The 57,671-nt window shown below is 52.1% G+C and carries 53 protein-coding genes and 1 pseudogene (2 of these 54 running past the window's edge); 23 read left to right on the top strand and 31 right to left on the bottom strand.

Translation table 11 applies throughout. The features are described 5' to 3' along the window. Together gss and SK39_RS15405 are read right to left on the bottom strand one after the other, a co-directional pair. Positions 1–1,373 carry the 5' portion of a bifunctional glutathionylspermidine amidase/synthase gene (gene gss / locus SK39_RS15410; protein WP_048217170.1) on the bottom strand. Its footprint begins 487 nt before the window's first position, so 1,373 of the gene's 1,860 nt are visible here — the first part of the coding sequence; its start codon is at positions 1,371–1,373; its stop codon lies off the left edge, out of view. A gap of 153 nt (positions 1,374–1,526) precedes the next feature. Then, positions 1,527–3,815, bottom strand: coding sequence for an FdhF/YdeP family oxidoreductase (locus tag SK39_RS15405; RefSeq protein ID WP_048217169.1), 2,289 nt, complete (start codon positions 3,813–3,815; stop codon positions 1,527–1,529). A gap of 217 nt (positions 3,816–4,032) precedes the next feature. Here SK39_RS15405 and yghU point away from each other — a divergent pair, with 217 nt between their 5' ends. Then, entirely contained in the window at positions 4,033–4,899 is an 867-nt protein-coding gene (gene yghU, locus SK39_RS15400) for a glutathione-dependent disulfide-bond oxidoreductase (RefSeq protein ID WP_003846344.1), read from the top strand. A 95-nt stretch (positions 4,900–4,994) separates the two neighbouring features. On the opposite strand, the gene hybG is transcribed toward yghU, so the two are convergent. The 11 genes from hybG to yghX all read right to left on the bottom strand — a co-directional run bounded on the left by hybG (position 4,995) and on the right by yghX (position 14,862). Further along, positions 4,995–5,243 (bottom strand): hydrogenase maturation factor HybG, encoded by a 249-nt coding sequence (gene hybG / locus SK39_RS15395; protein ID WP_048217168.1) that lies wholly within the window; start codon positions 5,241–5,243, stop codon positions 4,995–4,997. A 30-nt stretch (positions 5,244–5,273) separates the two neighbouring features. Beyond that, positions 5,274–5,615: a hydrogenase maturation nickel metallochaperone HypA gene (gene hypA, locus SK39_RS15390; RefSeq protein ID WP_048217167.1), complete on the bottom strand. Its 342-nt coding sequence runs from the start codon at positions 5,613–5,615 to the stop codon at positions 5,274–5,276. Further along, positions 5,608–6,096, bottom strand: coding sequence for a hydrogenase-2 assembly chaperone (gene hybE / locus SK39_RS15385; RefSeq protein ID WP_003846342.1), 489 nt, complete (start codon positions 6,094–6,096; stop codon positions 5,608–5,610). Before hybE ends, hypA begins: the two co-directional genes overlap by 8 nt. Continuing rightward, complete coding sequence (locus SK39_RS15380) at positions 6,089–6,583, bottom strand: HyaD/HybD family hydrogenase maturation endopeptidase (RefSeq protein WP_003024473.1); 495 nt, start codon at positions 6,581–6,583, stop codon at positions 6,089–6,091. The genes hybE and SK39_RS15380 overlap by 8 nt, the downstream gene beginning before the upstream one ends. Further along, positions 6,583–8,286, bottom strand: a complete 1,704-nt coding sequence (gene hybC, locus SK39_RS15375; protein ID WP_048217166.1) for a hydrogenase 2 large subunit — start codon at positions 8,284–8,286, stop codon at positions 6,583–6,585. The genes SK39_RS15380 and hybC overlap by 1 nt, the downstream gene beginning before the upstream one ends. After that, on the bottom strand, positions 8,283–9,461 hold the full coding sequence (gene hybB / locus SK39_RS15370) for a Ni/Fe-hydrogenase cytochrome b subunit (RefSeq protein ID WP_003024479.1): 1,179 nt from the start codon (positions 9,459–9,461) through the stop codon (positions 8,283–8,285). Before hybB ends, hybC begins: the two co-directional genes overlap by 4 nt. Next, on the bottom strand, positions 9,451–10,437 hold the full coding sequence (hybA, locus tag SK39_RS15365; protein ID WP_003828357.1) for a hydrogenase 2 operon protein HybA: 987 nt from the start codon (positions 10,435–10,437) through the stop codon (positions 9,451–9,453). The genes hybB and hybA overlap by 11 nt, the downstream gene beginning before the upstream one ends. Positions 10,438–10,439: 2 nt before the next feature. Beyond that, positions 10,440–11,558, bottom strand: coding sequence for a hydrogenase 2 small subunit (hybO, locus tag SK39_RS15360; RefSeq protein ID WP_003024486.1), 1,119 nt, complete (start codon positions 11,556–11,558; stop codon positions 10,440–10,442). Positions 11,559–11,746: 188 nt separating this feature from the next. Next, positions 11,747–12,034 (bottom strand): DUF2623 family protein, encoded by a 288-nt coding sequence (locus tag SK39_RS15355; protein WP_003838189.1) that lies wholly within the window; start codon positions 12,032–12,034, stop codon positions 11,747–11,749. A gap of 84 nt (positions 12,035–12,118) precedes the next feature. Continuing rightward, on the bottom strand, positions 12,119–13,759 hold the full coding sequence (locus SK39_RS15350) for a methyl-accepting chemotaxis protein (RefSeq protein ID WP_048217165.1): 1,641 nt from the start codon (positions 13,757–13,759) through the stop codon (positions 12,119–12,121). Positions 13,760–13,974: 215 nt separating this feature from the next. Beyond that, positions 13,975–14,862, bottom strand: coding sequence for a YghX family hydrolase (gene yghX / locus SK39_RS15345; protein WP_003838186.1), 888 nt, complete (start codon positions 14,860–14,862; stop codon positions 13,975–13,977). A 155-nt stretch (positions 14,863–15,017) separates the two neighbouring features. Here yghX and SK39_RS15340 point away from each other — a divergent pair, with 155 nt between their 5' ends. Beyond that, the gene (locus SK39_RS15340) at positions 15,018–16,058 is read left to right on the top strand and encodes an aldo/keto reductase (RefSeq protein WP_003024497.1); all 1,041 of its coding nucleotides are present in this window, start codon (positions 15,018–15,020) and stop codon (positions 16,056–16,058) included. A gap of 70 nt (positions 16,059–16,128) precedes the next feature. Here SK39_RS15340 and SK39_RS15335 read toward each other — a convergent pair whose 3' ends face one another. Next, positions 16,129–16,632 carry an ESA_00282 family adhesion-associated protein gene (locus SK39_RS15335; protein WP_003024499.1) on the bottom strand — a complete coding sequence of 168 codons (504 nt, stop codon included), beginning with the start codon at positions 16,630–16,632 and terminating at the stop codon, positions 16,129–16,131. A 104-nt stretch (positions 16,633–16,736) separates the two neighbouring features. On the opposite strand from SK39_RS15335, the gene SK39_RS15330 reads away from it, so the two are divergent. Further along, complete coding sequence (locus SK39_RS15330) at positions 16,737–17,141, top strand: hypothetical protein (protein WP_003024501.1); 405 nt, start codon at positions 16,737–16,739, stop codon at positions 17,139–17,141. Position 17,142: 1 nt separating this feature from the next. Further along, entirely contained in the window at positions 17,143–17,550 is a 408-nt protein-coding gene (locus tag SK39_RS15325; protein WP_003838178.1) for a hypothetical protein, read from the top strand. 77 nt (positions 17,551–17,627) lie between these two features. Here SK39_RS15325 and exbD read toward each other — a convergent pair whose 3' ends face one another. Together exbD and exbB are read right to left on the bottom strand one after the other, a co-directional pair. Then, positions 17,628–18,053 carry a TonB system transport protein ExbD gene (gene exbD / locus SK39_RS15320; protein WP_003024505.1) on the bottom strand — a complete coding sequence of 142 codons (426 nt, stop codon included), beginning with the start codon at positions 18,051–18,053 and terminating at the stop codon, positions 17,628–17,630. Positions 18,054–18,059: 6 nt separating this feature from the next. Beyond that, positions 18,060–18,794, bottom strand: a complete 735-nt coding sequence (gene exbB, locus SK39_RS15315; protein ID WP_003024507.1) for a tol-pal system-associated acyl-CoA thioesterase — start codon at positions 18,792–18,794, stop codon at positions 18,060–18,062. A gap of 250 nt (positions 18,795–19,044) precedes the next feature. On the opposite strand from exbB, the gene metC reads away from it, so the two are divergent. Together metC and yghB are read left to right on the top strand one after the other, a co-directional pair. Next, positions 19,045–20,232, top strand: a complete 1,188-nt coding sequence (gene metC, locus SK39_RS15310) for a cystathionine beta-lyase (protein WP_048217164.1) — start codon at positions 19,045–19,047, stop codon at positions 20,230–20,232. Between the two features lie 131 nt (positions 20,233–20,363). Beyond that, positions 20,364–21,023, top strand: coding sequence for a DedA family general envelope maintenance protein YghB (gene yghB, locus SK39_RS15305; RefSeq protein WP_003024510.1), 660 nt, complete (start codon positions 20,364–20,366; stop codon positions 21,021–21,023). Between the two features lie 73 nt (positions 21,024–21,096). On the opposite strand, the gene SK39_RS15300 is transcribed toward yghB, so the two are convergent. Further along, on the bottom strand, positions 21,097–21,996 hold the full coding sequence (locus SK39_RS15300) for an AraC family transcriptional regulator (protein ID WP_048217163.1): 900 nt from the start codon (positions 21,994–21,996) through the stop codon (positions 21,097–21,099). A 194-nt stretch (positions 21,997–22,190) separates the two neighbouring features. Between SK39_RS15300 and yqhD the strand changes: the two genes are divergently transcribed. The 4 genes and pseudogenes from yqhD (at position 22,191) to SK39_RS15280 (ending at position 26,235) form a co-directional block, all read left to right on the top strand. Then, positions 22,191–23,354: an alcohol dehydrogenase gene (gene yqhD, locus SK39_RS15295; protein ID WP_003838168.1), complete on the top strand. Its 1,164-nt coding sequence runs from the start codon at positions 22,191–22,193 to the stop codon at positions 23,352–23,354. A gap of 104 nt (positions 23,355–23,458) precedes the next feature. Further along, complete coding sequence (dkgA, locus tag SK39_RS15290; protein WP_003024520.1) at positions 23,459–24,286, top strand: 2,5-didehydrogluconate reductase DkgA; 828 nt, start codon at positions 23,459–23,461, stop codon at positions 24,284–24,286. A gap of 196 nt (positions 24,287–24,482) precedes the next feature. Beyond that, a pseudogene (locus tag SK39_RS15285) lies at positions 24,483–25,736 on the top strand (DASS family sodium-coupled anion symporter); the annotation flags it as partial. 43 nt (positions 25,737–25,779) lie between these two features. Beyond that, entirely contained in the window at positions 25,780–26,235 is a 456-nt protein-coding gene (locus SK39_RS15280) for an HIT family protein (protein WP_032937388.1), read from the top strand. A gap of 103 nt (positions 26,236–26,338) precedes the next feature. On the opposite strand, the gene SK39_RS15275 is transcribed toward SK39_RS15280, so the two are convergent. Further along, positions 26,339–28,510, bottom strand: coding sequence for a YgiQ family radical SAM protein (locus SK39_RS15275; RefSeq protein ID WP_003024532.1), 2,172 nt, complete (start codon positions 28,508–28,510; stop codon positions 26,339–26,341). A 199-nt stretch (positions 28,511–28,709) separates the two neighbouring features. Here SK39_RS15275 and SK39_RS15270 point away from each other — a divergent pair, with 199 nt between their 5' ends. Then, entirely contained in the window at positions 28,710–30,185 is a 1,476-nt protein-coding gene (locus tag SK39_RS15270; protein ID WP_016150983.1) for a TrkH family potassium uptake protein, read from the top strand. A 16-nt stretch (positions 30,186–30,201) separates the two neighbouring features. On the opposite strand, the gene ftsP is transcribed toward SK39_RS15270, so the two are convergent. The 4 genes from ftsP to SK39_RS15250 all read right to left on the bottom strand — a co-directional run bounded on the left by ftsP (position 30,202) and on the right by SK39_RS15250 (position 35,394). After that, a complete protein-coding gene (gene ftsP, locus SK39_RS15265; protein ID WP_003024538.1) occupies positions 30,202–31,614 on the bottom strand; it encodes a cell division protein FtsP in 1,413 nt (470 codons plus the stop codon). Between the two features lie 71 nt (positions 31,615–31,685). Next, positions 31,686–32,423, bottom strand: a complete 738-nt coding sequence (gene plsC, locus SK39_RS15260; protein ID WP_003024540.1) for a 1-acylglycerol-3-phosphate O-acyltransferase — start codon at positions 32,421–32,423, stop codon at positions 31,686–31,688. Between the two features lie 195 nt (positions 32,424–32,618). Continuing rightward, the gene (gene parC, locus SK39_RS15255) at positions 32,619–34,877 is read right to left on the bottom strand and encodes a DNA topoisomerase IV subunit A (protein WP_003024543.1); all 2,259 of its coding nucleotides are present in this window, start codon (positions 34,875–34,877) and stop codon (positions 32,619–32,621) included. A 118-nt stretch (positions 34,878–34,995) separates the two neighbouring features. Then, positions 34,996–35,394, bottom strand: a complete 399-nt coding sequence (locus tag SK39_RS15250) for a YgiW/YdeI family stress tolerance OB fold protein (RefSeq protein WP_003024544.1) — start codon at positions 35,392–35,394, stop codon at positions 34,996–34,998. 150 nt (positions 35,395–35,544) lie between these two features. Between SK39_RS15250 and qseB the strand changes: the two genes are divergently transcribed. From qseB to SK39_RS15230, 4 genes are all read left to right on the top strand, one after another. Then, on the top strand, positions 35,545–36,204 hold the full coding sequence (gene qseB / locus SK39_RS15245) for a quorum sensing response regulator transcription factor QseB (RefSeq protein ID WP_048217161.1): 660 nt from the start codon (positions 35,545–35,547) through the stop codon (positions 36,202–36,204). Continuing rightward, positions 36,201–37,550: a quorum sensing histidine kinase QseC gene (qseC, locus tag SK39_RS15240; protein ID WP_003846328.1), complete on the top strand. Its 1,350-nt coding sequence runs from the start codon at positions 36,201–36,203 to the stop codon at positions 37,548–37,550. Before qseB ends, qseC begins: the two co-directional genes overlap by 4 nt. A gap of 109 nt (positions 37,551–37,659) precedes the next feature. Further along, entirely contained in the window at positions 37,660–38,241 is a 582-nt protein-coding gene (locus tag SK39_RS15235; RefSeq protein WP_003838153.1) for an NAD(P)H-dependent oxidoreductase, read from the top strand. 30 nt (positions 38,242–38,271) lie between these two features. Then, the gene (locus SK39_RS15230) at positions 38,272–38,586 is read left to right on the top strand and encodes a putative quinol monooxygenase (protein WP_003024557.1); all 315 of its coding nucleotides are present in this window, start codon (positions 38,272–38,274) and stop codon (positions 38,584–38,586) included. A 72-nt stretch (positions 38,587–38,658) separates the two neighbouring features. Here the strand turns inward: SK39_RS15230 and SK39_RS15225 are convergent, their stop codons facing one another. The 3 genes from SK39_RS15225 to SK39_RS15215 are packed head-to-tail and all read right to left on the bottom strand — an operon-like array spanning position 38,659 to position 42,972. Beyond that, entirely contained in the window at positions 38,659–39,849 is a 1,191-nt protein-coding gene (locus tag SK39_RS15225; RefSeq protein WP_048217160.1) for a glycoside hydrolase family 88 protein, read from the bottom strand. A gap of 23 nt (positions 39,850–39,872) precedes the next feature. Next, a complete protein-coding gene (locus SK39_RS15220; RefSeq protein ID WP_048217421.1) occupies positions 39,873–41,141 on the bottom strand; it encodes an oligosaccharide MFS transporter in 1,269 nt (422 codons plus the stop codon). Between the two features lie 10 nt (positions 41,142–41,151). Then, positions 41,152–42,972, bottom strand: coding sequence for a DUF2264 domain-containing protein (locus SK39_RS15215; RefSeq protein WP_048217159.1), 1,821 nt, complete (start codon positions 42,970–42,972; stop codon positions 41,152–41,154). A gap of 165 nt (positions 42,973–43,137) precedes the next feature. On the opposite strand from SK39_RS15215, the gene SK39_RS15210 reads away from it, so the two are divergent. Further along, positions 43,138–43,989: a helix-turn-helix transcriptional regulator gene (locus tag SK39_RS15210; RefSeq protein ID WP_044700874.1), complete on the top strand. Its 852-nt coding sequence runs from the start codon at positions 43,138–43,140 to the stop codon at positions 43,987–43,989. 40 nt (positions 43,990–44,029) lie between these two features. Here the strand turns inward: SK39_RS15210 and parE are convergent, their stop codons facing one another. From parE to nudF, 5 genes are read right to left on the bottom strand one after another with little or no spacing between them, the layout of a single operon-like run. Next, complete coding sequence (parE, locus tag SK39_RS15205; protein WP_003024571.1) at positions 44,030–45,922, bottom strand: DNA topoisomerase IV subunit B; 1,893 nt, start codon at positions 45,920–45,922, stop codon at positions 44,030–44,032. A gap of 28 nt (positions 45,923–45,950) precedes the next feature. Then, complete coding sequence (gene yqiA / locus SK39_RS15200) at positions 45,951–46,532, bottom strand: esterase YqiA (RefSeq protein ID WP_003024575.1); 582 nt, start codon at positions 46,530–46,532, stop codon at positions 45,951–45,953. Beyond that, positions 46,532–47,359: a 3',5'-cyclic-AMP phosphodiesterase gene (gene cpdA, locus SK39_RS15195; protein WP_003838143.1), complete on the bottom strand. Its 828-nt coding sequence runs from the start codon at positions 47,357–47,359 to the stop codon at positions 46,532–46,534. Before cpdA ends, yqiA begins: the two co-directional genes overlap by 1 nt. Before the next feature lie 24 nt (positions 47,360–47,383). Next, the gene (locus tag SK39_RS15190; RefSeq protein ID WP_003024582.1) at positions 47,384–47,806 is read right to left on the bottom strand and encodes a DUF1249 family protein; all 423 of its coding nucleotides are present in this window, start codon (positions 47,804–47,806) and stop codon (positions 47,384–47,386) included. Next, complete coding sequence (nudF, locus tag SK39_RS15185) at positions 47,803–48,435, bottom strand: ADP-ribose diphosphatase (protein WP_003024585.1); 633 nt, start codon at positions 48,433–48,435, stop codon at positions 47,803–47,805. The genes SK39_RS15190 and nudF overlap by 4 nt, the downstream gene beginning before the upstream one ends. Positions 48,436–48,640: 205 nt before the next feature. Here nudF and tolC point away from each other — a divergent pair, with 205 nt between their 5' ends. From tolC to SK39_RS15170, 3 genes are all read left to right on the top strand, one after another. Beyond that, a complete protein-coding gene (gene tolC, locus SK39_RS15180) occupies positions 48,641–50,125 on the top strand; it encodes an outer membrane channel protein TolC (RefSeq protein ID WP_032937374.1) in 1,485 nt (494 codons plus the stop codon). Between the two features lie 157 nt (positions 50,126–50,282). Continuing rightward, the gene (locus SK39_RS15175; RefSeq protein ID WP_003024591.1) at positions 50,283–50,960 is read left to right on the top strand and encodes a DUF1190 family protein; all 678 of its coding nucleotides are present in this window, start codon (positions 50,283–50,285) and stop codon (positions 50,958–50,960) included. Positions 50,961–50,965: 5 nt separating this feature from the next. Beyond that, entirely contained in the window at positions 50,966–52,126 is a 1,161-nt protein-coding gene (locus SK39_RS15170; RefSeq protein WP_032937372.1) for a glutathionylspermidine synthase family protein, read from the top strand. 85 nt (positions 52,127–52,211) lie between these two features. Here SK39_RS15170 and ygiD read toward each other — a convergent pair whose 3' ends face one another. Next, on the bottom strand, positions 52,212–53,000 hold the full coding sequence (gene ygiD, locus SK39_RS15165) for a 4,5-DOPA-extradiol-dioxygenase (RefSeq protein WP_032937367.1): 789 nt from the start codon (positions 52,998–53,000) through the stop codon (positions 52,212–52,214). Positions 53,001–53,147: 147 nt separating this feature from the next. Here ygiD and zupT point away from each other — a divergent pair, with 147 nt between their 5' ends. From zupT to dsbI, 4 genes are all read left to right on the top strand, one after another. Beyond that, complete coding sequence (zupT, locus tag SK39_RS15160) at positions 53,148–53,921, top strand: zinc transporter ZupT (RefSeq protein ID WP_048217158.1); 774 nt, start codon at positions 53,148–53,150, stop codon at positions 53,919–53,921. A 640-nt stretch (positions 53,922–54,561) separates the two neighbouring features. Next, a complete protein-coding gene (locus SK39_RS15155) occupies positions 54,562–56,358 on the top strand; it encodes an aryl-sulfate sulfotransferase (protein ID WP_048217157.1) in 1,797 nt (598 codons plus the stop codon). Positions 56,359–56,381: 23 nt separating this feature from the next. Beyond that, a complete protein-coding gene (locus SK39_RS15150; protein WP_003838133.1) occupies positions 56,382–57,050 on the top strand; it encodes a thiol:disulfide interchange protein DsbA/DsbL in 669 nt (222 codons plus the stop codon). A gap of 14 nt (positions 57,051–57,064) precedes the next feature. After that, a protein-coding gene (dsbI, locus tag SK39_RS15145) for a protein-disulfide oxidoreductase DsbI (protein WP_003838131.1) crosses the window boundary here: on the top strand, positions 57,065–57,671 show its 5' portion. The gene runs 65 nt beyond the window's last position; 607 of the gene's 672 nt are visible here — the first part of the coding sequence; its start codon is at positions 57,065–57,067; the stop codon falls past the right edge of the window.

The raw sequence follows: 57,671 nt of genomic DNA, 5'->3' as shown, positions 1-57,671 counted from the left end.
TCTGTTTCGCTGACCTCTCGCACCTGCTCAATCGCGGTTTCCCACGCCCAGGTTTTCCAGACACAGTTCACCAGGCGACCGTCATCGTCAATCAGTTGACCGGCGTCATCCCAACGTAGCTCATCGAGGCCACGCAGAATTTTGCTGTCAAACCCGGCCTGACGCAGCGCCTGCTGCATAAACTGCGCGTGATAGTTTTCTTCGATATCCTTATCCTGCATGATGTGGACAAACGGACGTGCGCGGCTGTGCTTCCAGGCACCCGCCAGTTCGTTGATCAACCCTTCAGCCGGATTGTGTCCCTGCCCTGTGTAGCCCCGCTCAGCCCATCTTTCGAGAATCAAACCGGCTTCGGTATGGCACGATGCGGAATCGGCGTTGTACTCATACACCTTCAGTCCGCGTTCATCCATACAGAAATCCATACGACCCGTAATCATATGATGCCGACGACGCTGCCAGGAAAGGCGCAGGCGCGGCCAGAGGATTTTCGGAATATCGAACAGCGCCAGTAAGTTATCGTCTTTCAGCACCTTGTCGGTCGCGTGCAAGTACATCAGGTGCAGCTCGTTAGTGGCTTTGATCAGCTCCTGTTCGGCACTTTCGGTAATGGTGAAGTACTGATGCGGATCCTGATTAATCACATGCCCATTCGCCAGCACGTAGGCTTTTTGCAGCGGATCCTGTTCATCCAGCCATTTACCGTCAAACTGCCCGTTATCTTCCAGTCGCGCGCCGCCAATTTTCAGCGAGTCACTGGCGATCTCCGGCTGCGGCAGGCTGTAACGAGTATCCTCGGTCTGGATCATCCATCCAAGGATGGTGGTGTCGTCAAAGGTATCCCGCAGGGTGTAGCAACCGTTTTCAACCACCATCTCCAGCTCGCGGGTCCACTGCTGTCCGGGAGGCAGCGGCGTATGGAGCACGTTCTGTTCGGCAATACGGATTTTGTTTTCCAGCAACTGGGTAACGACCGCCACATGCCCGGTATCTTTAAATTCGCCGCCTTTTTGCCAGATAAGCAACGCGCCTGCTACCGGTGCGCGGGGTGAACCATTGGGAAATGCCTGTAACGGCAGGATATTGTCATTCACCACTTCACGCAGGAAGCGTAAGGAGAAGATCTCCCAGGCCATGCCTACATCGGTGAAGACCACACCATAGTTAAGGAACAGAAAGCGGCGTGCGAATTCCACGCACTGCCATTTGTGGCCCATGTATTCGTCGTCGATATAGCTGCGAAATGCCGCATCATCGTCGTAGTCCCGCGGGTCGAGGGAGCTGTAATCTGAAGAGTAGATTGCTACGCCACCTGGGGCGTAGCCCAATAATGTCCCGAATGGGGCATCCTGACTGGTCGTTCCTTTGCTCATGCACCTTACCTCAAAACAATACAGCCTGAGCAGGTTGGCGTGAATTTTTCGCTCTGATTGCCTGCTCTGCGACACTAACCGGACAGAGGTCGACATCATCATACACCTCAACGCAGCGGCTGGCGCTCAGAGGCGAAAAATTCACAACAGGAACTACACCTGAGTAAGGATTACCGGTACGCTTTTATAGGCCGGAGTCAAACTTTGTGTATCCACCGCGTCCAACGAGAGCAGGACATTCGCTTCAGGCAGATACGCGCCAATTGAGCCCGCCGCCATGTTGTAAATCACCACCGTTAAACCGTACATGATGCGATCCGCGCAGGGCTGACCGTTGTCGTCCAGCGCCTGAACGTTGACCACATCACCCTGGCTCAGACCGCGGCTCATCGCTTCTTCAGCGCTTAAAAACACCACATCCCGACGACCGGTAATGCCACGATAGCGATCGTTCATACCATAAATCGTGGTGTTGTACTGATCGTGGCTGCGTAGCGTCGCCAGTATCAGCGTATCGGCAGGCTGATTTTCCCGCTCTACCGCCCGCTGATGGCTGACGATAAAGTTGGCTTTGCCATTCTCCGTTCGCCATTCACGGCGCGAAGCAGGCGTATCCATACGAAACCCGCCCGGTTCAGCAATACGGGCGTTGTAGTCGTGGAACGCCGGGATCACGGCTTCAATGGCATTACGGATCAGCGCGTAGTCCCCGGTCAACGCTTCCCAGTTTACCGGCGAAAGCGGCAGCGTTGCGCGCGCCATGCCCGCCACAATCGCGGGCTCGGATTTTAGCCAGCGGGAAGCCGGCTTCAGCGCGCCACAGGACGCGTGGACCATCGACATTGAGTCTTCGACGGTCACAGACTGAATGCCCGTAGCTTGCAGATCGCGCTCGGTTCTACCCAACGCGGGGAGCAAATAGTTGTGTTTTGCCAGCAGCAGGTGCGATCTGTTCAGTTTGGTCGCCACATGGACCTGCAGATCCAGATTTTTCATCGCCGCAAAGGTACGCTGCGGCTGGGGCATCGCCACCGCCAGATTGCCACCCATGCAGATGAGCGCTTTTGCATCGCCCCGCTCGATGGCCCGAATACTCTCCACGCTGGAACGACCATGTTTGCGCGGAACACGGATAGAAAAATACGTCTCAAGGCGTTGCAGGAAATCTTCGGACGCCGCTTCGTTGATCCCCACAGAACGATCGCCCTGCACGTTAGAATGACCGCGCAACGGGCAGATCCCCGCCCCAGGCTTACCTATATTGCCTTTCAGCAGCAGCAGGTTTACCAGTTGCTGGACGTTCTCAGTGCCGTTTTTATGCTGGGTGATGCCCAGGCCGTAACAAACAATCGTGGCGCGGGATTTACTGTAACTGTGCGCCAGATCTTCCATCTGACTGCGCGTCAGACCCGAGTCCTGTTCCAGCTCCGCCCAGCTACGCTGGCGTAAGTCATCATACAACGCGGCATATCCAGCGGTATGCTCTTCGATAAACGCATGATCGAGCGTCGGCTGCTGCTCCAATAAGATCCGCGCTTCGTCCATTTCGATTAGCGCTTTCATGATGCCTTTGAGCAGCGAAGCGTCACCGCCAATTTTTACCTGGTAGTAGTCGTTGCTCAGCGCCGTCGCCTGACCAGTGAACATCTCTTTCGCGCTTTGCGGGAAGCTAAAGCGCTCAAGCCCCCTTTCGTTCAGCGGATTAATGGAGATAATTTTAGCCCCGCGTTTGGCAACGTCGCGTAAGGTGGTCAGCATGCGCGGATGGTTAGTGCCAGGGTTATGCCCGATACAAATCACCAGATCGCAGTGGTCAAAGTCCTCAAGTTCAACGGTTCCTTTTCCAAGGCCAATGGCCGGCGTTAGCCCTGCGCTGGTCGGTCCGTGGCACATATTTGAGCAATCAGGGAAGTTGCTGCTGCCATATTCGCGGGCAAACAGCTGATACAGGAACGCTGCCTCATTTGACGTTCTGCCGGAGGTGTAAAACTCAACCTGTTGTGCTGAATCATAGCTGCGCAGACGCTCGCCGATCTCCTGGAAGGCGATATCCCAATCCACCGCCTGCCAGGTATCTGATGCGGCATCGTATTTCATTGGATGCGTCAAACGACCGATATTTTCCAGTTCATAATCGCTGTAATGCCAGAGTGTGGAAACCGGATGACGGCTGAAAAATTCCGGTGACGCTTTCTTGTTGGTTGTCTCCCAGGAGACCGCCTTAACGCCATTTTCGCACAGCTCCATCGGTGCCCGATGGCCAGGGTCCGGCCATGCACAGCCCGGACAGTCGAATCCTTTCACCTGGTTCATTTTAAACATCGCGATAATGTCGCGGGCGACAGCCTTTTGCGAAAACAGCGAAGCAGTGACGGCTTTTACCGCGCCCCACCCACCCGCCGGGCCCTGATAACCGCTTACTCCTGGAACACCCTTTTTCATTATTACTGCTTATTCACCGCCAATTTTTGATGGTGAATACGGTAGCAATTTCCGTGCAACAATGATTTCCTCTTCATGGAGTACGGGCCAGGTACAATGAACGGGTTAGATTTATCTTCCCCTTTCAGCACAAAACGGCATAAAGTCCCAATCTGTTAAATTCAGTTCTACCTGGCTGCTACACTGCATCAAACAACCACTCAGAAGGCAGGTCACTATGTCAGACAATACCTATCAGCCCGCGAAAGTCTGGACGTGGGAAAAATCGAACGGCGGCGCATTCGCCAATATCAACCGCCCTGTTTCCGGCGCTACACACGAGAAAACGCTGCCGGTTGGCAAGCATCCCCTGCAGCTCTATTCGCTGGGTACGCCAAACGGGCAGAAAGTGACGATTATGCTGGAGGAGTTGCTGGCGCAGGGCGTGAAGGGCGCGGAATACGATGCCTGGATTATCCGCATCGGCGATGGAGATCAGTTTTCCAGCGGCTTTGTTGAGGTGAATCCGAACTCGAAGATCCCGGCACTGCGTGACCACTCGCAAAACCCACCGGTTCGCGTATTTGAATCTGGCGCAATCCTACTCTATCTGGCGGAAAAATATGGTTATTTCTTGCCGCAGGATTTGGCAAAACGTACTGAAACGCTAAACTGGTTGTTCTGGTTACAGGGTGCTGCCCCGTTCCTTGGCGGTGGCTTTGGTCACTTCTATAATTATGCGCCGGTTAAAATTGAATACGCGATTAATCGCTTCACCATGGAAGCCAAGCGCTTACTTGACGTGTTGGATAAACAGTTAGCGCAGCATCAGTTTGTCGCCGGAGATGAATACACCATTGCCGATATGGCAGTCTGGCCGTGGTTTGGCAATGTGGTTCTGGGTAACGTGTACGACGCGGCAGAGTTCCTTGATGCAGGAAGCTACAAGCACGTGCAGCGCTGGGCAAAAGAGATTGCGGCGCGTCCGGCGGTTAAGCGTGGTCGTATTGTGAACCGCACCAACGGACCTCTGAACGAGCAGCTTCATGAACGCCATGACGCCAGCGACTTCGATACCAATACCGAAGATAAGCGCCAGGCTTAAAATGCCTGATGGCGACGCCGGGGCGTCTTATCAGGCCTACAAAGATGTCATGCCGTAGGTCGGATAAGGCGTTTGCGCCGCCATCCGGCACAAAATCACGCGCTGGTGACGTCGTACTCCATACGGCGAAGTGCGTCTAACGTGGCTTTAGCTTCATCTTCATCAATGATGCTCATGGCGAACCCTACGTGCACCAGCACCCATTGCCCGATCAGCTCAGCCGTATCACCTTCACAAATCAGGGCAATATTGACATCACGTTTGATGCCGCACACTTCAACCTGCGCAAGCTGGTGAATATCTTCACCAACGGCCAGAACCTGACCAGGGACTCCAATACACATATCTGACTCCGCCCCATAGCAACCTATGGGTTATTCGACTTCAATACTTTTCACTTTCAGTGAATCGCCCGCATCAACTCGCAGACGATCCCCCTGACAATGTGGACACTGCGCATCATGCTGGGTGATTTCCACAACCTGACTGCAATCCCAGCACCATGCCTGGGGTGGCTTGTAATCAATATGCAGCTCACACCCTTGCGCCAGCGTCCCCTGACAGACGATGTCGAAACTGAAACGCACGGCGCTCTCTTCAACGCAGGAGAGCGCCCCGATTTCCAGCCAAACGCCGGTTACACGTTTGACACCGTGCTGCTCTGCCTGCTGTTGAACAATCTCAACCGCGCTCTGACAAAGGGACAGCTCATGCATTTTCGCAGTTCCGACGACCCAGCAGCAGCGCGCGGCGATTGAGCTGCGGCGCATTTGGATCGCTCACCGGCAGCGATAACAGCATTCGCGCACAATCGTCAGTCAGGCGCACTCCTTCTTGCGCAGACATGCTGTGCGAAAGCGGCGACATCAGTGAACAGGAAAGGTATTGTGATACGCCCTCCAGTTCACCAACGGTAAAGGTCATCTCGCCATACGGCAGACGCAGCCCGATTTTTTCGCTGACTTTACGTACCGGCCAGACCTGGTCTGGTCCAGGGAAAATCAGTGCGCTGAGCATCCAGGGTGTGATAACACACCCCGTCCACTGCCCTTCAAACAGCGAAAAATCAGAGACATATACCGGCATATTCGGATGCAAGAAAGAGAGATCGTGCATCGAACGCCGGGCAACCTCTTCAAATGCTGCCTGAATCTGCATCTTCGGGGCCGTCTGAAAACCGACAAACTCCTCAGACATGAGCTGCCTCCCGAGGGATCGCTTCAACACCTGATTCGCGAAGCGCAGCAAGAACCTGCTCAAGCGCAGGTTCAATCATCGCTTCGACCGTTGGCGTTAGCCCGATATGCGGCTCCAGTGATTCCGGAATAATGCCGACTAACGTCAGCTTTTTCGGAAACTCTCCGGTGAAACGCAGGGCCGACAAAACGTCGGCCAGGCCAAGCTGGTGCGGTGAGATTTTGTTGGTAAACAGCGCCGGGATCTCTTCATCCCGCAGGACCATCATCGTTCCTGGCGTGTTTTTCTTCGACACAATGGCGTCAGCAATGATCAGATGATCTCTGTTCGCCATATCGCCGAGAAGCTCCATCCCAGCCGTACCACCGTCCAGAACATCAACAAAGTCTGGCAGGATGTACCGTTGCTCTAATGCCTCAACGATACGTACTCCGATGGCTTCGTCGGTCAGCAAAATATTGCCGACCCCTAAGACTAATATCCGCATTACAGAACCTTAACTGAGACCACTTCGTTCCCGTCAACGTCCACCACATGCACCGCACATGACATACAAGGATCGAAGGAGTGAATGGTACGAACCACTTCCAGCGGTTTGTTTGGATCGGCAATCGGCGTACCTACCAGCGAGCGCTCATACGGTCCCACTTCATCATTAAAGTTACGTGGGCCAGAGTTCCAGGTTGACGGTACAACCGCCTGGTAGTTGCTGATAATGCCATCTTTAATCACCATCCAGTGAGACAGCATACCGCGCGGCGCTTCGAGGAAACCAACACCTTTGAATTCGCCCGTTGCCGGAATATCCGGTTTCACGAAGGTGGTATGGTCGCCTTTACCGATGTTCACGATCAGCGCGTTGTACTGATCCTGCAGAACATTCTGCAGTTCACAGCAGTGAACGGTACGGCCAATAATACGACCCAGCGTAGAGTGCAGCTGAGACACTTCGATAGTTTTACCGGTCAGCTTGGTGTAAATCGCGATGATTTCATTCAGCTTGGCATGAGTAGACTCGCGTTTGGCCGCCAGTTTACACAGCATGTTGGCCAGCGGACCCACTTCAACCGTTTTACCGTAGAAGGTCGGTGCTTTAACCCAGGAGTACTTGCCGTCATCTGACCAACCGGTGTAATCAGGAACCGTTGTACCTTCCCACGGAGCCTGCGGCGCTTCGTCTTTGTACCACGCGTGTTTCGCGCTCTCCTGAATCCCTTTGATCAGGTACTCATCGGAGTGAGAGGTGATCGGACGATAGGTCGACAGATCTTCATTAGTAATGTAACCACCCGGGAACAGGAAGCTGCCGTTTTTACCGTCAGTCGGGAATTCCGGCGCGCTCAGGTAGTTAACCGCGCCCTGACCACGTTCCAGCCATTCAGGGTAGAACGCAGCAATGACCGCGGTATCAACCTTGTAAACATGCTCAACGAAGTCGCTCAGCTTATCAATGAAAGACTTGATGTACATCAGGCGTTCAAGGTTCAGCACACCAAGACCGTCGAGGTTAATCGGGTTAGCAACCCCACCTACCGCCAGGTTCTGGATGTGCGGCGTTTTACCACCCAACAGCGCCACAACGCGGTTGGCATCACGCTGGCATTCCAGCGCCTGCAGATAGTGAGCGACCGCAATCAGGTTCACTTCCGGCGGCAGCTGCATTGCCGGGTGCCCCCAGCAACCGTTAGCAAAAATGCCTAACTGACCGCTGGCAACAAGATCTTTGATCTTGTTCTGAACCTTGGTGAACTCTTCTGCGCTGTTCAGGTGCCAGGAGGACACGCCGTTCAACATGGCAGATGCTTTCGCTGGGTCAGCTTTCAGGGCAGAGGTGATATCCACCCAGTCCAGCGCAGACAGCTGATAGAAGTGAACAATATGGTCATGCGTGGTGTGCGCGGCCAGAATGATGTTACGGATATACTGTGCGTTCACCGGAACATCAATATTCAGCGCACTTTCTGCTGCACGAACGGAAGAGATAGCGTGAGTGGTCGTACAAACGCCACAGATACGCTGCACAATCATCCAGGCATCGCGCGGATCGCGGTTTTTCACGATCTCTTCCATGCCGCGCCACATGGTACCGGAAGCCCATGCTTTAGATACCACGCCATTTTCGATTTCGCAGTCGATGCGTAAATGACCCTCAATACGGGTTACCGGATCAATAGTAATTCTCTGGCTCATGCTTTGCTCGCCTCATGACGATTTTGATCGTTTTGTTTTAAAGGAGGAAGTATCGGCAGTAGACGAATGAGTACGATGTATGCACAAATCTCAATAGCCACAAAACCAATAGAAATCAACAGTTCTTCCCAGGTCGGGAAGTAGTGGTAGCCACCACCAGGATTGAACGCCACCAGCGAATAGGACAGACGCCATGTTGCACAACCCAGCAATGCGCTCAGCGCAGACAGATACAGCATGCGCGAGTCATTACGCAGCTTAGTGACGCGCAGCACCACCAGCGGGAAGACCATCAGCACGACCTCAAGCCAGAACATGGCTGAGTAGAAATCGCCTGCAAACGCATACGACAGCTTGTCGCGATAGATCAGTTCGCCAAAGCGCAGAACCACGAAAATCGCCAGCAGCACGCTGATGGTGTTCGTCAGCTTGATGAACAAACTTTTCTCGTCCGGACCGTTACCTTTCAGACCCGCTTGTACCAGTGAGCCTTCAAAGATGACGATCGAGAAGCCCATAATAAAGGCGGTTAATACCGAGAAAAGCGGCAACATTTCATAAGCTTGCCAAAGCGGATGCACCTTATAACCCGCAGAAATCATCAATGAACCCATTGAAGACTGGTGCATGGTTGGCAGCAGCGCGCCGAGGGCAATAACAAAGAACATCACTTTATTCAAACGCTTGAGAGAAACTTTCCACCCCAGACGTTCAAACAGAGCCGGAGCAAATTCCAGCGCCATGATGCCGATATAGATGGTCATACAGACCGCCGTTTCGAACAGTACCGAATTCACGTTGAAGTGGCCCGGAATGTAGAAATACGGCAGGTTCCAGTAACGACCGACGTCGATGGTGATTGACAGACCACCCAGCGAGTAGCCAAACAGGCTCGCCAACAGCGCCGGACGTACCAGCGGATGGTATTGTCCTCTGTTGAAAACATACACCGCCCACGCCAGCGCCCAACCGCCGCACGCAAAGCCAGTACCAATCAACAGGTCAAACGCGATCCATACACCCCATGGGAAACCGCCGTTCAGATCGGAGACTGAGCCCAGTCCGAAGACCAGACGTTTCACGATCAGGAGCATACACAGGACGATAAGCGGCCCAAAAATAATGACCGGTTTGCTGATTATTTTTCCGCCCAGCGGTTTAGGATCATGACTCATGATCGTCTCCTCCATCGTGATGGTCGTTTTTCGTGTTACGACGAACCAGCACGGTTAAGCCCGCCAGCGCAGCCAGGGGTAATATCATGCCCTTGTACAGGGAATGTTGAACATGTTCGGAACGCGCACCAGTTGAAAGATCATCCAGCTTCGGCAGATCCAAATCCTCGTAAGGAACACCCGTCAGCACCATAACCTGCGTACCACCACCTTCTTTCTCACCGTACAGGTGTGGGTAGTACTTCGGTACCGTATGCAGATAGGTATCGCCTGCTTTCACCGTTTGACGCGGATAGTGGTATTCGCTGCCAGGCTTCAGCGCGAGACGTTTTTTCGCCTCAGCCATCAACTCTTCACGAGTACCAAAAATCACCGCACCGGCTGGGCACACTTCAACACAACCCGGCAAACCGCCTTTGTCCAGACGCTCAACGCCTTTCTGGTTACACAGTTCACATTTGTGAAGCGCACCAAACGGGTTGTTGTAGTCGTACTTAGGCACGTTGTACGGGCAGGCGACCATGCAGTAACGACAGCCCGTGCAGACGTCTTTGTCATAATGGACGATGCCGGTTTTCGGATCTTTCTTCAGCGCGGAGACCGGGCAAACGGAAACGCAGTTCGGATCAACACAGTGCATGCACTGTTTCTTGATGTATGCGTAGCCATTTTCTTCCTGGTCTTTGTTCACGCCTGTTCCGCTACGCCACACCTGGATGATGTTATTGGTATACGGAGACAGTTTGTCGTTGTTCGACCAGGTTTGCTCGCCTTCCGGGTTACGGGCCGGGAAGTTGATATCCTGACACTTGGTGACACAGGCCTGGCAGCCTACGCACAGCGTCGAGTCATAGAGCATCCCAAGAGAACCCGGGATCGGCGGACGGTTTTCTGCAGCCGCATGACTGATGGACGGCGCTGCGCCCAACAGCAATGCCCCGCTGGAGGCTGCTTTAATAAAGTTACGTCTGTTCACGGTTATTCTCCCCGTGAGTCAGCGTTATCTTTCTTTTGCTGACGCCCCAGTTCACGTACCGCCATCACGCTGACGCCGGCAACCAGTCCTACTACGCCACCCAGCAGTCCAATCGCTCCGGCAGATACATTACCGCCTTCTTTCATATTGACGTCAGGCTTCTCGGAACGCGGCGTTTGGTTTTCCACATGAGCAAGCTGGTGAATACCTTTATGGAAACCGACGCCTTCTTCGTTACAGCCGTAGCAAGGGTGACCAATAGCCACCGGCCACACGCCGCCAACGTCGCAGAATTGCAGCGTTGAACAGTTGCCGTAGGTTTCTGGCCCTTTACAGCCCAGATGGTAGAGGCACCAACCTTCACGGTGGCCTTCATCGCCAAACTCTTTCGCAAAACGACCAGCATCGAAGTGCGGGCGACGTTCGCAGTGCTCGTGAATCAAACGGCCATAGGCGAATGTCGGACGGTTTTTGGTATCCAGCTTCGGCGGCTTACCGTAAGTGATGATATGCGCGACCGTTGCGAGGAAGTTATGCGGGTTCGGCGGACAGCCGGGGATGTTGATGATGGTTTTGCCTGGCAGAACTTCTTGCAGGCCGACGGCACCCGTTGGGTTAACGCCAGCGGCAGCAACACCACCCCACGCGGCGCAAGAGCCGATGGCAATGATAGCGGCTGCGCCCTCTGCGGCCCGGCGGATGTGATCCACGATCGGCTCACCGGCAACCATGCAGTAAATACCATTATCTTTCAGTGGGATAGATCCATCTACTACCAGAACATATTGCCCTTTGTACTTCTCCAGAGCGTTATGTTTGTTCTCTTCAACCTGATGGCCGAAGGCGGCAGAGAGCACCTCATGGTATTCCAGAGAGATTGTCTCCAGAACGAGGTTTTCCACTGTAGGGTGTGTCGCGCGAAGCAGCGATTCAGTACAACCCGTACACTCCTGGGCACCAATCCAGATAACCGGTGGGCGCTGAGGACGAGAAACTGATTCGGCCATTTCTGCGGCGGCTTTGCTACTGAGCCCCATGGTAGCGGCCAGTGCTGCACAAAGCTTCATGAAATCACGGCGATTAATGCCGCTCGAATTGATGAGAGAGTTATCTCCAGTCATTTTATAGTTATTCCGTTGCGAAGACCTGGCTTTTATTTTGCACCATTCGCATGTTGCATATTGCGATCGGCGCGCCATTACCACACTTTTTATATGGTTATGTGCATTATAATACTTCGACGGAGCAACAAAACGAAGGCGTAGGTCAATAGTGTAATTAATTAAAGCAAGATAATACCCCTTTCGGATCAAGCTTCGAGTCGATAGCCAGCCATGAAAAAACGAATTGTTGTACTGGATTGATTCTCTCTAAAGAAATCCATAACCATCTCTTTATCCAGTCCATAGCGACGCGTGAGGATGCCCGCTTCCCACGCGCTAAGCTGTCGATCGCCCGTTTTTTCAAACATGCGATGTGAAAATCCCAACACAAAACCACGCTTATAATCCGCACAAAAATTCGCCACTGAGCGTGCGCTGTCCGCACTTGAGGCGTTTAATCCGGCCATCAGGCCTTTTCCAAAATGGTTGTCCATGCATAACCTCCAATCGCTATATAATAAATTATATAGCGATTTTTTGAGCAAAAACCAGAGGTATCACGAACTTTTTATGCCAGCTTAAAAGGACACCCATTCATCCGTTTTAGCTGCCGCAGACGTTTTGTTGTCTGCTGAAGGGGAAGCAGTATTAGCAGCGGCGTATTGCACATCATTCGCTGAGAGGCGGAACTGTTGCACCGAGCGTTGCAGTTCCTCTGTTTGGCGTTCCAACGCCACGGCAGCGGCGGAGACTTGCTCTACCAATGCAGCGTTCTGTTGCGTTACGCTGTCCATCTGCGTGATCGCCACGCTCACCTGCGAGATGCCCTTATTCTGTTCTTCCGAGGCTGAGGCAATTTGCTTCATGATGACCGTCACTTCGGTGGCACCGCGCAGAATTGCCTCCATGGTTAATCCCGTTTCTTTAACCAGACGAGCCCCCTGGTCGACACGACGCGATGACTCGCCAATTAGCGTCTCAATCTCTTTCGCCGCTCCGGCGCTGCGACTGGCAAGGTTGCGTACTTCACCGGCAACGACGGCAAAACCGCGCCCCTGCTCGCCTGCCCTGGCAGCTTCAACTGCGGCGTTCAGCGCCAGAATATTGGTCTGAAAAGCAATACTGTTAATAACTGACGTGATTTCCGCGATCTGTTTAGAGCTGGCGGCAATACCATCCATCGTCTCAACCACTTCTGAAACCAGCGTGCTCCCTTTACCTGCCGTTTCTGTGGCCGTATCGGCAAGCTGGCTGGCTTCACGCGCATTTTCAGCGTTCAGTTTTACCGTTGCGGTCAGTTGCTCCATGCTGGCAGCGGTCTCTTCCAGCGCCGCGGCCTGCTCTTCAGTACGTGAGGAGAGATCGTTATTACCGGTGGAAATTTCCGTCGCCCCTCGCCAGATGTTGTCACTACCTGAACGGATGGTACTGACGGCTTCGCGCAGGCTGTCCTGCATCGCGCACAGTAACGGCACCAGTTGACCCACACAGTTACGACCAAAATCTTCAATGGGATGGCTGAGATCGCCCTGCGCAATCTGCTGGAACTGCTGACGAATACGTCCCAGAGGTTTCACCATCATGGAAACAAGGTAGCGGTCGGTAAAGAACAGTAGGGCAATACCGAGGATAACAGCAGTAATAATTAACGTTCGGATGATAGACGTTTTGCCATCGACCATCACACGGGTGGTATCAAGCCGCTCTCCTGCCGTGGCGTTAAAACGCTCGGCACTGGCGCCAAATTCACGGCTCAACGCTGGCGTAACGGTACTGGCATGTTCCGCAAAGGCCGTGAGCGTGCCCTGCTTTGCCAACTGCATTTGCGGGATCACGCCATTGTCCAGCAGCGCCTGCCACTTCGTCAGTACCGCCGCGGCAACTTCCGGATCCATGGGGCCTGGAGACAATGTTTTCATCTCCTGGAGTTTTTTACTCATATTCTCCAGGGACTGCTGAGCCGGCGCAAAATCAGGCGTTCCGCCGCTCATTTTGACATCCATGGCGCGACTTAAGCGCGTTACGAAGCGAAAGTACTGATCGTTACCCTGACTGAGAACCGTCATCTGATGGACAAGATGGCGGTCAATATCATTGCCTTCAGATATTTTTGATAACGAATGAAGACTGAATAAACCCACGCCCGACCAGAGCAGGCAGAAAAGTCCCAGTATTGCCAACATGACAATACGAATAGTGAAGTTTTTCAGCAAACGCATAATAATTTCCTTGCCGTTGATGAGGAATTCGCCATCAGGCGATACTTATCCTTGTTATCGGCAGGCAGTAGAGAAGATATAATGCGTTCTTTATTTTTTTACTTTCTTAAGTACATCCACTATCTCTCCACCCTATATCAATATGAATGCTAATGAAATTAGGTAGCATTATTATTCAGGTAATTAATTAAAAGCATTAAATAATCTATTGTTTTCTATCGCAAATATTTATCAAACCACGCAAGGGTACGTTCCCAGGCTAATTCAGCGGTAGCTTTATCATAACGAGGGGTAGAATCATTGTGAAAGCCATGATTAACACCGGGGTAGATATATGCTTCATAGACTTTCTTATTCGCCTTTAGCGCCGCTTCATATGCAGGCCATCCCTCATTAATTCGGGTATCTAATTGCGCATAGTGCAGTAATAAAGGCGCGCTTATTTTAGGGACATCTGATGCAGGAACCTGACGCCCATAAAAAGGCACCGCGCAGGCCAGTTCAGGGAAAGCCACAGCTGCGGCATTCGACACACCACCACCATAGCAAAATCCGGTGATACCTACCTTTCCCGTCGTCCCTGAATAATGCTGCATAAATTCAATGGCGGCAAAAAAGTCGTTCATTAACTTTACGGGGTCAACCTGCTGCTGCAATTCCCGACCTTTATCATCATTGCCTGGGTATCCCCCTACCGAACTTAACCCATCAGGCGCGAGTGCCATAAAGCCCGCCTTCGCCACCCGTCGCGCCACATCTTCAATATACGGATTCAGCCCACGATTCTCATGCACTACCACCACCGCCGGAACTTTCCGCGTCACCTTCGTTGGTTTAACCAAATACCCCCGCACGTCACCATGACCTTCAGGCGAGGGATAGGTAATATATTCCGCCAGAATATCGGGATCGGTAAATTCTACCTGCGTTGCGAGAGCGTAGTTGGGTTTCAATAAATTGAATAAGGCCAATGCCGTCATGCCACCCACTGCATATTTCGCTGCCATATTGAGAAACTCGCGTTTCGTTATTTTGCCATGAGCGTAATAGTCATAGTAATCGAGCAGTTCTTGCGGAAAATCTTTGGCAGTCAAACGCGGCATCGTCGCACTCCTGATTGATGTTTTTTTAAGCAAAGCACAGTGACCTGTTTTTGCCCAGTTTTTCATCTCAGTGTGACCTGGTGAACGGGATATTCACCGTGAACCCGCTAGAATAGAAACGTTGTTTCGAAATTCACCTGCACTAAGGAGATCTCATGGCCTGGTTTGCCAATCCTGAACGTTACGAACAGATGCTCTATCGCTACTGTGGGCGCAGCGGTTTGCGCTTACCCGCTCTATCGCTGGGTTTATGGCACAGTTTTGGGCACGTTCAGGCGCTGGATTCACAGCGAGCCCTGTTGCGTAAAGCATTTGATTTAGGCATCACGCATTTTGATTTAGCCAATAACTATGGGCCGCCACCAGGCAGCGCAGAAGAGAATTTTGGCCGATTACTGCGCGAGGATTTTGCACACTATCGCGATGAACTGATTATCTCCACCAAGGCAGGCTATGACATGTGGCCAGGGCCATACGGTTCTGGCGGTTCGCGCAAATACCTGCTCGCCAGCCTCGATCAGAGCCTGAAACGCATGGGCCTCGACTATGTCGATATCTTCTACTCGCACCGCGTCGACGAAAATACGCCAATGGAAGAGACCGCCTCAGCCCTGGCCCACGCCGTACAGAGCGGTAAAGCGCTGTATGTCGGCATCTCATCCTATTCGCCAGAGCGTACGCAGAAAATGGCCGAGCTGATGCGGGAATGGAAAATTCCCCTGCTGATCCACCAACCGTCTTACAACCTGCTTAACCGCTGGGTAGACAGCAGCGGCCTGCTGGATACGCTGGAATCCAATGGCATGGGCTGCATCGCCTTTACGCCACTGGCTCAGGGACTGCTGACGGGGAAATACCTTAACGGCATTCCGGAAGGTTCACGCATGCAGCGTGAAGGGAAAAAAGTTCGTGGGCTGACGGAAAATATGCTGACGGAAGAAAATCTTAACAGCCTGCGGTTGCTCAATGAGATGGCGCAACAGCGTGGACAGTCGATGGCACAAATGGCCTTAAGCTGGCTGCTAAAAGACAACCGGGTGACTTCGGTATTAATTGGCGCCAGTCGACCGGAGCAACTGGAGGAAAACGTTCAGGCGTTGGCGAACCTGACGTTCAGCACCGAAGAACTGGCGCAGATCGATAAGCACGTCGCGGACGGTAAGCTGAACCTGTGGCAGGCCTCATCTGACAAATAGCCGTATGTAACATCGTGCCGGGTGACAGCGTTAGCCTCCCCGGCACGTAATACGGGCCAAACAGTCCCCTTCACACCTCTTCCGCTTTGATCTCCGGGCGTTGATACTCCGGCCACACCAGCGCGACAAGCGCGGGATAAGCCTCCAGGCTGAACTCCCTGAAACACTGACGCAGGTTGAGCACGTCCAGGTCGGCATGCGGGACCTTCTCACCGCTCAAACAGCGCTTTTTAATATTGTCGTAATATTTATACACCGCAGAGTTGAGATCGCTACAACGCCGCTGCGCATCAAATAATCCAGGTGTCTCATTCAACTCCACCATTGTCATCCGCTTGATCGTGGAGTGGATAAAATCAATATATTCGTGATTAACGCGCCAATACCAGACCGGCGTAATCGAATTCATCAATACCGAGAAATGGTCCTCGCCTTCTTCTTTACTCAGCATTTCCGGCTGGTTTTCAGAGTGCCCATTTTCGGCATGTCGGTTTTTATTTGCACTGCGCATTAACAAAAGTACCCCGCAGGTCAGCAATAGCAGGGTAATAACAGAATAAAATATACTGTTCATATACTGGCTCCATTTTTTTTGATTTTAAAATTACGCCATGCTATTGTCAACGCGGCCTGGTTTATTTAAAACAACATATCATTGGCATCAAAGGATATTTCAACATGCTTCCCGAGCATCTTGTTCCCTCGCACTTTCACTTATCCAGCCCCGCTACCAATACCAATCCCGTAGATAATAGTGAAAATTTGACTCAGGGAAAGAGAACATTAAGCGATTACGAATCCGATATTTTGATTAGCTCAACGGCTACCGGTCAGTCACGAAATATGCTATTTGAAGAGTGCGACCGTCATTTAAAAGAGCGTCTGTTTCGTGCAGCAAAAATTGAGTCATTCTCTCGCCTGCTCAATTCACTACAAGCAGAAGGCGATATTAACGCACAAGAATTAAGTAAAATTTTGACTCAAAAAACAGCCATCATAAATGAACAGGGCAACAAAATTTGGCTTAATTTAATTACGCGTGAAACCAGCGACCCTATTTTTTATTCTCTGGAAGAGAAATAAAATGAAAGATGTTGAGGATAACAATGTTTATTTGGCTTTAGACAACCATAAAAGCGATGAGTTTGTCTTAAAGCAAAATCTAGCCGTGTTAATTGCCAATAAAAACGCGACGCTGGAAAGCGTTGCTCAGGAGATAGTCTCTATTCCCGCTGCACTGGTGCGGATGAAATGGCAAAATCGGCGTGAAATTTACACGCTACAGGCTAAAGAAGAGATCTACGGTGCCGCGATCGAAGCCATTATGGAGCAGCAACCAGAACTGCGGGACAAAATCATGGCCCGACTGGAAAGCACCTACCAGCATATACTCGCGCGGGAAACAGCCACCTTACGCCTGACACGAAAGCTGTCTGAAGGGAACTACGAACCCACCAGGATAACCACGGTCGCGTTAGACGAGAACAGATAAGAACAGGTATGCGAGAGAGTTGAATCAGGAGATGCACGCCGGGTAAGGCGGCAACCATTACCCGGCAATGAGGAGGATTACTTCGCTTTCACAGTCTCTTCGCCAACCAGACCAATCTTCAGGAAGCCCGCCTGATGCAGCGTATCCATAACCTTCATCATGGTCTCATAATCAACGGTTTTATCTGCCCGGAAGAAAATGGTGGTGTCTTTCTTCCCATCTGTCAGTGCATTTAACTCGCTAATCATGGTGTCATCCGTCACCTGATTGTTGCCAATAAACATACTTTTATCGGCTTTAACAGACAGGTAAACCGGTTTTTCCGGACGCGGCTGCGGCGTGCTGGTGGAGGCAGGAAGATTCACTTTCACATCCACCGTTGCTAACGGTGCGGCCACCATAAAAATGATCAATAAAACCAACATAACGTCGATAAACGGCGTCACGTTGATTTCATGCATTTCACCGTTATCGTCCAGGTTTTCATTAAAGCTCATTGCCATGGAACATTATCCTACACGTAATTTCTGCGCTGCACGTACCGGATGCGCGGATGCGCTTGCGTTCAGGTCCAGATCGCGACTTTGCAGTAACAGCACCTGTGCCGCGACGTCACCCAGCATCGCTTTATAGCTGCCAATCTGACGTGCGAAAATGTTGTAGATAACAACCGCTGGAATTGCTGCGACCAGACCAATTGCGGTCGCTAACAGCGCTTCTGCGATACCCGGCGCAACAACGGCCAGGTTGGTCGTTTGAGTTTGTGCAATCCCGATGAAGCTATTCATGATGCCCCATACGGTACCGAACAGACCGACGAATGGAGAGATAGCCCCGATGGTGGCCAGGTATCCGTTACCACGTCCCATATGACGACCTACCGCCGCCACACGACGCTCCAGACGGAAGCCGGTACGCTCTTTAATGCCTTCGTTATCGTCACTGCCTTCTGACAGTTCCAGCTCGTTTTGCGCTTCGTTAATCAACTGTGCGCCCAGGCTTTTGCCATCGAATCCTGCGGCAATCTCACTTGCCTGATCTAAAGAGCGGGCTTCCGCCAGCAGTTGCTGTTCACGCTTAAGGCGGCGTTTCTGAGTAAAGAACTCAAGGCTCTTACTAAAGAAGATAGCCCAGGTGACCACTGACGCCAAAATCAGCCCAATCATCACGCACTTAACCACGATATCGGCGTGCTGATACATACCCCAGACGGAAAGATCCGTCTGCATCAAATTATTACCCACTCTGTATCTCCAGGACGCAAATCACAAAATCTGAGCGTAATGATATCAAAAAGACGTCGAATTGATAGTCGTTCTCATTACTATTTACATATTGCCGCACCTTTGGTTTCTTTTCCTTGCGCTTACGCAGTAAAAAAGTCACCAGAAGCATTTTGAGATTATTTTCTACTGTATGACCGTTCTGCAGGATGCGTCATCTTTGATTCATGGTAGTTTAGACATCCAGACGTATAAAAACAGGTAAGACAACATGGCAGATAAGCAACTTGAAACCAAGCTCGTTCACGCAGGACGCAGTAAAAAATACACGCTGGGCTCGGTAAATAGCGTGATCCAGCGCGCTTCTTCGCTGGTGTTTGACACCGTGGAGGCCAAAAAGCAGGCCACACACAACCGTGCCAACGGTGCGCTTTTCTATGGACGTCGCGGAACCCTGACGCATTTCTCTCTGCAGGAAGCGATGTGCGAACTGGAAGGCGGCGCGGGTTGCGCCTTGTTCCCTTGCGGTGCGGCTGCCGTTGCCAACACCATCCTCGCTTTTGTGGAGCAAGGCGATCATGTGCTGATGACCAATACCGCCTATGAACCCAGTCAGGATTTCTGCACCAAAATTCTCGGCAAGCTTGGCGTGTCCACCGGCTGGTTCGATCCGCTGATTGGCGCCGATATTGTGAAGCACATGCAGCCGAACACCAAAGTCGTATTTCTGGAGTCGCCCGGTTCTGTCACCATGGAAGTGCATGATGTTCCGGCTATTGTTGCCGCAGTCAGAAGCGTAGCACCTGACGCAATCATCATGATTGATAACACCTGGGCTGCCGGGGTGCTGTTCAAAGCGCTGGATTTTGGTATCGATATTTCTATTCAGGCAGGCACCAAATATCTGATTGGCCATTCCGACGGCATGGTCGGCACGGCGGTATCTAACGCCCGCTGCTGGGATCAACTTCGCGAAAATGCGTATCTGATGGGGCAAATGCTGGACGCCGATACCGCCTATATGACCAGTCGTGGGCTGCGTACGCTGAGTGTGCGCCTGCGTCAGCACCATGAAAGCAGCTTAAAGGTCGCCGAGTGGCTGGCCAGCCATCCGCAGGTCGTCCGCGTGAACCACCCGGCACTGCCCGGCAGTAAAGGGCATGAATTCTGGAAGCGTGATTTCACCGGCAGCAGCGGCCTGTTCTCCTTTGTATTGAATAAGAAACTCAATAATGAGGAGCTGGCCGCGTATCTGGATCACTTCAGCCTGTTCAGCATGGCCTACTCCTGGGGCGGTTTTGAGTCGCTGATTCTCGCCAACCAGCCGGAGCACATTGCGGCAATCCGTCCGCAAGGCGAGGTTGACTTCAGCGGAACGCTCATCCGTTTACATATTGGTTTAGAGAATGTTGACGATCTGATTGCCGATTTGGCCGCAGGATTTGCCCGAATCGAGTAAAATTGCCACAGATGGACATATATGCAGACACTTCTGGTGGAAAAGTCTGCAATTGTTGCGTCCGGGATCAAGGCATCCCGGGCAATTCAGGAGTACAATCCACATATAAACGCTGTTCCACAGGAAAGTCCATGGTAGTCATTCAAGATATTGTCTCCGCGCTCTGGCAACACGATTTTGCCGCACTGGCGGATCCGCACGTTGTGAGCGTGGTGTACTTCGTCATGTTCGCCACACTGTTTTTAGAAAATGGCCTGCTGCCCGCCTCCTTTTTACCCGGAGACAGCCTGTTATTACTGGCAGGAGCGCTGATCGCTCAGGATGTGATGAGTTTTTTACCTACCATAGCTATTCTGACTGCCGCAGCCAGTCTGGGCTGCTGGCTGAGCTACATTCAGGGACGCTGGCTGGGCAACACGCGCACGGTGAAAGGCTGGCTGGCGCAATTACCTGAAAAATACCATCAACGCGCTACCTGCATGTTTGACCAACACGGGTTGATGGCGCTGCTTGCCGGGCGTTTCCTGGCGTTCGTCCGTACCTTGCTGCCAACGATGGCGGGCATTTCAGGGCTTCCTAACCGTCGGTTCCAGTTTTTTAACTGGCTGAGCGGACTGCTGTGGGTCACCGTCGTTACCAGTTTCGGCTATGCGCTGAGTATGATCCCGTTCGTCAAACGTCATGAAGATCAGGTGATGACCTTTTTAATGATCCTGCCGATTGCCCTGTTAACCGCAGGTCTGTTGGGAACGCTGTTCGTGGTGATTAAAAAAAAATACTGTAGCGCCTGAGTATTAGCCGTATGCCGGAGTCACTCCGGCATTTCATTGATGGCGCACAGCTAGCTTTAAAGCCGACAAGAAATCAACTCCCCTGCATCATACGAATTCTTGCCGCATCTTCCCCCGGCGTTACGCCAAAGAAACGTTTGAACTCCCGACTGAATTGCGATGCGCTCTCATAGCCGACGCGCATTGCAGCCGCACTGGCCTTCATTCCATCGTGGATCATCATCATCCGTGCTTTATGCAGGCGATAGCTCTTCAGATATTGCAGCGGCGAGGTACTGGTCACCGCTTTAAAATTATGATGAAACGCCGATACGCTCATGTTCGCCTCTGCCGCCAGCTGTTCTACATTGAGGTTTTCGGTGTATTTGGTTTCAATCCGCTTGAGTACCCGGCTTATCAAACTGAAATGCGTCTGGCGACTTACCAGCGCAAGTAACGCGCCACCACGCGGCCCGGTCAGCACATGGTAGAGGATTTCGCGAATGATCTGTTTACCCAGAATACGCGCATCCAGCGGTCGCTCCATCACATCCAGCAGGCGCTCAGCAGCACAGAGAATTTCGTCTGAGAGCATCGCAGAGTTAATCCCACTGGCAGCCATAGCGGGCTGGAACAGCTCGTCTTCCCCAATGTCCATCAACAGCTCCTGCAATTGCAGGATATCGACATTCAGGTAAATACCGGCCAGAGGAACCTCCGGCGTCGCATACGTTTCACATTCGAAGGGTAAAGGTACGGTTAGCAGCAGGTATTCGTTGGCGTCATAGCGAAATACGCGCTCATTAATGTAACCAATTTTATGTCCCGAAAAGAGAAATATGATGCCTGGCTGATACATGACTGGTGTACGCGCCGCCGGCTCCGTACCGTGTAGCAGGCGGACATCTGGCAGCAGTTCGCTAAGTTTATTTTCATTGTTTTTCAGATGCTTAATTTTATCTGTCAGCAGAAGGCAGATCTCATCACGGTTCATGGGGCACCATTTCATTATCGTTTTTCGACCCTGACATAATGCGCAGATTTATCCGTTTTCTCCAGCAGTCTGTAGAAATGGGCAAGACATCGGCAGAAATGAGCATTGAGAGCAGCGCGGCGGGCGACCACAATGTTCATCATCCGGCAGACACTCTCCTGCCCTCTTTTATTACCCACCAAAGGGAACGAGCAATGAACAACTTTAATCTCCATACCCCAACACGTATTTTGTTTGGTAAAGGCGCGATTGCTGAGCTGCGCGATCAAATTCCTCAGGACGCTCGCGTACTGGTTACTTACGGCGGCGGCAGCGTGAAAAAAACAGGTGTCCTGGCACAAGTTCAGGACGCGCTGAAAGGTCTGGACGTGCTGGAGTTTGGCGGTATCGAGCCAAACCCATCTTATGAAACGCTGATGAACGCGGTAAAAATCGTGCGTGATGAGAAAGTGACGTTTCTGCTGGCAGTAGGCGGCGGTTCCGTGCTGGACGGCACCAAATTCATCGCGGCTGCTGCACAGTACGCTGACGGCATCGATCCATGGCGTATTCTGGAAACCCACGGCAACGACGTAACAAGTGCCATCCCGATGGGCTCCGTATTAACCCTGCCTGCAACCGGCTCTGAATCTAACTCCGGCGCGGTAATTTCGCGTAAAACCACCGGCGATAAACTGGCCTTTATGACCCCGTTTGTGCAGCCAGTATTTGCCGTACTGGATCCGGTTTACACCTACACCCTGCCGCCACGTCAGGTTGCAAACGGCGTCGTGGATGCGTTCGTTCATACCGTTGAGCAGTATGTGACTTATCCGGTCGACGGGAAAATTCAGGATCGCTTTGCCGAAGGCATTCTGCTCACACTGGTAGAAGAAGGTCCGAAAGCCTTGCAGGAACCGGAAAACTACAACGTGCGTGCGAACGTCATGTGGGCGGCAACCCAGGCGCTGAACGGTCTGATTGGCGCAGGGGTACCGCAGGACTGGGCAACGCATATGCTGGGCCATGAGCTGACTGCAATGCACGGTCTGGATCATGCTCAAACACTGGCCATCGTTCTGCCTGCGCTGTGGAATGAAAAACGTGATACCAAGCGTGCCAAACTGCTGCAATACGCAGAGCGTATCTGGAATATCACCGAAGGAAGCGATGACCAGCGCATCGACGCCGCCATTGCCGCAACCCGCGCTTTCTTCGAACAAATGGGCGTACCGACTCGCCTGTCTGACTACGGTCTGGACGGTAGCTCCATCCCGGCGCTGCTGGAAAAACTGCAAGCGCATGGCGGTACGAAACTGGGCGAACATCAGGACATTACGCTTGAGGTCAGCCGTCGGATTTACGAAGCTGCCCGCTAAGGTTTTTTAACCTCCGCCTTTCGTTTTTGGGTATTTATACCAGACTTAAGTCACACCTATGTCACCGGAGTATGTTCCGGTGACAGTCATTAAGGGGAGGAATTATGACCACTCCAACCATTATCAAACTACAGGATGGTAATGTCATGCCGCAACTGGGCCTGGGGGTCTGGAAGGCAAGCAACGAAGAAGTCATCACTGCCATTCATAAAGCGCTGGAAGTGGGGTATCGCTCAATTGATACCGCGGCAGCGTACAAAAACGAAGAAGGTGTCGGCAAAGCAATACGTGACGCAGGCGTGCCACGGGAAGAGTTATTCATTACCACCAAGCTGTGGAATGATGACCAGAAACGCCCCCGGGAAGCCTTGCTCGAAAGCATGGAGAAACTCCAGCTTGATTACCTCGATCTGTACCTGATGCACTGGCCAGTTCCGGCGATCGACCACTACGTTGAAGCGTGGGAAAACATGATCGACCTGCAAAAAGAAGGGCTGATTAAGAGCATCGGCGTGTGCAACTTTCAGATCAACCATCTCCAGCGGCTGATGGATGAAACCGGCGTACCTCCGGTGATTAATCAGATAGAACTTCACCCGCTCATGCAGCAGCGCCAGCTGCACGCCTGGAACGCCACACATAAAATCCAGACCGAATCCTGGAGCCCGCTGGCGCAGGGCGGCAAAGACGTCTTCGATCAAAAGATAATCCGTGACCTCGCAGAGAAATATGGCAAATCACCGGCGCAGATTGTCATCCGCTGGCATCTGGATAGCGGCCTGGTGGTGATTCCGAAATCGGTCACCCCTGCGCGTATCGCAGAAAACTTTAACGTCTGGGACTTCCGCCTGGATAAAGATGAATTAGGCGAAATCGCGAAACTCGATCAGGGCAAGCGTCTGGGGCCAGACCCGGACCAGTTCGGCGGTTAACCCCTTCCCTCCAGCCCGACACTCTCGTCGGGCCTTTACTGATTTGAAATATCAGGAAACAATTCACGCACATATATTGTTGTATTTCTTGCAGTCACTGGAGCAGCATTGCGCAACATAACCTGTTAATTATCAAATAAATATATTTATTTGATGAATGTATTCACCATATCCATAGGTGCGTAACCGTGACTGAGAAAAAGGTAGCGGAGTCAAATGGCTCCCATTAATTCTTATAACATTCATTTCTGCCGGGCTGTGGCAACTTACCCCTCCATCCGGGTTAAGTGCGCCAGCCTGGCATTCGGCAATTATCTTCGTTGCGACGATTGCTTCTATCGTGGCAAAAGTTTTACCCATCGGCGCGGTCGGCATTATTGGGATTACGGTTTTTGCACTCGCCTATGCGGCCGGGGATAAAACCGCCAGCGGCGCTATCACCACAGCGCTAAGCGAACTGAACAGTTCACTTATCTGGCTTATCGTCGTGGCTTTTATGATTGCCCGCGGTTTTATCAAAACTGGCCTCGGACGACGCATTGCGCTGCAGATGATCCGTCTGCTCGGCAAGCGCACGCTGGGACTCGCCTATGGTCTGGCTTTTGCCGATCTGATCCTCTCCCCGGCAATGCCGAGTAATACAGCACGCTGCGGCGGCGTCATCTATCCGATTGCCGACTCTCTGGCACGCAGTTTCCATTCGAACCCGGAAGATGAGTCCCGCAGTAAAATCGGTATCTTTCTTATCACCTGCATTGGCAACGTCAACGACGTCACCGCCGCGCTCTTTATGACCGGTTATACCGGCAACCTGTTGGCGGTGAAGTTGGCGGCCAATGCGGGCGTCACGCTGACCTGGGGCAGCTGGTTTATGGCGGCGCTGCTGCCATGCCTTGTGTCCTTACTGCTGGTTCCACTGCTGGTCTACTGGATCGTGCGCCCGGAAATAAAGCACACGCCGGATGCCCCGAACCTGGCGCGCAAAGAGCTGGCGGAAATGGGCAGTATGTCTCGCGGCGAATGGCTAATGCTGGCTACCGTCGGCGTACTGCTGGTGCTGTGGATTTTTGGCGATACGTTAGGCGTCGACGCCACTACAGCCTCGTTCGTGGGACTGTCCATTTTATTGCTAAGCGGCGTTCTGAGCTGGGAAGATGTGAAAAGCGAGAAAGGCGCATGGGACACGCTGATTTGGTTTTCCGCACTGCTGATGATGGCGAACCAGCTGAAAAAACTAGGTTTCACTACCTGGTTTGGCAATCTGATCGGCGATAGCCTGAGCAGTACTATGCACGGTACCAGTTGGGTGATCGTCCTGTTGCTGCTGAATGGCGCCGGGTACGTTCCAACGGGCGTCTGGTGGCGCACAGGATTTATCATCAGCCTGTTTAATCAGGCGGTCTTTATTACCGTGGGTCTGATGTGGTGGAAGGTGTTGGGTCTGTACTAAACTGACTGCGTCCTGACGAATACCTTACCTACGGAGAAAAGGAATGACCTGTATTTTCTGTCAAATTGTTGAAGGTAAAGCACCCTGCCATAAGGTCTGGGAAGACGAGCACCATCTGGCTTTTCTGTCAATTTTCCCGAACACCGACGGTTTTACCGTGGTGATCCCGAAAAAGCATTATCCCAGCTATGCCTTCGACATGCCGCCGCAGGCGTTAGCGGACCTGATGCTGGCGACCCAAAAAGTGGCTAAAAAACTGGATAAGGCTTTCCCGGATGTCAGTCGTACGGGGATGTTCTTCGAAGGTTTCGGCGTAGACCATGTGCACAGCAAATTAAGCCCCATGCACGGCACTGGCGATCTAACTCATTGGAAACCGATTGAGTCGCGGCAGACCAAATTTTTCGAGCAATATGAAGGGTATCTGTCATCACACGATCATGAACGGGCGGATGATGCAAAACTGGCCGCATTAGCGGCCAGAATTCGTGAGGCATAAATACTGAGCACTTCTGCCGGATGGCGGTGCAAGCACCTTATCCGGCCTACAAAATCGTGCTATTCGTAGGCCTGATAAGCATTTCACCACCGGGCAAAGCAAATTAACGTCCCGCTACTTTCCCGCGTTTTTTGTTTGCGGCAGGGGTCTGGCGCTGGTGCGCCACCGGGGTGTGCTTGGTCAACGCCGGACGGGTATGACGGTTCTGGCGACGTGCTTCGCGCATCTCTTCCAGCGTAGGCGCCGGAACCAGACATTCACGACGACCGCCGATCAGATGCTTTTTACCCATGTCTTCCAGCGCCTGGCGGATTAACGGCCAGTTAGCTGGATCGTGGTAACGCAGCAGGGCTTTATGCAAACGGCGCTGCTTATCACCTTTCGGCACCACCACGTCTTCACTCTTATAACCAATTTTACCCAGCGGGTTTTTCCCGGTGTAATACATGGTTGTGGAGTTCGCCAGCGGCGATGGATAAAAGTTCTGCACCTGATCCAGACGGAAACGACGTTGTTTCAGCCACAGCGCCAGATTCACCATATCCTCGTCACGCGTACCCGGGTGCGCGGAGATGAAGTACGGGATCAGGTACTGTTCTTTACCCGCCTGTTTAGAGTAGGTATCGAACAACTCCTTAAAGCGATCGTAGCTGCCCATCCCCGGCTTCATCATCTTCGACAGCGGGCCTTCTTCAGTATGCTCTGGCGCAATCTTCAGATAGCCGCCAACGTGGTGGGTCGCCAGTTCTTTGATATAGCGCGGATCTTCAACCGCGATGTCATAGCGCACACCGGAAGCAATGAGGATCTTTTTAATGCCTTTCAAATCACGCGCCCGGCGATAAAGGTTAATCGTCGGTTCGTGGTTGGTATCCATATGCGGACAGATATCCGGGTAGACGCATGACAGACGACGGCAGGTCTGCTCCGCACGCGGTGACTTACAGCGCAGCATATACATGTTCGCCGTTGGGCCGCCGAGGTCGGAAATCACGCCGGTAAAGCCCGGAACGGTGTCGCGAATGGCTTCGATTTCATTGATGATCGAGTCTTCAGAGCGGCTCTGGATGATGCGGCCTTCGTGCTCGGTGATCGAACAGAACGAACAGCCGCCAAAGCAGCCACGCATAATGTTGATCGAGAAACGGATCATCTCATAGGCCGGAATGCGGCTGTCGCCATACGCCGGATGCGGCACGCGCTTGTACGGCAGCGCAAAGACGCTATCCATCTCTTCGGTAGACAGCGGAATGGCTGGCGGGTTGATCCAGATGTAGCGATCGCCGTGCTTTTGCATCAGCGCACGCGCGCAGCCAGGGTTGGTTTCGTGGTGCAGGATACGCGACGCATGCGCATACAGCACTTTATCGCCCTTCACTTTTTCAAAGGACGGCAGCAGCACGTAGGTTTTTTCCCACGGTTTCGGACGCGGCGGCTGTACGGTTACCGCTTTCGCTTCCTGCTTTTTCGGTGCGACCGGTTTGTTGTCAGCACACGGCAGATCTTCGCCGTACGGATGCGGGATCGGATCAATCTTGCCCGGCGTGTCGAGACGCGTGGAATCCACCCCACTCCAGCCCGGCAGCGCTTCTTTAACCATAATCGCGGTGTTACGCACGTCGCGGATCTGATCGATGGTTTCGCCCATCGCCAGACGATGCGCCACTTCCACCAGCGGACGTTCGCCGTTGCCGAACATCAGCATGTCGGCTTTGGAATCCACCAGAACAGAGCGACGAACGGTATCAGACCAGTAGTCATAGTGCGCGGTACGGCGCAGGCTGGCCTCAATGCCGCCGAGAATAACCGGCACATCTTTCCATGCTTCTTTACAACGCTGGGTATAGACCAGCGTGGCGCGGTCCGGGCGTTTACCTGCTACGTTGTCTGGTGTGTAGGCATCGTCATGGCGCAGTCGGCGATCTGCGGTGTAACGGTTGATCATCGAGTCCATGTTGCCTGCGGTCACACCAAAGAACAGGTTCGGTTTACCCAAACGCATAAAATCGTCTTTGTTGTTCCACTCCGGCTGGGCGATAATCCCTACACGAAAGCCCTGCGCTTCCAGCATACGGCCGCATATTGCCATGCCAAAGCTGGGATGATCGACGTATGCATCGCCGGTAACCAGAATGATGTCGCAGCTATCCCAGCCAAGTTGGTCCATTTCGTCGCGTGACATCGGCAAAAACGGTGCCGGGCCAAAACAGGCAGCCCAGTACTGCGGCCAGGAGAAAAGGTCTCTGTCCGGCTGGATCAGGGATATTGCGCTCATAATGCTTCCAAAAATGGTAAAAAAATAATCAAAGGCCGGGGATTATACGCTGTATGTCGACAAGAAATGAAGTGGAGTCTGAACCAGGGCAGTAGAAAGTTATATAAATTGTTAAATTTTACGACGCTCATTTTTATCAATCATAATTAACACCATGCCGACCAGCTGAGATAACTCTTTTTCGGCGGGGGATTTTTCATTGCGACTCAACGATTCACTGCATATTTCCCAGCTACGGGTTGTTGTTCACCTGTGTGGGTTTCTGGTTCTTCTCTACAGCTTTTCTATGCTGCCACCGATGACCATCGCTTTGTTAAACAAAGAGCGGAGCTTGTTCGCTTTTTTCAGCACATTTATGACTTTCTTCACCCTCGGCGGCGGGGCGTGGCTGGCAACCAAACATGCGGGTATTCAACTGCGAACACGGGATGGTTTCGTTATTATCGTCCTGTTCTGGCTGTTGTTTTCGTTTATCAGCGCGATGCCGATGTGGATGGACGATGGCTTAAACCTCTCCTTTGCGGATGCCCTGTTTGAAGGGGTTTCCGGGATTACCACCACGGGCGCAACGGTAATTGGCGACGTCAGCGCCATGCCGAAGTCGTATCTCTACTATCGGGCTCAGCTCAATTTTATTGGTGGCCTGGGTGTTATTGTCCTCGCCGTGGCGGTATTACCGCTTTTGGGTATCGGCGGCATGAAGCTGTATCAGTCTGAAATGCCGGGCCCTTTTAAAGAAGAACGCCTCACGCCAAGACTTGCTGATACTGCACGTACGCTGTGGCTGACCTATGTCATTCTGGGTCTTATCTGTACCCTGGCCTACTGGGCTGCCGGGATGTCGTTCTTCGATGCCTTATGCCACGGGCTGTCGACGGTTTCTCTCGGCGGATTTTCCACTCGCAGTGAAAGCATCGGCTTCTATAACAGCCATGCGATCGAGCTGGTCGCTGGGGTGTTTTCCCTGTTGTCTGCTTTTAACTTCACCCTCTGGTACGTGGCTATCGTGAAACGTACCTTCAAACCCTTTCGTCGTAATGCCGAACTGCGTTTCTTTTTGCTTATTGCGTTGGTTGTCACTCTGATCGCCACCTGGCAAGTTTGGCGGGCAGGCATGTACGGATTAACGGACAGCCTGGTGCATGCTTTTTTTCTGGCAAGTTCGATGCTGACAGATAATGGCCTGTCGACGGCGGATTACGCGCAGTGGCCTTCGCACACGATCTTCATGCTGCTCAGCGCCAGTTTCTTCGGCGGTTGTGTGGGATCGACCTGCGGGGGGATTAAGGTGCTGCGTTTTTTGATTATGTTCAAGCAGTGCCGTCAGGAGTTACACCAGCTCGCGCATCCCCGTGCCCTGCTGAACATTAAAGTGGGCAATAGCGTGGTAAGCGACCGGGTGGTGCGTTCGGTATGGAGCTTTTTCTTTCTCTACGTTTTGTTCACCAGCTTTTTTATCTGGGCGCTCAATCTGATGGGCTACGACCTCTTCTCCTCTTTTGCCACCGTCGCCGCCTGCATCAACAATATGGGGCTAGGATTTGGCGTCACCGCCACGACATTTGGCACCTTAAATGAGGAAGCAAAGCTACTGATGTGCGCGGCCATGATCATGGGGCGTCTGGAGATTTACCCCATTCTGATCCTGTTCTCGCGCATGTTCTGGCGGGCATAACGGAAATCCCGGCGCATTACGGCGCCGGGTTCACCAACATCTGTCCGATTGAGCCACGATCTGCCATTTCCAGCGTCTGGCTATTAAAGTAGAACGGGAAATGGGCCCAGGAAGGCTGTCCGTAATAAACCAGTAATTCAACCTGGCCGTCAACCCAGACGGTATCTTTCCAGCCTCTGTCTTCAGGGAACGGCATCGCGCCATTCACATTACGGATTAAGAACGAGACGCCTTCTATATGGAAGGACTGGGGCATATCCGCCCGCACCGTCCAGCGCTCCCAGGAGCCCTGCTGAGCGGTAATATCCATACGATTGACGTCCCACAGCTGACCGTTGATGCCAGGGTCATCGTCCAGGCTGATATCACGGCTGCGAATCGGCGAACCGCTGAGGATTTCCGTTGGCAGCAGGCGCATTGGCAGGCTGTCAGTCACCAGCGGCAGAAGCCCCGTTGGACGCAGAGTCAGCACCAGCGTGGAGATGAGAATACTGGAAGGCTCAAAGAACCCGCGGATTCTGTCGACAATACTGGCTGCCTCGCCACAGGTGATAGAGACCTCATTACCGTTCGTCATATCCACCAGGATCTCACGACGCTCGCCAGGCGCCAGCGAGAGCTGCTTCACCGAAACGGGCGCAGGTAAAAAGCCCTGATCGCTGGAAATCACATGCAGCGCACGGCCATCGCTCATTTGCAACTGGTAACGACGCGAGTTTGAAGCGTTCAGTAAACGCAAGCGCACCCAGCCGCGGGAGACTTCGACATACGGGCTTTGCGCCCCATTGACCAGCAGCGTATCACCGACAAAACCACCGCTGCCGGGCTCGCTGTATTCCGGCGTGCCAAAGTTGTCCAGCCGCTTGTCCTGGATAATGACCGGAAAATCATCCACGCCATAGTGGTTGGGAATAGACAGTGATTTACTCACTTCATCTTCAACCAGCCACATCCCGGCAAGGCCGTTATAGACCTGCTGAGCAGTACGATTTGGCGTATTGGCGTGATACCACAACGTGGCGGCATTCTGGCGAATCGGTAGCACCGGCGCCCAGTCAGCATTCGGGGACATCATGCGCGCCGGGCCGCCCATCAGCGGGCCTGGTACCTGTAACCCGGCGACGGTCATCGAGACATTCTCAGTCAGACGGTTGCTGTAGATAAGCTTGACGTCATCCCCTTTCCAGACGCGAATTGTCGGTCCCAGGTAGCGGCCGTTAATTCCCCAGACAGGTGCGCGCGTGCCTTGTGTAAAGGACCAGTGCGCACGTTGCAGCGTCATAAATAGCGGCTGCCCCCGGCGGGATTCCAGCAGCGGAGGCACAGGTAACGGTTGTTGCTGACCGGCAGCATTAGCCTTCAGCGGAACAGCACCTGCACACAGTGCGATCCCCGATGCCTGAATGAACTGACGCCGACTGAATGACATATAAACTCCATAAAAAACTGGCTATTAACACGCAGGAAGTCATTTCCTGTAAAAAACCCGAATTGCGCGGATTAAACCTTACCGGCGGCTTCCCGCTCAGCAACTTCTTTATCGAGCTCTGCGATTTTTTGTTCCATCAGCGTGCGGCAATGCGCTGCCAGTTCACGAACCTGATCTTTGCCAAAGTGGCTAATATCCACCGGCGGCAACATCTCGACAATCGCCAGACCATTATTGAGTCTGTTTAATTTTATCTTGTTCGAGGTTGTGGAAACGCACACCGGAATAACCGGGACACCAGCAGCAATCGCTGCATGGAACGCGCCGGTTTTAAACGGAAGCAGACCGCGACCGCGGCTACGCGTTCCTTCCGGGAACATCCAGATAGAAATGCGGCGTTTTTTGAAATGATTCACCACGGCAGCAATGGTGCTGTGTGCTTTTGCGCGGTTATTTCTGTCAATCAACAGGTTACCGGTTAACCAGTACAGTTGGCCAAAGAACGGGATCCACAGCAGGCTTTTTTTACCCACAGTTACCGTCGGCGGCTGAACGATATTCGCAGCGGTAACCATGTCGTAGTTGTTCTGATGGTTACAAATATAGATAGCATTACCATAGTTCTGCGCGTCTGCCGGCATGCGGCATTCGACCTTCAGGCCATAAAGGGGAGCCAGGCGGCCAAACATGTGGCCGAACGTGGCGACGTGTTTAGGATTTCGCGGGCTGAACAGACAGTATATGCAACCGAAAATACAGACCAGAACGCAGTAAATAACAGTAATAATTAAACGAAAAATATATAGCATAACAACCTCTAAGGCCTAAGAGCCTGGCATTTTACGTCACCTGATTCATCACGCGGTATCAGGTTAGGGCTTTGTTAAGGGCGGCTCTCTGGAAAAGCGTATTGTTAATCGCAACGCACGAATAAACAACGGTTTCACGGGAATTTTTAACGTTGGCTCTCCCTGGGCTTTAACAGGGAGAGCCGGACGGTAGCGTTATTCTTCGCTGTCGCCGTGACTGGCGCGTCGAGGCGAGTCAATCTCAATGCTGTCGATACGCTGCAGACCACGCATTAGCGTGCCGCGACGGCCGCGCTCGCCGGTCACTTTCTGCAACTCTTCGGGACGCAGTTTGATTTTGCGCTTACCGACGTGGATAGTCAGCGTGCTCTGCGGCGGCAGCACGTATAGTTGCGCCAGACCATCCTCGCCTTTCGCCGCTTCCGCTGAAGGGATATTAATGATCTTGTTCCCTTTGCCTTTCGACAACTGCGGTAAATCGCTCACCGGGAACATCAACATGCGACCAGCCTGAGTAATCGCCAGCAGCATATCGGTTTCATCTTCAATCACCACCGGCTGCATGACGCGCGCATTCTCTGGCAGCGTAATCAATGCCTTACCTGCACGGTTACGTGCAACCAGGTCATTGAAGGTGCAGACAAAACCGTAGCCCGCATCCGATGCCATCAGCAGTTTCTGATCATCGCCTTCCATCAGCATGTGCTCAACCGTCGCGCCCGGCGGCAGAGTGAGCTTCCCGGTCAGCGGTTCACCCTGACCGCGCGCCGACGGCAGCGTAATCGGATCGATGGCATAGCTGCGGCCGGTCGAGTCCACGAACACCACCGGCTGATTGCTCTTACCCTTCACTGCCGACTTAAAGCTGTCGCCCGCTTTATAGCTTAATCCCGGCGCATCGATGTCGTGGCCTTTCGCGCTACGCACCCAGCCACTCTGGGACAGCACAATGGTCACCGGCTCAGACGGCAGCATGTCGTGCTCGCTCATCGCCTTCGCTTCTTCGCGCTCCTGCAGCGGAGAACGACGATCGTCGCCATAGGCCTCAGCGTCAGCCTGCAACTCTTTCTTCAGCAGGTTATTCATTTTACGTTCAGAAGCCAGAATGGCCTGCAACTGATCGCGCTCTTTCGCCAGTTCATCCTGCTCGCCGCGGATTTTCATCTCTTCGAGTTTGGCAAGATGGCGCAATTTCAGCTCAAGGATGGCTTCAGCCTGGGTTTCAGAAATACCAAACCGCGACATCAGCTCTGGCTTAGGTTCATCTTCATGACGAATAATTTCGATTACTTCGTCAATATTGAGGAACGCCACCAGCAAGCCTTCAAGGATGTGTAGGCGCTTGAGCACTTTTTCCAGACGATAATTCAGGCGGCGGCGCACGGTATCGCGGCGGAACGCCAGCCATTCGGTGAGGATCTCCAGCAGGTTTTTCACCGCCGGACGCCCATCAAGACCGATCATGTTCAGGTTGATGCGGTAACTTTTTTCCAGATCGGTGGTGGCAAACAGGTGGTTCATCACCTGCTCCATATCCACGCGATTGGAGCGCGGGACAATCACCAGACGAGTCGGGTTTTCGTGATCCGATTCGTCGCGCAGGTCGTCTACCATCGGCAGCTTTTTATTGCGCATTTGAGCAGCGATCTGCTCCAGCACTTTTGCCCCGGAAACCTGATGCGGCAGCGCGGAAATCACCACCGCGCCGTCTTCTTTCGTCCATACCGCACGCATACGTACGGAGCCGCGTCCGTTTTCGTAAATCTTACGAATCTCCGCGCGCGAGGTAATGATCTCCGCTTCGGTCGGGTAATCCGGCCCCTGCACGATATCCAGCAACTGATCCAGCGTCGTTTTCGGCTGCTCAATCAGAGTAATCGCTGCTTTTGCCACTTCACGCAGGTTGTGCGGCGGAATGTCCGTTGCCATACCAACGGCAATACCGGTCGTACCGTTGAGCAGAATATTTGGCAGACGCGCAGGCAGCATCTTCGGCTCCTGCATGGTGCCATCGAAGTTCGGCACCCAGTCCGACGTGCCCTGACCGAGTTCACCCAGCAGGACTTCCGCATATTTAGACAGGCGGGATTCGGTATAACGCATCGCCGCGAAGGATTTCGGATCGTCCGGCGCCCCCCAGTTCCCCTGCCCGTCAACCAGCGGATAACGGTAAGAGAACGGCTGCGCCATCAGCACCATCGCTTCATAGCAGGCGCTGTCGCCGTGCGGATGGTATTTACCCAGCACGTCACCGACGGTACGGGCGGATTTTTTAAATTTGGCGCTGGCATTCAGCCCCAGTTCGGACATCGCGTACACGATGCGACGCTGAACGGGTTTCAAACCATCGCCAATAAACGGCAACGCCCTATCCATGATGACGTACATGGAATAGTTCAGATAGGCGTTTTCCGTGAATTCATGCAGCGCCAGGCGCTCTGCCATATCGCTCATTAATCGTGGTTCCTCAACTTTGTACCCCTCTATTGAAGGGCAATATTGCCGCAGATACTACCCTATCTGGCGTGTTGAGTCACAAAGAAAAGGGCCGCGAATGCGGCCCTGATGGGGATTACTTAGCAACTTTGGTAATCTGTTTCACGTCGATTTCAACGGAGTTCCAGTCTTTATCCACTTCACCCTGGATTTCAACCACATCCTGCGGTGTGACGGTTACGCCGTTCCAGCGCTTGTGGTCGATATCCACATTCACTGTGCCGGTCGCATCTTTAAACACATACAGGTCGTCGGAAATACGCTCAACGATGTTCCCGCGCAGGGTAACCCAGGTGTCATCTCGCAGTGATTTGGCGCTTTCTACTGTCGTGCTGCTACCGTTCGGGCCGACAAATCCGCCGTTTTGGCTCTGCGTAGTGGTTGTCGTTGGCCCAGAGAAGCCGCCCTGCTGAGCTGCCAGAACAGGTGCGGAACACAGTGCCATTACGGCAACCATTGCAGCTAATTTTTTCATCGTCATGTCTCCCTTTCATGTTGGTTTACGACTATTAAATAAGTTAATCCTTAACAAGTTCTTAAGGCAAAAAAAGATACTTTTTTTACTGTACAGAGACTGTAGCCACAGGTTTACTGACTGCAAATGAGTTATCGCAGGGAAGAACATATGCGTATTTTACTGATCGAAGATGACACGTTGATTGGCGATGGCCTGAAAACAGGACTGAGTAAAATGGGTTTCAGCATTGACTGGTTTACCGAAGGCCGCCAGGGGAAAGAAGCACTCTACAGCGCACCTTATGATGCGGTAATCCTCGACCTGACACTGCCAGGCATAGACGGACGGGACATTTTGCGAGAATGGCGAGCTAACGGGAAGCAGGAGCCGGTACTGATTCTGACCGCTCGCGACGCGCTGGCGGAACGCGTTGAAGGCCTGCGCCTGGGCGCAGATGACTATCTGTGTAAACCCTTTGCGCTGATCGAAGTTGCTGCCAGACTGGAGGCGCTGGTGCGTCGTGCCAGCGGCCAGGCCAGCAACACATTGCGCCATGGCCAGGTAACGCTCGATCCCGGCGCGTTGGTCGCCACGGCGGCGGGTGAATCTTTGTCACTCAAACCTAAAGAGTTCGCACTGCTGGAACTGTTGATGCGCAACAAAGGTCGCGTCCTGCCCCGCAAACTGATTGAAGAAAAACTGTATACCTGGGACGAAAATGTCTCCAGCAATGCGGTTGAGGTCCACGTTCATCACTTACGCCGTAAGCTCGGCAGCGACTTTATCCGTACCGTGCATGGCATTGGCTACACCCTGGGTGACGCATGAAACTCACACAACGCCTCAGCCTGCGCGTCAGGCTAACGCTTATTTTTCTGATTCTGGCATCAGCCACCTGGGCCGTATCCAGTTTTGTGGCCTGGAGGCAGACTACCGATAATGTCGATGAGCTGTTTGATACCCAGCTGATGCTGTTCGCCAAGCGGCTTAGCACGCTGGATATCAGCGATGTCACCACCTCAAGCAATATGGCCCGCACGCCAAAGAAACTGAAGCATGGCCATATTGATGACGACGCACTGGCGTTTGCCATCTACTCCACCGACGGCAAAATGGTGCTACACGATGGCGATAATGGCCAGGATATTCCCTACAGCTACAGCCGGGAAGGGTTTAGCGACGGCCAACTCAGGGGCGACAGCGATTCCTGGCGCTTCCTGTGGCTGAATTCCGCTGATGGGAAATATCGCATTGTGGTGGGCCAGGAGTGGGAATATCGGGAGGATATGGCGCTGTCGATCCTTACTGCACAATTAACCCCATGGCTGGTTGCGCTGCCGCTGATGTTGCTGATCCTGGTGGTCATGCTGAGTCGCGAACTCAGGCCGCTAAAAAAACTGGCGCAAGCTCTGCGCTGGCGCGCCCCGGAATCAGAAGAGCCGCTCGACTCGAAAGGTGTGCCAAGCGAAGTGCGCCCGCTGGTTGAATCGCTAAATCAGCTGTTTACCCGCATCCACTCAATGATGGTGCGTGAACGCCGCTTCACTTCTGATGCCGCCCATGAGCTGCGCAGTCCGTTGACCGCGCTGAAGGTGCAAACCGAAGTGGTGCAACTGTCAGACGACGACCCGCAAACGCGGGAAAAAGCGCTGGCGCAGCTACATGCGGGAATTGAACGCGCCACCCGACTGGTCGATCAGCTCCTGACGCTTTCGCGCCTCGACTCCCTCGATAATCTTCAGGATGTGGCGGAAATTTCATTGGAGGAGCTACTGCAATCCGCGGTGATGGATATCTACCACCCGGCCCAGCAGGCGCACATTGACGTACGTTTGCAGATTAACGCACACAATATTATGCGCACAGGACAGCCGCTGTTGCTGAGCCTGATGGTACGAAATCTGCTGGATAATGCCATTCGCTACAGTCCGCAGGGGAGCATTGTGGAAGTGACGCTCAACGCCCGCAATTTCAGCGTCAAAGATAATGGTCCTGGCGTTGCGCCGGAGGTACTTACACACATCGGTGAACGTTTTTATCGTCCACCGGGACAAAGCGTGACCGGCAGCGGTCTCGGCCTGTCAATTGTCCGCCGTATCGCAACATTGCATGGAATGTCAGCCTCGTTTGGCAACGCTTCGGAAGGCGGGTTTGAAGCTAAGGTCAGTTGGTAACTGCATTATTATTGCTCAAATAGCAAAAGACTTTGCACATTTTGCTAATTTCACCGCACCGCTGGTGGGGGTAAAATCGTCCTCAAACGTATTTCCTTGAGGACACAAAATGAGCAACATTCTGATTATCAACGGGGCGAAAAAATTCGGTCATTCTAATGGCCAACTGAATGACACCCTGACCGAGGTCGCGGACGGTATCCTGCGCGACCTCGGGCATGATGTTAAAGTCGTACGCGCGGACAGCGATTATGACGTAAAAACAGAAGTGCAGAATTTCGTCTGGGCCGATGCGGTTATCTGGCAGATGCCAGGCTGGTGGATGGGCGCACCGTGGACCGTGAAAAAATACATCGATGACGTGTTTACCGAAGGTCACGGCACGCTGTACGCCAGCGATGGCCGCACACGTTCAGATGCCTCTAAAAAATATGGCTCCGGCGGGCTGATTCAGGGCAAAAAATACATGCTGTCTCTGACCTGGAACGCACCGATGGAAGCCTTCACTGAAAAAGACCAGTTCTTCCATGGCGTTGGTGTTGATGGCGTCTATCTCCCGTTCCATAAAGCAAACCAGTTCCTGGGAATGGAAGCGCTGCCGACCTTTATCACCAATGACGTGATTAAAATGCCGGACGTCCCGCGTTATATCGCAGAATATCGCAAGCATCTGACCGAAATTTTTGGTTAACTGGTAACCTGGAATTAGAAGGAGTTAACCATGCTTACCGTTATTGCAGAAATCCGTACACGTCCAGGTCAACATCACCGCCAGGCGGTACTGGATCAGTTTGCTAAAATCGTTCCGACCGTACTGAAAGAAGAAGGCTGCCACGGCTATGCGCCGATGGTGGATCATGCCGCAGGTGTGAGTTTTCAGACCACAGCGCCAGATTCAATCGTGATGGTTGAGCAGTGGGAAAGCATCGCGCATCTTGAAGCGCATTTGCAGACCCCGCATATGAAAGCCTACAGCGAAGCCGTGAAAGGTGACGTGCTGGACATGAATATTCGAATTCTGGAGTCGGGTATTTAAGGTTGTCGATTTGCCGGATGAGGCGTTTTAGGCCACCATCCGGCATTCAACCGCAGCGCCACCGGGCACTCCTTACCAGTAGAGCTTCCAGCTCTGAGTGAAGCGCATTAACGCTTCAACGTAGAAATAATCCCCCCAACTTGCACACTCATCGACCCCTTTGTTGCTCGACAGGTGATACACCGAGTGTTTCAGTAGCCCGTTCCCCTGTTCATCTTTACCCATCAGATAATGCCTGGTCAGCGAAGACATGATCCCCATCGCCCACTGCTGGTAGCACTCGCGATCCGGATCGGTCACCGGCAGATGTTTAATCAGCTCCAGCAGACCACAGACGGCAATCGCCGCCGAAGATGAATCGCGCAGCGCATCGGTTCCGACTAATGCCAGATCCCAGTGGCAAACGGCATCTTCCGGCAGGCGATTAAGAAAGTAGTTGGCCAGCTTTTTCGACAGCTGCACCATTTGTGTATCGCCAGTGTAAATATAGCTCAGCAGAAAACCATAAATCCCCCATGCCTGCCCACGCGACCAGCAAGAATCATCAGCATAGCCCTGCTGCGTATTACCGTAACGCGGTGCGCCGGTTTGCACGTCCATATAGTAGGTGTGGAAGGTCGACGCATCTTGGCGGATCAGATATTTGGCTGCCTGCGCAACGTGGGCCTTCGCCGCATTCGCAAAACGCGGATCGCCCGTTTGCTCGCTAGCCCAGTACAGCAGCGGCAGATTCATATTGCAGTCAATGATCATCCGTCCTGCCTGATCGGGATCGCGAAGATCGCCCCACGCCTGGATGATCTGCGCCTTTTCATGAAAACGCTCCAACAGCGCTTCTGCCGCCATCAGGGAAAAACCTCGAGCATCGCGATTGCCGGTCAATCGCCAGGCCGCCACACAGGAAAGCGTGTAGAGGAATCCCAGGTCGTGGGTGTTGGTATCGTGGCGTCCGGCAATACGCATGCCAAACGAACGCACATGCTTCTCCGCCATCGCACGAAATTTGCTCTCACCACTCATTTCCCACGCCAGCCATAATTGCCCGGTCCAGAAGCTGGTCGTCCATTCCACATTCTCTGTCAGTGGGTAATAACCTTGCATACAGGTTTCGGCAGGAAATTGTTCACCGAATTCCGTTAAATGACGGCTAATCAATTCGAGGACATCTTCTCGGGCGCAACTTATTTGATCCTGAAAACTGCCGGGATTAACCGGACTGCCAGGAAATGCGCGCAACGATTCCTCAACGATATGATTTAACATATTTCGGTTCCTTATGACGTAAATTATTTTGCAGGGTTATTTTCAGCAATATCGAGAGCGATATTTTTGCCACGTTTGCTCTGACAGGCAGATAAAGTAAATGCCGATATCAATGTAAAAGTCAGCGCCACAATGCCCATAATGATATATGTCTTCTCAAAGCCTATCCGGTCGTACATTAATCCGGCAGGAGAGGAAACCACCACGTTACCGACATACAGCATCGCCTGATAACCCAGTAAATACATGGTCGCATTGACACGTTTATCAAAATGCTCGGCAATATATTTGAAGACGGAAACCAGTAATAAACAGATCTCCAGACCGTATAGCGGCTTCAGCACAGAAATTAATAAATGAGAGTCACATAGCCCAGATATCACCAATCGCGCGCCCACCAGCGCCCCAACAATCAGCAGACCACGCTTCGCGCCAATATAATTGACGAATAGCGGAATGACCATGTACATGACAAATTCCATTCCCGACTGCACGGTGCCCAGATAACCAAAGACGGCGTTCCCTTCATGTACATCGGCAAAGAAAGTGACGAAGTAGCGGGAGAACTGCTGCTCCGCGATAAACATCATCCACGCCACGCCCGCAACGTACAGGCAGAATGCCCAAAATTTGCGATTACGCAGCAGGGCGTAAACATCCGTCGGGGAGATTTTCTCTTTAGTTATCACCTCCGAGGCGTTGGCCGCATTGACATTGACTTTCAGACTCACCAGAACAACCAGCATCACCACTGACGTCAGGCTGCCGAGCATAAAGTTATAGGCCGGTGAGAGGTTAAACAGCAGGCCAGAGAACGATGACGCCACCGCCCAGCCAAGCGACCCCCACATACGGATCTGCCCAAACTCCATGCCGTTCAGACGGCTGTAGCGGTCAGAATAAGATTCACAGGCCGCCACCCCGGCATACCACGCAAAGCTCAAGTAAATCGCGCCAACTATAATACCCAGCATGGTATTGGATAGTAATAATGGCTGATAGACATAAATAAAAAACGGTGCCATTAACGCTGACATCACTACGACGAAATAGAGCAGATATTTGCTCATACCTATTTTATCGAGGATATAACCATAAATAGGCTTCAGAATAACCGAGAAAATACCATTCACAGCAAATACGGTGCCAATCACTGTACCGCTCAACTGCGCTTTTTGCCCCAACCAGATAGCCAACAAACCAATACTTGCGGACCAGGTAAAGAAATAAAGGAATATAAAACTGCTTATTTTATAATATTCAGTCCGATTTCCCGTTGAATTATTTTTCATACCACCCTCGCTATAAAAAGAACGACAACTGGCGTGCATTTTCAGGTTGCTGAATAACAACCTGGTTATTGTTGATGGATAGCTGCGGAACGGCTGAGTACTGTCTTTGCTGCCCGCTGGCACTCACGGCGCAGCAAAGCCAGCTTTCGCCCTGCGGGATTTCGCTGGTCAACACAGGAATCGACGCACATTCAGGGAACATGATGCTACTGTTCGGCGGCGTGACCACGCTGTCTGGCTGGCGAACTATGGACGGCGACAGATCAACGATAACGCTGGTTCCGTTGCATGCCGCGAGGAGGCATCCACGCTTACATAACCGAGGCTCGGCTTTCATCACCGCAAATCCCCCTTCCACCGTTTGCAGCGTTCGCGCACTGTTAATACGGTGCAGGCGAAGATGCCATTCGCCAAACGGGACAAGCCAGGTCTCAATCATTACGTCATGCCAAGGAGACCAGCGGGACCAGATAAAATTCTCATCGACCCGAACCTCGTCGCACTGACGACGGCCACGATAGTAGCCATCGCCGTCCGCCAACAGCAGCATAGAGTCACAGGCCGCATGTTTGATGCCGTAACGGCCGCGCTCAATGGTGAAACCAAAGCGGCTGGAGTAGGCAAATTTGGTGTATTTGGCTTCGGTATTAACGTAGTTGTTCAGTTCAAGCTGGCCTGAGGTCAACATCATGACATGCTCAGAATGCTCACTATGCTGCAGGATCTGCGCAGCATGGGGGATAACACGTTTTTCAACCAGTTGCGGTAGCGCCAGCTCTTCAGCCTGCCAGAATGGATGATCCTCCGGCAGTGCAAGAATCAAAAAAACCTTCAATGCCCAATAAGGCGATCCCGGCGAGTTGTAGTCTTCACACATCGCCAGATTCGGGTAGGCAAACCCCAGCGTCAGAATGCCATCACGATCGAAAATCGGCTGCTTCTGCCACCAGCGCAAATGACGCAGAATCACCCCTTTGATTATGCCTGGCGAAAGAACATCCAGTTCGGCAAACGCCACCGCGCTCCAGAAGGCAACCATGGCAAAGCGGTAGGTCAGGCTGCGGCCAAACGGCACCGATGCGCCGTCAGCGGCGGACAGGTAAATAAAATCTTCGGCAAACAAGCGCGAACGTTCACGCAGAACGACAGCGCGTTCGGTGTCATCCGGGCTGAGGGTGGCATACAACAGACCGTAGAAGTGAAAAGCCATTGAGATGTAGTAATCTTTCGGTCGACCGGGACCATCGGAATACCAACCGTCACCAAGATAGTAGGCTTCCATCAGCTCAAAGCGGCGATCGATAGCTGCCTGATCGTAAGGCAGACCTGCACGCTTGAAACCAAGCTGAACGATAATCGCAAAGTAGTTCCAGTTGCTGTCCGGCATTTGCGAGTCGGTTATCTGATTCAGCCAGCGGTGCAGATTCTCGCGTTCGCTCAGGGAGAAATGCTGCGTTAATTGCGTCTGTAACAATGCCAGACCCAGGCCATAAGCAGCCATCTCAACCAGACGCTGATCATAAGGACCGGTGTCTCCCCAGTAATGTGGGCTTTGTGGGTCAGTACCGAGTTTTATCGCCTGAATGTACTTTTCGGCAAACGGCACTTTAGCCCCGCCTGCCATCAGAGGAAATAGCCCCCACAACGCCCGGGAAAGCCCTTCCATACAGGCAATATCCGCGCTGTAGTGAGAACAGGTATTGCCAAGAGAAAACTGAGCCTGTCCCGCCGGAAACTGCCGATCCAGCGCACGTAAAATGGCGTTAACCGCACACGTTACGTCTTCGCGTGATGACAATGGATTTGATTTTTCTTCAGTTGCTGACCACATAATCTGCCCCTCTGAATTAAGTGGCTAAAGAATAGTGAATCGCAGAGCAGCAGAAATGTTACGTCAATCACAGCACCAGAATTAAAGTAAAACAGTGATTGAGAAAATTTAAAAATAGGGTTTATAAATTACCATTCGGCGGCAAAAATTTAAATTTATTGCACTATGACTTTATCCTCACCGCAAGAACGTCTGGAGCTGATCGCCCTTAATGATGCGGTTGCGTCGTTCAGCCGTTTATTCGCCAATACGGTGCGTTATCACCACTGGCATCAGTGTCTGGAAGTGCTGTATGTGGAAGAAGGCTTTGGCGTGGTTACGGTTGACCATAAGCAATACACCATGCGACCGGGACGAATGTTCTTTTTCCCGCCGTTTACCCTACACAAGATCTGGGTCGATGAGCAGGCGCGGGATGGTTATCGACGTACCATTATTCATCTCGATCAACATGCGGTACTGAAGGTGCTACGCGACTTGCCGCATACTCAACAGCATCTGCAAAATCTGAGCATTCGCGGCAGTGAAGCATGGGTCGTCGACGCGGCGGATGTTCATCCACATGTTGATTTTCTCTTCAGCCGTTATGAAAAAATGGCCGCTCAGAAACCGCTGAGCACTGAGCAGGTTGCCTGTCTGTTAGTCAATTTATTCAGCCTGTTACCTGACGATAATGGCAATATGCCGGAAATTAGCAGCGGAATTGCCAGTCAGGTGATGTTCTGGCTGGATGAGCATTACACCCACAAATTTAGTCTGGCGGCGCTGGCGCAGGAACTGGATAAATCCAAAAGCTATGTATCCCGCCGCTTCCAGATGGAAACGGGCGAGAGCATTCTCGACTATCTCAATACGCTGCGGTTACGCAAAGCCTGTGAAGCGCTGTTACACAGTGAAATCAGCGTGCGGGAGATTGCTCAAAAGGTGGGATTTTCAGAGGTAACATACTTCATCAGCGCCTTCGGTAAAGGCATTGGCGAGACGCCGTTGCAGTATCGCAAGCGGCATAAACAATAACGCCGGAAAGCACGTTGCTTTTCCGGCATTCAACGGTCAATTAGCCTTCGAGATCCGCCAGGTCGCCTTTCTCTTGCAACCAGTTACGACGGTCTTCAGAACGCTTCTTGGCCAGCAGCATATCCATCATTGCGTTGGTGCGCTGATCGTCTTCATCATCGATAATGAGCTGCACCAGGCGACGGGTGTTCGGATCCAGCGTGGTTTCACGAAGCTGCATCGGGTTCATTTCACCCAGTCCTTTAAAGCGCTGCACGTTCGGCTTACCTTTCTTGCGCTTTAACTGCTCCAGTACGCCCGCTTTCTCTTCTTCCGTCAGCGCGTAATACACCTCTTTACCGAGGTCGATACGGTATAACGGCGGCAGCGCCACGTACACGTGACCGTGTTTCACCAACGTGCGGAAGTGCTTCACAAACAGTGCGCACAGCAGCGTGGCGATGTGCAGACCATCGGAGTCCGCATCCGCCAGGATACAGATCTTACCGTAACGCAACTGGCTCAGATCGTCGCTGTCCGGATCGATACCGATCGCCACCGAAATATCGTGCACTTCCTGAGACGCCAGAACTTCATCAGAAGATACTTCCCAGGTATTGAGGATCTTACCTTTGAGCGGCATGATCGCCTGATATTCACGATCGCGCGCCTGTTTGGCGGAACCACCTGCGGAGTCACCTTCGACGAGAAACAGTTCGGTGCGGTTAAGATCCTGTGCAGTACAGTCCGCCAGTTTACCCGGCAGCGCCGGACCGCTGGTCAGCTTTTTACGCACCACTTTTTTCGCCGCACGCAGACGACGCTGGGCGCTGGAAATCGCCATCTCAGCCAGCAGTTCGGCTGACTGTACGTTCTGGTTCAGCCACAGGCTGAAGGCATCTTTCACCACGCCAGAAACAAACGCCGCACACTGACGCGAAGAGAGGCGTTCTTTGGTTTGTCCGGCAAACTGCGGATCCTGCATTTTTACCGACAGCACGTAGGCACAGCGATCCCAGATATCTTCCGCCGACAGCTTCACGCCACGCGGCAAAATATTGCGGTATTCGCAGAACTCGCGCATCGCATCCAGCAGACCCTGACGCAGACCGTTGACGTGCGTCCCGCCCTGCATAGTTGGGATCAGGTTCACATAGCTTTCGGTCAGCAGCTCACCGCCTTCCGGCAGCCAGAGCAGCGCCCAGTCCACTGTCTCCGTCTCACCGCTGAAATTACCGATAAACGGTTTTTCCGGCAGAGTCGGTAGGCCATTCACCGCTTCGCTCAGATAGTCATTCAGACCATCCTGGTAGCACCAGCGCTGTTCGCTGTTGTTGACCTCATCCTTGAAGGTGATCTCAACGCCCGGGCACAGTACCGCTTTGGCTTTCAGTACGTGCGTTAAGCGCGAAACAGAAAAACGCGGGCTGTCAAAGAAGCTTTCATCCGGCCAGAAGTGCACGCTGGTCCCGGTATTGCGTTTGCCGCAGGTACCGACAACCTGTAAATCCTGCACTTTATCGCCATTCTCAAACGCGATGTTGTATACCTGCCCATCGCGGCGTACGTTCACTTCCACACGTTTGGACAGGGCGTTAACAACGGAGATCCCCACACCGTGCAGACCACCGGAGAACTGGTAGTTCTTGTTGGAGAACTTGCCGCCCGCGTGCAGACGACAGAGGATCAGCTCAACCGCCGGAACGCCCTCTTCAGGGTGAATGTCTACTGGCATGCCGCGTCCGTCATCAATGACTTCCAGAGACTGGTCGGCATGTAAGATCACGTCCACGCGTTTCGCGTGGCCCGCCAGTGCTTCATCCACACTGTTATCAATCACTTCCTGTCCAAGATGGTTCGGACGGGTCGTATCGGTGTACATCCCAGGGCGACGGCGTACCGGCTCAAGCCCAGTGAGTACCTCAATGGCATCAGCGTTATAAGTTTGCGTCATGGTTTAAATAAGCAATTCGAATTGATCGTCAGAAACTGTGCAGTCCAAGGAAATCGACAATCGGGTTGAAATAATCTTCGAAGCCCGTGAATGCGTGGTTTCCGCCCTCAATAACTGTCTGACGGCAGGAGGCGTAATACGCCACCGCCTGGCGGTAGTCCAACACTTCATCGCCCGTTTGTTGGAGCAGCCAGATCAAATCCGGCGCTTCCAGCGGGTCAATCTGCATGACTTTAAGATCGTAAATATGGCGTGACTCTAGCACATATTGCTGCCCCGTGTAGGGGTTCTCGTTTTGACCGAGATAGTCGACCAGCAGTTCATAAGGCCGTACAGCAGGGTTCACCACCACTGCCGGCAGCATAAAACATTGCGACAGCCAGGTGGCGTAATAACCACCTAATGAGGAGCCGACAATCCCCAGCGACTCTCCGCCATGTTCAAGAATGATCGATTCCAGCATCTCTGCGGCCTGGGCCGGATACGGCGGCAACTGCGGTACGATCATCTCAACGTGCGGATGGTGCTCCGCCAACCAGTTTTTCAGCAAACACGCCTTCGCCGAACGAGGAGAGCTATTAAATCCGTGAAGATAGAGAAGCGTAGACATCAGTAGCCTTCTGAAGCGGTATCAGGGTGGAACCGATTACCCTGCAGACGACGTACCTGAGTCTGCAACGTCCCGTCAGCAAAAAGCTCCAGCGTCCGCCAGCCGGGGCTGATGGTATCCAATGTGAAATTGGAACAGTGCGGCTTAAACTGCACGCAGGTCGACGGCGTCGCCAGCAGACGGCGTCCGTTCCAGTCCAGATCCAGTTCCTGATGAATATGCCCGCACAGCAGATACTTCACGCGTGGATAGTTCACCAGCACGTTATCCAGCTCAGCGGCATTGCGCAGGCTATGCTGATCGAGCCAGCTACAGCCCGCAGGCAGAGGATGATGATGCAGAAGCAGCAAGGTATTACGCTCTGGTGCATCAGCAAGTTTACGCTCCAGCCATTCGAGCTGGAATTCACTTAATTCACCGTGGGGAACGCCGAACACCTGGCTGTCGAGCAGCAAAATTTGCCACTGTTCGCCGATGAAAACACGCTTGGCAGGGGAAATTCCCGCATCCTGCAGCGCGCTGTACATTGCCGGCTGAAAATCGTGATTGCCCGGTAGCCAAACGCAGGGCGCACGAAAGCTTGCGATGCCCTCAGCAAAATGCTGATAGGCCGCAGCGGATTGATCCTGCGCCAAATCCCCCGTCGCGACGATCAGATCGTACTCAGGCGACTCTGCATGTATGGCATCCAGTACGGATTGATAACTGTCCCAGGTATTCACACCCAGCAGCGTTTCATGCTTTTCGGCAAACAGGTGAGTGTCTGTAATTTGTAAGATCCTGACTCTGGCCTCACCAGCCAAAGGAAGGGTTAACAGGCTTTCCAAATGGTGTCCTTAGGTTTCACGACGCTAATAAACCGGAATCGCCATCGCTCCATGTGCTAAACAGTACCGTAGCCAGTCGGCCAGAAACTGATTAATTTGATGCTTTTCGTCGCGTTGATGCAACTTTTTATTTGGATAATCATACCGCGCTTTGAAGCGAAAGATCTGCTGACTTGAACACACTTCAGCCACCCTCGCGTCATGATACAGGCGCACGGTCAATGACGGCAGGCTCCAGTATGTGACGGCCGGCGCCGTTTGTTCGATCGCGACAAGCGTAGTGTATCGGGTCGATTCAACGATCGTTAACCGATATTGTGCGTTTGCTACCTGATAGCTCACTGTTTCACCGGCTGCATCATTACGTGGCAGCAGGCGGCGCAATTGCGAATAGTTGGTTTCGCACAGGCGCATCATTTCAGGGAAGTCAGGTGTGTAACGCTTCATTTTTTCCACTCAGTTTTTAACTCTTGATAGTGCAGCTGTAACCATTGCAAGGCGATGACAGAAGCCGCGTTGTCGATTTTCCCCTCTTCTACCCATTGATAAGCCTGCTCCCGGCTCACCACATGAACACGAATATCTTCGTTTTCATCAGCCAGACCATGAATTCCGCTCGCGGTCGTAGCGTCCACTTCGCCAACTAAAATAGACAGGCGCTCACTGGTGCCGCCAGGGCTTGCCAGATAGCTCAGAACGGGTTTCGTACGTTTAACGTCCAGTCCGGCTTCTTCCATCGCTTCACGACGGGCCACATCTTCAACAGTTTCGCCCTCTTCGATCATTCCGGCTACCATTTCCAGTAGCCACGGGCTTTCGCTGGTATCAAACGCCGCGATACGGATCTGCTCGACCAGTACAACTTCGTCCCGCTCAGGGTCAAAGGGTAGCAAGACTGCCGCGTGTCCGCGCTCAAAAATTTCGCGCTTTACCTCACCGCTCATACCACCGTTAAACAAGCGATGGCGGAACCGATAAAGATCCAGTGAAAAAAAACCGCGGTATAGCGTTTCTCGTGCAATAATTTCTACATCATTTTTAGTGAAAGTCATTGGCAAGTTGTCTGGTTTACGCATTGTGCTGTCCTGAAACCAATAGTGATTAAAATGTGAATTTCAAGGTCGTTTGACTGATGTTTGAACGCCCTTGTGTTAAATTGATGCAAATTAACGCCGTATGGCACGTAACGCCAACTTTTTGCAGTGGCGGATTCTGCTAGAATCAGCAAATATTTTTACAATTTGATCAGCGCTAAATACTGCTTCACAACAAGGAATGCAAATGAAGAAATTGCTCCCCATCCTTATCGGCCTGAGCCTGTCGGGGTTCAGTACTTTGAGCCAGGCAGAAAACCTGATGCAGGTTTATCAGCAAGCACGCCTGAGCAACCCGGAATTGCGTAAATCCGCCGCCGATCGCGATGCTGCATTCGAAAAAATTAACGAAGCGCGTAGTCCATTACTGCCGCAACTGGGTTTAGGTGCCGATTACACCTACAGCAATGGCTACCGTGATGCAAACGGCGTCAACTCCAACGCCACCAGCGCGTCATTACAATTGACTCAGACGCTGTTCGACATGTCTAAATGGCGTGCCCTGACGCTGCAAGAAAAATCAGCGGGCATCCAGGACGTAACGTATCAGACCGATCAGCAAACGCTGATCCTGAATACCGCTACGGCCTATTTTAACGTACTGAACGCGATTGATGTGCTGTCTTACACCCAGGCACAGAAAGATGCGGTTTATCGTCAGTTAGATCAGACCACTCAGCGTTTTAACGTTGGTCTGGTCGCCATCACTGACGTGCAGAACGCCCGTTCACAATACGACACCGTGCTGGCGAACGAAGTGACCGCGCGTAACAATCTGGATAACGCGGTAGAACAGCTGCGTCAGGTGACCGGTAACTATTACCCGGAACTGGCTTCGCTGAACGTTGATGGTTTCAAAACCAACAAACCGCAGGCGGTGAATGCGCTACTGAAAGAAGCGGAAAACCGCAACCTGACTTTATTGCAGGCGCGTTTAAGCCAGGATCTGGCGCGTGAGCAGATTCGTCAGGCACAGGACGGTCATCTGCCAACGCTGGACCTGACCGCATCTACAGGCGTGTCTGACACCTCCTACAGCGGGTCGAAAACTCATGGTGGTACTACGGGTAATCAGTATGACGACAGCAACATGGGCCAGAACAAAATCGGTCTGAGCTTCTCGCTGCCGCTGTACCAGGGCGGGATGGTTAACTCGCAGGTGAAACAAGCGCAGTACAACTTTGTTGGCGCGAGTGAACAACTGGAAAGCGCACACCGTAGCGTGGTGCAGACCGTTCGTTCTTCATTCAACAACATTAATGCTTCTATTAGTAGCATTAACGCGTACAAACAAGCGGTTGTCTCTGCTCAAAGCTCATTGGATGCGATGGAAGCCGGTTATTCCGTAGGCACACGTACCATTGTGGATGTGTTGGATGCCACCACCACGCTGTACAACGCCAAACAACAATTGGCTAATGCGCGTTATACCTATCTTATCAATCAGTTAAACGTCAAATCTGCGCTCGGTACGCTGAACGAGCAGGATTTGGTGGCACTGAACAATACGCTGGGTAAACCTGTATCCACAACGCCGGATACCGTGGCACCGCAAAATCCACAACAAGATGCCGCCGTGAATGACTTTAACGGCACTGGCAATTTGCCTGCGGCTCAGCCGACAGCAGCACGTTCAACCAGCAGCAACGGCAACAACCCGTTCCGTAACTGATGCTGATGACGGGGCTTCGGCCCCGTCTGAACGTAAGACAACGTAAAGATCCGCCCCTTCCTGCGCATTCTCGCCTCTTCCCGCTTCAATTTCGACCAGTCATCCTCTATCCTGAGCATTATTTACTGTGTTTACCACTGGGTCCTGGAAGACAAAAATGAAACGGACAAAATCTATACATCACGCCTCGTTCCGCAAAAGCTGGAGCGCGCGCCATCTGACTCCTGTCGCCCTGGCAGTTACCGCAGTGTTTATGCTCGCGGGCTGTGAAAAGAGTGACGAAACGGTTTCGCTTTATCAGAACGCTGACGACTGCTCTGCAGCGAATCCAGGTAAAAGCGCCGAATGTACTACCGCGTTTAACAATGCGCTGAAAGAAGCTGAACGTACCGCACCAAAATACGCCACTCGTGAAGACTGTATCGCTGAATTCGGCGAAGGCCAGTGCCAGCAGGCTCCTGCGCAAGCAGGTATGGCGCCGACCGGTGAAGGTCAGGCTCAGGCGCAGAATCAAAGCAGCGGCAGCTTCTGGATGCCACTGATGGCAGGCTACATGATGGGCCGACTGATGGGTGGCGGAATGGGCGCTCAGCAACCGCTGTTTAGCTCGAAAAACCCGGCCAGCCCGGCTTACGGCAAATACACAGATGCCAGCGGTAAAAACTACGGCGCAGCAACGCCGGGTCGCACCATGACCGTACCGAAAACCGCTATGGCACCGAAACCAGCCACCACCTCTACCGTAACCCGCGGCGGATTTGGTGAGTCTGTGGCCAAACAGAGCACCATGCAGCGTAGCGCAAGCGGCACCACCACACGTTCAATGGGTGGCTGATCGTCATGGAAAGAGTCAGTATTGTTGAGCGCCCGGACTGGCGCGATAAAGCCACCGAATACGGTTTTAATTTTCACACTATGTACGGCGAGCCGTACTGGTGTGAAGACGCGTACTACAAACTCACCCTTGCTCAGGTTGAAAAGCTGGAAGAGGTCACCGCAGAGCTACATCAAATGTGCCTCAAAGTGGTGGAAAAGGTCATTGCCAGCGATGAGCTGATGACCAAGTTTCGCATTCCGAAGCATACCTGGGGTTTTGTCCGCCAGTCCTGGCTGACACAGCAACCGTCGCTCTATTCACGTCTCGATCTGGCGTGGGATGGAACCGGTGAACCCAAACTGCTGGAAAACAACGCTGATACCCCAACCTCGCTGTACGAAGCTGCGTTTTTCCAGTGGATCTGGCTGGAAGATCAGCTCAATGCGGGCAACCTGCCGGAAGGCAGCGATCAGTTCAACAGTCTGCAGGAAAAGCTGATCGAGCGTTTCACCGAGCTGCGTGAACAGTATGGTTTTCAACTGCTACATCTGACCTGCTGTCGTGATACGGTGGAAGATCGCGGTACGATCCAGTATCTGCAGGATTGCGCGGCCGAAGCAGAGATCGCTACAGAATTCCTCTATGTAGAAGATATTGGTCTTGGTGAAAAAGGCCAATTCACCGATATGCAGGATCAGGTGATCGCTAACCTGTTCAAGCTCTATCCGTGGGAATTCATGCTGCGTGAAATGTTCTCCACCAAGCTGGAAGACGCTGGCGTTCGCTGGCTGGAACCCGCCTGGAAGAGCATTATTTCCAACAAAGCACTGTTACCTATGTTATGGGAAATGTTCCCGAATCATCCGAACCTTCTGCCAGCATATTTCGCCGAAGACGACTACCCGCAGATGGATAAATTCGTTGTCAAACCGATCTTCTCGCGCGAGGGAGCTAACGTCTCCATCATTGAGAACGGTAAAACGATCGAATCCGTGGAAGGACCGTACGGTGAAGAAGGCATGATCGTGCAGCAGTTCCATCAGCTACCGAAGTTTGGCGACAGCTATATGCTGATTGGCAGTTGGCTGATCAACGATCAACCCGCAGGGATCGGCATTCGTGAAGACCGCGCGTTGATCACGCAGGATCTGTCACGTTTCTATCCGCATATTTTTGTCGAATGATTGAGAGTGCCGGGTGGCGGCTCCGCCTTACCCGGCCTACGGCACGAACTTAATGCCCGATAAGCGTAGCGCCATCGGGCGTTCATCACCCAACCTGCACCGACAACATACTTAAACTTCCCATCTCGATACCATCTACAGGGATCGTAACAGACTCTTTACCATCCCATGCCCCGAGAACATACAGCAGCGGCAGATAGTGATCTGGCGTCGGGTTCGACAACGATCCACCTTCATGAGCGAGATAGTTCACCAGCGGGTGCTGCTCAACCGGTCCCTGCCAGGTCAGGTTAGCCTTAACATAATCATTGAATGAGGTTGCCCACGGATATGGCGTGTTCTCACCGTGCCAACGCGCAGTACGCAGGTTATGCACCACGTTACCACTGGCCACCAGCATAATACCCTCATCACGCAGTGCCGCCAGCTTGCGGCCCATCTCAAAATGCCAGGCCGCCGGTTTTGTACTATCGATGCTTAACTGCACCATCGGGATGTCGGCATTCGGGTACATCTTGATCAGTACGCCCCAGGAACCGTGGTCAAAACCCCACGCTTCTTTGTCTAACGCGACGGGTACAGGAGCAAGTAAATCAACCAGGTGCTGCGCCAGTTCTGGCGAGCCCGGAGCCGGGTAATGGGTGTCATACAGCGCTTGCGGAAAACCGCCGAAATCGTGGATCGTTTTAGGCGCTTCCATCGCTGTCACACCCGTTCCACGGGTGAACCAGTGCGCCGAGACCACCACAATGGCTTTCGGACGCGGCAACGTTTCCCCCAGTTGCTGCCAGGCACGGGTATAAACGTTATCTTCCAGAACATTCATCGGGCTACCGTGGCCCAAAAACAATGCTGGCATACGAGTTGAAGACATGATGATATCCTTACTGAGGGAGTCATTTTGATACCATTACAATACGCTTATTCGGTTGATGAAGAACTCAGATAACCATGATGAAGATCATCAGTTATTTTGACGATCCAGTCCGGAAAGCAGATTGATAAGGAGTTTTATTTGTCGATGTCAGTACCTTTACTTCTGACTTTACTGGCAGGTGCCGCCACGTTTATCGGCGCATTTCTCGGCGTGTTAGGGCAAAAGCCTTCCAACCGCGTTCTCGCCTTTTCTTTAGGCTTCGCTGCCGGGATTATGCTACTGATCTCTCTAATGGAAATGCTACCTGCTGCGCTGGCCGCTGAAGGCATGTCGCCAGTGCTAGGCTACGGAATGTTTATCGTCGGCTTGCTGGGCTACTTTGGCCTGGACTGTCTATTGCCGCACGCGCACCCTCAGGATCTGGTACAAAAAACAACGCAGCCTCTACCCGGATCCATTAAACGCACCGCGATTTTATTAACGCTCGGCATCAGCCTGCACAATTTTCCGGAAGGGATTGCGACGTTTGTTACCGCCAGCAGCAACCTCGAGCTGGGCTTTGGTATTGCGCTTGCCGTCGCATTACACAATATTCCTGAAGGATTAGCCGTTGCAGGTCCGGTCTATGCAGCAACGGGCTCCAAACGTACGGCGATATTCTGGGCCGGGATCTCGGGCATGGCAGAAATACTGGGCGGCGTACTGGCGTGGTTAATTCTGGGGAGTCTCATCTCGCCTGTGGTGATGGCGGCAATAATGGCGGCAGTCGCGGGTATTATGGTGGCGCTGTCAGTCGATGAATTGATGCCACTGGCAAAAGAGATCGACCCAAATAATAATCCCAGCTATGGGGTCCTGTGCGGAATGTCGGTGATGGGGTTAAGTCTCGTCATCCTCCAGTCCATGGGAATCGGATAATCCAGAGGGCGGATGCCACCCTGCTATTTTACAGCATCCGCTCATCCATAGCAGAACGTGAAGGACTATTCCTGTTCCTTAATCACGCTGTTATCTTCACCAGAACGTCGGAAGAGTTTGTTTCGCGCCTCAAGCAATGCGTCTCTGTCTTGTCGGAATGCCCGACAATAACGCTTCATATGGCAATAATAACCCAATGCAACGAGTGCAATTAATACGATCCAATACCAGGCAATAAACATTCTTTTACCCTTAACATTTAACATCATTAAACATTTAACGTTAAAATTTTACATAAACTTATTCTGACATACCCCTATAGTGGCATATTTCAGAAACAAATATATGATTTCGATCATATAAACCAGCAGCTATGCCAATAGCTAAAACAGTTATAAAAAAATAAAACTCTGTCGACGAGATCACACTAAGCAATAATAAACATTGTCCTTAAAATACCTCACTCATACTATCCAGAAAACAATAAAAATTAGATTTTGTAGAATAATACACTTCATCAATATTTATATACCCACAATAAAAGTGACATCAGTAGTACCATTTTCATTTTTAGCCATATCGTAAAAACATAATATATTCAGTGAAATTATATTTAAAGTTAATATAAGGAGATATATCCATGTTTAGACAATACCGAAAAACACTTCTCGCTGGCACACTCGCACTGACGTTTGGATTAACCGCTGGAAATTCGTTTGCCGCAGGTTTTCAACCCGCTCAACCTGCGGGAAAACTGGGGGCAATAGTGGTTGACCCATACGGAAACACCCCGCTTACCGCACTGGTTGAATTAGATAGTCACGTTATTTCAGATGTCAAAGTCACCGTTCATGGTAAAGGTGAAAAAGGGATTCCTGTGACATATGCCGTGGGCAAAGAGTCACTCGCTACCTACCATGGCATACCTATTTTTGGCCTTTATCAAAAGTTTGCCAATAAGGTCACCGTTGAATATAAAGAAAATGGCAAAGCCATGAAGGATGATTATGTGGTGCAAACGTCCGCCATCGTTAATCACTACATGGATAACCGTTCTATTTCCGATTTACAGCAAACGAAAGTTATTAAGGTAGCGCCTGGCTTTGAAGACCGTCTCTATCTGGTGAATACCCATACTTTCACCCCACAGGGGGCAGAATTCCACTGGCATGGTGAAAAAGACAAAAATGCCGGCATCCTGGATGCAGGTCCAGCCGGTGGCGCATTACCTTTTGATATCGCACCCTTTACCTTTGTCGTCGATACGGAAGGTGAATATCGTTGGTGGCTGGATCAAGATGCCTTTTACGATGGCCATGACATGGATATCAATAAGCGCGGTTACTTGATGGGTATCCGGGAAACGCCGCGCGGCACCTTCACAGCCGTTCAGGGTCAGCATTGGTACGAATTCGATATGATGGGGCAGATTCTGGCCGATCATAAGCTACCGCGCGGCTTCCTCGACGCGTCGCATGAATCGATCGAAACAATCAACGACACCGTGTTGCTTCGCGTGGGCAAACGCGATTATCGCAAAGAAGATGGCATCCATGTGCAAACCATCCGCGATCAGATAATTGAAGTAGACAAGTCCGGTCGTGTGGTTGATGTGTGGGATCTGACAAAGATACTCGATCCGATGCGTGATGCGCTTCTGGGTGCACTGGACGCAGGCGCGGTATGCGTCAACGTTGACCTCGCTCATGCCGGTCAACAGGCGAAACTGGAGCCAGATACTCCTTACGGTGACGCCCTCGGAGTGGGTGCAGGTCGTAACTGGGCGCACGTTAACTCCATTGCCTATGATGCCAAAGATGACTCCATTATTATCTCTTCCCGCCATCAGGGTGTTGTCAAAATCGGTCGCGATAAACAGGTGAAGTGGATTCTGGCACCGTCGAAAGGCTGGAATAAAGCGCTGGCAAGCAAGCTGTTAAAACCGGTTGATGATAAGGGCAACGCGCTAAAATGTGACGAAAACGGTAAGTGCGAGAATACTGATTTCGATTTTACCTACACCCAACACACCGCATGGCTCTCGAGCAAAGGGACATTAACCATCTTTGACAACGGCGATGGTCGTGGGCTCGAACAACCGGCATTGCCGACGATGAAATATTCCCGTTTCGTCGAATATAAAGTTGACGAGAAAAAAGGAACCGTTCAGCAAATTTGGGAATACGGAAAAGAACGCGGTTACGATTTCTATAGTCCCATCACCTCGGTTATCGAATATCAGAAAGACCGTGACACCATGTTTGGCTTTGGTGGCTCAATTAATTTATTTGACGTTGGACAACCAACCATCGGCAAGATCAACGAAATTGATTATAAGACCAAAGAAGTCAAAGTTGAGATTGATGTTCTTTCAGATAAGCCGAACCAAACTCACTACCGTGCATTACTGGTCCGCCCACAACACATGTTTAAATAATCGCGTTAGATTAAGGATTAATTATGTCATCTAAATGGATTACTTCATTATTTAAAAGCGTGATATTAACCGCCGCACTTGCTTCGTCGTTTGCCGCCTCCGCTTTTACAGAAGGCACTGATTATATGGTTTTAGAGAAACCGATTCCTAATGCTGATAAGACGTTAATAAAAGTATTCAGCTACGCCTGTCCGTTCTGTTACAAATATGATAAAGCCGTGACTGGCCCGGTTTCTGAAAAAGTTGCCGATCTCGTCACCTTCACACCATTTCATCTGGAAACCAAAGGGGAATATGGTAAACAGGCCAGTGAAGTTTTTGCAGTAATGATTGCTAAAGATCAGGCAGCAGGGATTTCATTATTTGATGCCAAATCACAGTTCAAAAAAGCGAAATTCGCTTATTACGCTGCTTACCACGACAAGAAAGAGCGCTGGTCAGATGGTAAAGATCCGGCCGCATTCATTAAAACAGGCCTGGATGCTGCAGGCATGAGCCAGGCAGATTTTGACGCCGCGCTGCAAGATCCCACCGTTCAGCAAACGCTGGAGAAATGGAAAGCGGCATACGACGTCGCCAAAATTCAGGGGGTTCCGGCTTACGTCGTTAACGGTAAATACCTGATCTACACCAAGAGTATCAAATCCATTGACTCAATGGCTGAGCTTGTCAGAGAGCTGGCAACAAAATAAACAGGGACGAGGCTATGGTTTTCATAAAAGGATTGTGGCGGGACTTACGTACCACGCCGGTTGATACGCTGGTGAGATGGCAGGAACGGCGCTTTCTGTGGCTACTGATGGCCTGCGCGATGGGCGGGTTAATAATATTGGCCCACTCGTTTTTCCAAATCTATCTCTATATGGCCCCCTGCGAGCAGTGTGTCTACATTCGCTTTGCCATGTTTGTGATGGTTTTCGGTGGATTGATCGCGGCAATAAACCCTAAAAATGTTGTTCTGAAGCTTATTGGCTGCATTGCGGCATTTTACGGCAGCATCATGGGCATTAAGTTCTCGCTCAAACTCAATGATATTCATCATGCGGTACATAGCCCGGATTCGCTGTTTGGCGTCCAGGGGTGTTCCACCGATCCGACATTCCCTTTCAATTTGCCGCTGGCAAACTGGGCTCCGGAGTGGTTTAAACCCACTGGAGATTGCGGCTATGATGCCCCCATAGTGCCTGATGGCGTGGCACTCAGCAGTACGCAAAAGTGGTTTATCGATCTATACCAACAGTCTGAAGGCTGGTATCTGCTTCCACCGTGGCAATTTATGAACATGGCGCAGGCATGCCTGCTAGCCTTTGGCT

This window comes from Citrobacter sp. BIDMC107 (assembly GCF_001037575.1).
Taxonomy (GTDB): Bacteria; Pseudomonadota; Gammaproteobacteria; order Enterobacterales; family Enterobacteriaceae; genus Citrobacter; species Citrobacter freundii.
The sequence above is the reverse complement of the archived record's forward strand: the minus strand, read 5'-3'. Positions and strand labels throughout refer to the sequence as shown.

Excerpts from the sequence above, each read along its gene's own strand:
- parE (WP_003024571.1), bottom strand. The coding sequence starts at position 45,922 with ATGACGCAAACTTATAACGCTGATGCCATTGAGGTACTCACTGGGCTT.
- SK39_RS15275 (WP_003024532.1), bottom strand. The coding sequence starts at position 28,510 with ATGAGCGCAATATCCCTGATCCAGCCGGACAGAGACCTTTTCTCCTGG.
- SK39_RS15300 (WP_048217163.1), bottom strand. The coding sequence starts at position 21,996 with ATGAACCGTGATGAGATCTGCCTTCTGCTGACAGATAAAATTAAGCAT.
- hybE (WP_003846342.1), bottom strand. The coding sequence starts at position 6,096 with ATGTCTGAGGAGTTTGTCGGTTTTCAGACGGCCCCGAAGATGCAGATT.
- yghB (WP_003024510.1), top strand. The coding sequence starts at position 20,364 with ATGGTAGTCATTCAAGATATTGTCTCCGCGCTCTGGCAACACGATTTT.
- hypA (WP_048217167.1), bottom strand. The coding sequence starts at position 5,615 with ATGCATGAGCTGTCCCTTTGTCAGAGCGCGGTTGAGATTGTTCAACAG.
- SK39_RS15235 (WP_003838153.1), top strand. The coding sequence starts at position 37,660 with ATGAGCAACATTCTGATTATCAACGGGGCGAAAAAATTCGGTCATTCT.
- hybB (WP_003024479.1), bottom strand. The coding sequence starts at position 9,461 with ATGAGTCATGATCCTAAACCGCTGGGCGGAAAAATAATCAGCAAACCG.
- nudF (WP_003024585.1), bottom strand. The coding sequence starts at position 48,435 with ATGCGTAAACCAGACAACTTGCCAATGACTTTCACTAAAAATGATGTA.
- yqiA (WP_003024575.1), bottom strand. The coding sequence starts at position 46,532 with ATGTCTACGCTTCTCTATCTTCACGGATTTAATAGCTCTCCTCGTTCG.
- SK39_RS15225 (WP_048217160.1), bottom strand. The coding sequence starts at position 39,849 with ATGTTAAATCATATCGTTGAGGAATCGTTGCGCGCATTTCCTGGCAGT.
- qseB (WP_048217161.1), top strand. The coding sequence starts at position 35,545 with ATGCGTATTTTACTGATCGAAGATGACACGTTGATTGGCGATGGCCTG.
- SK39_RS15215 (WP_048217159.1), bottom strand. The coding sequence starts at position 42,972 with ATGTGGTCAGCAACTGAAGAAAAATCAAATCCATTGTCATCACGCGAA.
- SK39_RS15350 (WP_048217165.1), bottom strand. The coding sequence starts at position 13,759 with ATGCGTTTGCTGAAAAACTTCACTATTCGTATTGTCATGTTGGCAATA.
- SK39_RS15380 (WP_003024473.1), bottom strand. The coding sequence starts at position 6,583 with ATGCGGATATTAGTCTTAGGGGTCGGCAATATTTTGCTGACCGACGAA.
- SK39_RS15230 (WP_003024557.1), top strand. The coding sequence starts at position 38,272 with ATGCTTACCGTTATTGCAGAAATCCGTACACGTCCAGGTCAACATCAC.
- SK39_RS15220 (WP_048217421.1), bottom strand. The coding sequence starts at position 41,141 with ATGAAAAATAATTCAACGGGAAATCGGACTGAATATTATAAAATAAGC.
- tolC (WP_032937374.1), top strand. The coding sequence starts at position 48,641 with ATGAAGAAATTGCTCCCCATCCTTATCGGCCTGAGCCTGTCGGGGTTC.
- SK39_RS15155 (WP_048217157.1), top strand. The coding sequence starts at position 54,562 with ATGTTTAGACAATACCGAAAAACACTTCTCGCTGGCACACTCGCACTG.
- hybG (WP_048217168.1), bottom strand. The coding sequence starts at position 5,243 with ATGTGTATTGGAGTCCCTGGTCAGGTTCTGGCCGTTGGTGAAGATATT.
- ftsP (WP_003024538.1), bottom strand. The coding sequence starts at position 31,614 with ATGTCATTCAGTCGGCGTCAGTTCATTCAGGCATCGGGGATCGCACTG.
- SK39_RS15355 (WP_003838189.1), bottom strand. The coding sequence starts at position 12,034 with ATGGACAACCATTTTGGAAAAGGCCTGATGGCCGGATTAAACGCCTCA.
- SK39_RS15210 (WP_044700874.1), top strand. The coding sequence starts at position 43,138 with ATGACTTTATCCTCACCGCAAGAACGTCTGGAGCTGATCGCCCTTAAT.
- SK39_RS15335 (WP_003024499.1), bottom strand. The coding sequence starts at position 16,632 with ATGAACAGTATATTTTATTCTGTTATTACCCTGCTATTGCTGACCTGC.
- yghX (WP_003838186.1), bottom strand. The coding sequence starts at position 14,862 with ATGCCGCGTTTGACTGCCAAAGATTTTCCGCAAGAACTGCTCGATTAC.
- SK39_RS15280 (WP_032937388.1), top strand. The coding sequence starts at position 25,780 with ATGACCTGTATTTTCTGTCAAATTGTTGAAGGTAAAGCACCCTGCCAT.
- plsC (WP_003024540.1), bottom strand. The coding sequence starts at position 32,423 with ATGCTATATATTTTTCGTTTAATTATTACTGTTATTTACTGCGTTCTG.
- hybO (WP_003024486.1), bottom strand. The coding sequence starts at position 11,558 with ATGACTGGAGATAACTCTCTCATCAATTCGAGCGGCATTAATCGCCGT.
- SK39_RS15175 (WP_003024591.1), top strand. The coding sequence starts at position 50,283 with ATGAAACGGACAAAATCTATACATCACGCCTCGTTCCGCAAAAGCTGG.
- yghU (WP_003846344.1), top strand. The coding sequence starts at position 4,033 with ATGTCAGACAATACCTATCAGCCCGCGAAAGTCTGGACGTGGGAAAAA.
- dkgA (WP_003024520.1), top strand. The coding sequence starts at position 23,459 with ATGACCACTCCAACCATTATCAAACTACAGGATGGTAATGTCATGCCG.
- SK39_RS15150 (WP_003838133.1), top strand. The coding sequence starts at position 56,382 with ATGTCATCTAAATGGATTACTTCATTATTTAAAAGCGTGATATTAACC.
- yqhD (WP_003838168.1), top strand. The coding sequence starts at position 22,191 with ATGAACAACTTTAATCTCCATACCCCAACACGTATTTTGTTTGGTAAA.
- exbD (WP_003024505.1), bottom strand. The coding sequence starts at position 18,053 with ATGGCAATGAGCTTTAATGAAAACCTGGACGATAACGGTGAAATGCAT.
- SK39_RS15250 (WP_003024544.1), bottom strand. The coding sequence starts at position 35,394 with ATGAAAAAATTAGCTGCAATGGTTGCCGTAATGGCACTGTGTTCCGCA.
- SK39_RS15330 (WP_003024501.1), top strand. The coding sequence starts at position 16,737 with ATGCTTCCCGAGCATCTTGTTCCCTCGCACTTTCACTTATCCAGCCCC.
- hybC (WP_048217166.1), bottom strand. The coding sequence starts at position 8,286 with ATGAGCCAGAGAATTACTATTGATCCGGTAACCCGTATTGAGGGTCAT.
- SK39_RS15325 (WP_003838178.1), top strand. The coding sequence starts at position 17,143 with ATGAAAGATGTTGAGGATAACAATGTTTATTTGGCTTTAGACAACCAT.
- SK39_RS15340 (WP_003024497.1), top strand. The coding sequence starts at position 15,018 with ATGGCCTGGTTTGCCAATCCTGAACGTTACGAACAGATGCTCTATCGC.
- metC (WP_048217164.1), top strand. The coding sequence starts at position 19,045 with ATGGCAGATAAGCAACTTGAAACCAAGCTCGTTCACGCAGGACGCAGT.
- qseC (WP_003846328.1), top strand. The coding sequence starts at position 36,201 with ATGAAACTCACACAACGCCTCAGCCTGCGCGTCAGGCTAACGCTTATT.
- parC (WP_003024543.1), bottom strand. The coding sequence starts at position 34,877 with ATGAGCGATATGGCAGAGCGCCTGGCGCTGCATGAATTCACGGAAAAC.
- zupT (WP_048217158.1), top strand. The coding sequence starts at position 53,148 with ATGTCAGTACCTTTACTTCTGACTTTACTGGCAGGTGCCGCCACGTTT.
- SK39_RS15170 (WP_032937372.1), top strand. The coding sequence starts at position 50,966 with ATGGAAAGAGTCAGTATTGTTGAGCGCCCGGACTGGCGCGATAAAGCC.
- ygiD (WP_032937367.1), bottom strand. The coding sequence starts at position 53,000 with ATGTCTTCAACTCGTATGCCAGCATTGTTTTTGGGCCACGGTAGCCCG.
- SK39_RS15190 (WP_003024582.1), bottom strand. The coding sequence starts at position 47,806 with ATGAAGCGTTACACACCTGACTTCCCTGAAATGATGCGCCTGTGCGAA.
- SK39_RS15405 (WP_048217169.1), bottom strand. The coding sequence starts at position 3,815 with ATGAAAAAGGGTGTTCCAGGAGTAAGCGGTTATCAGGGCCCGGCGGGT.